The organism is Paenibacillus glucanolyticus NBRC 15330 (genome assembly GCF_004000885.1).
GTDB lineage: Bacteria > Bacillota > Bacilli > Paenibacillales > Paenibacillaceae > Paenibacillus_AQ > Paenibacillus_AQ glucanolyticus.
Map to the genome: position 1 here is coordinate 230421 of NZ_BIMC01000006.1, position 54286 is coordinate 284706.

Annotated in this window: 33 protein-coding genes and 1 riboswitch (1 of these 34 running past the window's edge); of the genes, 25 read left to right on the plus strand and 8 right to left on the minus strand. The window is 50.8% G+C overall.

All coding sequences use genetic code 11. The annotated features are described in order from the left end of the window. From PGL02S_RS12445 to PGL02S_RS12465, 5 genes are all read left to right on the plus strand, one after another. A protein-coding gene (locus PGL02S_RS12445; protein WP_036641130.1) for an antibiotic biosynthesis monooxygenase family protein crosses the window boundary here: on the plus strand, nucleotides 1-228 show its 3' portion. 99 nt of this gene lie to the left of the window's left edge; only the last 228 of its 327 coding nucleotides appear in the window; the start codon falls outside the window, past its left edge; its stop codon occupies nucleotides 226-228. Between the two features lie 34 nt (nucleotides 229-262). Further along, on the plus strand, nucleotides 263-1258 hold the full coding sequence (locus PGL02S_RS12450) for a Gfo/Idh/MocA family protein (RefSeq protein ID WP_036641239.1): 996 nt from the start codon (nucleotides 263-265) through the stop codon (nucleotides 1256-1258). A 225-nt stretch (nucleotides 1259-1483) separates the two neighbouring features. Beyond that, on the plus strand, nucleotides 1484-5542 hold the full coding sequence (locus PGL02S_RS12455; RefSeq protein WP_036641131.1) for an S-layer homology domain-containing protein: 4059 nt from the start codon (nucleotides 1484-1486) through the stop codon (nucleotides 5540-5542). 295 nt (nucleotides 5543-5837) lie between these two features. Then, nucleotides 5838-9413, plus strand: coding sequence for a family 10 glycosylhydrolase (locus PGL02S_RS12460; protein WP_036641132.1), 3576 nt, complete (start codon nucleotides 5838-5840; stop codon nucleotides 9411-9413). A 121-nt stretch (nucleotides 9414-9534) separates the two neighbouring features. After that, complete coding sequence (locus tag PGL02S_RS12465) at nucleotides 9535-10173, plus strand: TVP38/TMEM64 family protein (RefSeq protein ID WP_006208553.1); 639 nt, start codon at nucleotides 9535-9537, stop codon at nucleotides 10171-10173. Here PGL02S_RS12465 and PGL02S_RS12470 read toward each other — a convergent pair. Together PGL02S_RS12470 and PGL02S_RS12475 are read right to left on the minus strand one after the other, a co-directional pair. Continuing rightward, on the minus strand, nucleotides 10168-11838 hold the full coding sequence (locus PGL02S_RS12470) for a PH domain-containing protein (RefSeq protein ID WP_036641135.1): 1671 nt from the start codon (nucleotides 11836-11838) through the stop codon (nucleotides 10168-10170). The genes PGL02S_RS12465 and PGL02S_RS12470 overlap by 6 nt on opposite strands. Beyond that, nucleotides 11831-12313 (minus strand): PH domain-containing protein, encoded by a 483-nt coding sequence (locus PGL02S_RS12475; RefSeq protein ID WP_036641136.1) that lies wholly within the window; start codon nucleotides 12311-12313, stop codon nucleotides 11831-11833. Before PGL02S_RS12475 ends, PGL02S_RS12470 begins: the two co-directional genes overlap by 8 nt. A 334-nt stretch (nucleotides 12314-12647) precedes the next feature. Between PGL02S_RS12475 and PGL02S_RS12480 the strand changes: the two genes are divergently transcribed. The 3 genes from PGL02S_RS12480 to PGL02S_RS12490 all read left to right on the plus strand — a co-directional run bounded on the left by PGL02S_RS12480 (nucleotide 12648) and on the right by PGL02S_RS12490 (nucleotide 15193). Then, on the plus strand, nucleotides 12648-13604 hold the full coding sequence (locus PGL02S_RS12480) for a helix-turn-helix transcriptional regulator (protein ID WP_036641137.1): 957 nt from the start codon (nucleotides 12648-12650) through the stop codon (nucleotides 13602-13604). A gap of 55 nt (nucleotides 13605-13659) precedes the next feature. Beyond that, nucleotides 13660-14169: a GyrI-like domain-containing protein gene (locus PGL02S_RS12485; RefSeq protein WP_006208558.1), complete on the plus strand. Its 510-nt coding sequence runs from the start codon at nucleotides 13660-13662 to the stop codon at nucleotides 14167-14169. A gap of 349 nt (nucleotides 14170-14518) precedes the next feature. Next, the gene (locus tag PGL02S_RS12490) at nucleotides 14519-15193 is read left to right on the plus strand and encodes a pectate lyase (RefSeq protein WP_036641139.1); all 675 of its coding nucleotides are present in this window, start codon (nucleotides 14519-14521) and stop codon (nucleotides 15191-15193) included. Nucleotides 15194-15333: 140 nt separating this feature from the next. Here the strand turns inward: PGL02S_RS12490 and PGL02S_RS12495 are convergent, their stop codons facing one another. From PGL02S_RS12495 to PGL02S_RS12510, 4 genes are all read right to left on the minus strand, one after another. Further along, a complete protein-coding gene (locus tag PGL02S_RS12495; protein WP_036641140.1) occupies nucleotides 15334-15804 on the minus strand; it encodes a GNAT family N-acetyltransferase in 471 nt (156 codons plus the stop codon). Nucleotides 15805-15933: 129 nt separating this feature from the next. After that, nucleotides 15934-16290, minus strand: coding sequence for a YheC/YheD family protein (locus PGL02S_RS28780; RefSeq protein WP_231888019.1), 357 nt, complete (start codon nucleotides 16288-16290; stop codon nucleotides 15934-15936). A gap of 49 nt (nucleotides 16291-16339) precedes the next feature. Further along, nucleotides 16340-18616, minus strand: coding sequence for a preprotein translocase subunit SecA (locus PGL02S_RS12505; protein ID WP_036641141.1), 2277 nt, complete (start codon nucleotides 18614-18616; stop codon nucleotides 16340-16342). Between the two features lie 260 nt (nucleotides 18617-18876). Next, nucleotides 18877-21141, minus strand: coding sequence for a helix-turn-helix domain-containing protein (locus tag PGL02S_RS12510; protein WP_036641142.1), 2265 nt, complete (start codon nucleotides 21139-21141; stop codon nucleotides 18877-18879). Between the two features lie 363 nt (nucleotides 21142-21504). Between PGL02S_RS12510 and PGL02S_RS12515 the strand changes: the two genes are divergently transcribed. The 14 genes from PGL02S_RS12515 (at nucleotide 21505) to PGL02S_RS12580 (ending at nucleotide 42287) form a co-directional block, all read left to right on the plus strand. Further along, nucleotides 21505-22395, plus strand: coding sequence for an ABC transporter permease (locus PGL02S_RS12515; RefSeq protein WP_235187407.1), 891 nt, complete (start codon nucleotides 21505-21507; stop codon nucleotides 22393-22395). Between the two features lie 16 nt (nucleotides 22396-22411). Next, the gene (locus PGL02S_RS12520; protein WP_036641146.1) at nucleotides 22412-23293 is read left to right on the plus strand and encodes a carbohydrate ABC transporter permease; all 882 of its coding nucleotides are present in this window, start codon (nucleotides 22412-22414) and stop codon (nucleotides 23291-23293) included. A gap of 33 nt (nucleotides 23294-23326) precedes the next feature. Then, the gene (locus tag PGL02S_RS12525; protein WP_036641148.1) at nucleotides 23327-24946 is read left to right on the plus strand and encodes an extracellular solute-binding protein; all 1620 of its coding nucleotides are present in this window, start codon (nucleotides 23327-23329) and stop codon (nucleotides 24944-24946) included. 357 nt (nucleotides 24947-25303) lie between these two features. Continuing rightward, entirely contained in the window at nucleotides 25304-30418 is a 5115-nt protein-coding gene (locus PGL02S_RS12530) for a choice-of-anchor I family protein (protein WP_036641149.1), read from the plus strand. Nucleotides 30419-30663: 245 nt separating this feature from the next. Continuing rightward, nucleotides 30664-31050: a hypothetical protein gene (locus PGL02S_RS12535; RefSeq protein WP_036641151.1), complete on the plus strand. Its 387-nt coding sequence runs from the start codon at nucleotides 30664-30666 to the stop codon at nucleotides 31048-31050. Between the two features lie 200 nt (nucleotides 31051-31250). Then, a riboswitch (FMN riboswitch) is annotated at nucleotides 31251-31419 on the plus strand. A 142-nt stretch (nucleotides 31420-31561) separates the two neighbouring features. Next, nucleotides 31562-32542, plus strand: coding sequence for a DMT family transporter (locus PGL02S_RS12540; RefSeq protein ID WP_036641153.1), 981 nt, complete (start codon nucleotides 31562-31564; stop codon nucleotides 32540-32542). 217 nt (nucleotides 32543-32759) lie between these two features. Then, nucleotides 32760-33302, plus strand: coding sequence for an RNA polymerase sigma factor (locus PGL02S_RS12545; RefSeq protein WP_036641154.1), 543 nt, complete (start codon nucleotides 32760-32762; stop codon nucleotides 33300-33302). Between the two features lie 62 nt (nucleotides 33303-33364). Further along, a complete protein-coding gene (locus PGL02S_RS12550; protein WP_036641243.1) occupies nucleotides 33365-34366 on the plus strand; it encodes a hypothetical protein in 1002 nt (333 codons plus the stop codon). A 537-nt stretch (nucleotides 34367-34903) separates the two neighbouring features. Continuing rightward, nucleotides 34904-35866, plus strand: coding sequence for an ABC transporter permease (locus PGL02S_RS12555; protein WP_006208573.1), 963 nt, complete (start codon nucleotides 34904-34906; stop codon nucleotides 35864-35866). Nucleotides 35867-35880: 14 nt separating this feature from the next. After that, complete coding sequence (locus tag PGL02S_RS12560; RefSeq protein WP_006208574.1) at nucleotides 35881-36753, plus strand: carbohydrate ABC transporter permease; 873 nt, start codon at nucleotides 35881-35883, stop codon at nucleotides 36751-36753. 44 nt (nucleotides 36754-36797) lie between these two features. Next, nucleotides 36798-38423 carry an ABC transporter substrate-binding protein gene (locus PGL02S_RS12565; RefSeq protein ID WP_036641155.1) on the plus strand — a complete coding sequence of 542 codons (1626 nt, stop codon included), beginning with the start codon at nucleotides 36798-36800 and terminating at the stop codon, nucleotides 38421-38423. Between the two features lie 89 nt (nucleotides 38424-38512). Then, nucleotides 38513-39313, plus strand: a complete 801-nt coding sequence (locus PGL02S_RS12570; protein ID WP_036641156.1) for a Nif3-like dinuclear metal center hexameric protein — start codon at nucleotides 38513-38515, stop codon at nucleotides 39311-39313. A 124-nt stretch (nucleotides 39314-39437) separates the two neighbouring features. Further along, on the plus strand, nucleotides 39438-40112 hold the full coding sequence (locus PGL02S_RS12575; protein WP_006208577.1) for a GntR family transcriptional regulator: 675 nt from the start codon (nucleotides 39438-39440) through the stop codon (nucleotides 40110-40112). 93 nt (nucleotides 40113-40205) lie between these two features. Further along, nucleotides 40206-42287, plus strand: a complete 2082-nt coding sequence (locus tag PGL02S_RS12580; RefSeq protein ID WP_036641159.1) for an alpha-glucuronidase family glycosyl hydrolase — start codon at nucleotides 40206-40208, stop codon at nucleotides 42285-42287. Nucleotides 42288-42369: 82 nt separating this feature from the next. Here PGL02S_RS12580 and PGL02S_RS12585 read toward each other — a convergent pair whose 3' ends face one another. Further along, entirely contained in the window at nucleotides 42370-43143 is a 774-nt protein-coding gene (locus PGL02S_RS12585; protein WP_036641162.1) for a sporulation protein, read from the minus strand. 232 nt (nucleotides 43144-43375) lie between these two features. Between PGL02S_RS12585 and rlmD the strand changes: the two genes are divergently transcribed. Together rlmD and PGL02S_RS12595 are read left to right on the plus strand one after the other, a co-directional pair. Next, nucleotides 43376-44968: a 23S rRNA (uracil(1939)-C(5))-methyltransferase RlmD gene (gene rlmD / locus PGL02S_RS12590; protein ID WP_036641165.1), complete on the plus strand. Its 1593-nt coding sequence runs from the start codon at nucleotides 43376-43378 to the stop codon at nucleotides 44966-44968. 680 nt (nucleotides 44969-45648) lie between these two features. Then, a complete protein-coding gene (locus PGL02S_RS12595) occupies nucleotides 45649-49149 on the plus strand; it encodes an S-layer homology domain-containing protein (RefSeq protein ID WP_051449233.1) in 3501 nt (1166 codons plus the stop codon). Between the two features lie 111 nt (nucleotides 49150-49260). On the opposite strand, the gene PGL02S_RS12600 is transcribed toward PGL02S_RS12595, so the two are convergent. Beyond that, nucleotides 49261-51240, minus strand: a complete 1980-nt coding sequence (locus PGL02S_RS12600; protein ID WP_148248046.1) for a hypothetical protein — start codon at nucleotides 51238-51240, stop codon at nucleotides 49261-49263. Between the two features lie 349 nt (nucleotides 51241-51589). Between PGL02S_RS12600 and PGL02S_RS12605 the strand changes: the two genes are divergently transcribed. Next, on the plus strand, nucleotides 51590-54286 hold a 2697-nt coding region (locus tag PGL02S_RS12605; RefSeq protein WP_218029247.1), incomplete at its 3' end, for a X2-like carbohydrate binding domain-containing protein.

Here is a 54286-nt window from a genome sequence, read left to right on the forward strand (position 1 = left end):
AAAATGGCGGAACTCGCTGCGCAGCAGCCCGGCTATCTGGGGGGGGAATCTGCTCGGGATGAGGGTCTAGGGATCACGGTTTCGTACTGGGACTCCTTGGAGGCCATACGTTTATGGAAGGAGAACGCGGCTCATCAGGTAGCGCAGGAACGGGGCAAGAACGAGTGGTATGAAAGCTTTGGCTTGCGAATTTGCAAGGTGGAGCGGGACAGCTTCTATAAGCTCTAGGCAAGACCTGATCATGAAGAGGAAGAGGAGGATGATGATGCAGAATTCGGGTAAGATCAGATGGGGAATCATGGGGACAGGCTGGATTGCGGAGCAGTTTGCCGCCGATCTGGCCTATGTGGAGAACGCCCAGTTTCTGGCTGTCGGTTCCCGTACGACCAGCAGTGCAGGTGAGTTTGCGTCTAAATATGATATTCCGCGGGCATATGGGAGTTATGAGGAACTTGTGTCAGATTCCGAAGTCGACGTTGTGTATATCGCAACTCCGCATCCCTTGCACCGGGACAATGTCATGTTGTGTCTTCAAGCAGGGAAATCCGTGCTGTGCGAGAAGCCCTTCACGATCAACGAGGATGAGCTGGAGGAGCTGGTATCGGCTGCGCGGGAGCGGAAGCTGTTCCTGATGGAGGCCATGTGGACGCGTTTTCTTCCACCCATTCGGCAGGTGCGAGCATGGTTGAAGGACGGACTTATCGGCGACGTTCGGTTAGTGAAGGCCGATTTTGGTTTTCGGAGCGGTTGGAATCCGCAAGGCCGTTTGCTCAATCCTGAACTCGGCGGAGGCGCGCTGCTGGATGCAGGGATTTATCCGGTGTCGTTTGCATCGATGATTTTTGGCGCCCAGCCTGAGAAGATATGGAGTACTGCGCATATTGGAGTAACGGGCGTGGATGAGCAGTTCTCGGTTGTGCTATCCTATGAATCGGGCAAGACGGCTTCGTTAAACGGGGCAATCCGTCTCGGATTGACGAATGAAGCTTATATATATGGGACAGGCGGGTATATTCATATTCCGTCTTTCCTGAACGCAACAACCGCTTCTCTTCATGTAGATGGAGCGGAACCGGTACGGGCCCTAGATGATCGTCAGGCGAAGGGTTATAACTTCGAAGCTTACGAAGTGGGACGGTGTCTGCTGGAAGGGCGGCTTGAGAGCGACGTGATGTCACTGGATGAGTCCCTTGCGATCATGAGGCTGCTGGATCAGATCCGGGGCCAATGGGGACTTAAGTACCCTTCGGAAGGATAAGTTGGTTCGTGTGCAGCGAAGCAGTGTGGGAGGAACTTCCCGCACTGCTTTTTTTTGTGATTAAATACGGATAGCCCAGGAGCAGCGCAGCTTCTTTAAGCGCAGATGTCATTATTTACATAAGTTTTACGGAGAGATAACAAGCCATTAACTCCCCTTTGTTATGCTGGAGCTGTTTGAGAGCGGTGTTGCAGACCCATCCTACATAATAAAAGGAGAGAATTAATGATTAATCACGTGTACAAAAAGCTATTATCCATGCTGTTATCCACGGCACTCGTGTTTGGATTTTTTGCAGGTCTCGGATTCCCGGCAGTGGCGGAAGCCGCGACACCGGGTCAGCCGGATATTTTGCTGCAGCGTAATGCCGATTGGAAATATTTTGATCAGGGACAAGATTTAACGACCGTTTGGCGCGCTACCTATGACGACTCCTCTTGGGCAAATGGACTGGCTCCATTCGGCTATAAGGATAACGGAAGTGGTGTAACCACTGCGGAATTTGGACCGCTTCAGACCGTAATGGACTATGGTACGGACAAAGAACTCAAACACCGCACGACTTACTTCCGTACAAATCTTCAGGTTAACAAGGATCAAATCGACGGTTACGGCCAGATTCTCGGAACGTTTGGCGTTGATGACGGCGCCGTGCTCTATGTCAATGGACATGAAATCAGACGTATGGGGATGCCTGGCGGTGAAATCACGTATTCCACCAAGGCCACTTCCAATAAGGACCTTCCGGTTGTATATGCGGATGTGGACCTGACAGAGCCGCTGAAAACATACCTGCAGGACGGCAGCAACGAAATTGCGGTCGAGGTTCACCAGCAGAGCGACAGCAGCTCGGATCTGTACTTCGATATGGAGCTTATCGCGTTAGAACAGGCTCCGGTGTTGGATATCTCCAAGATTACGGTAACTTTCCATGGAGACACAACAAGCGAGAAAGGATTCACCTGGTATACTCCGCTGGGATCATCCCGGAGCGATGTTCAGGTTGTGGAGAATCGCGGCAGTACGCCTGATTTCGCTCAAGCGCAAGTGTTTCACGGACGGACTTCCATCTCTGCGAACTCTCCGGGCGAACATGTTCATAAAGCGGAAGCGACCGGTCTGGCGGCGGATACGTCCTACTATTTCAGAGTTGGGGACGAAAGTCTGAATCTGTGGAGCGAGGCGGGTACCTTCGAGACGGCACCTGTAAGCGGAGCCTTCTCGTTCATCGACCTGACGGATACGCAGGCGAAGGAGGAAGACGAGGCGATGCTGTCCGCAGCTACCTTGTCCAAGGCGCTTGCGACCATCCCTGATGCCAAATTCGTTGTCCATAATGGGGATGTGGTGGAGAACGGGACTTCGGAGCAGGAGTGGAACTGGCTCTTGGGCCATTCACAGTCCAGCCTTTTGAATACCACAATCGCTCCGTCCGCGGGCAATCATGAGGACAAGAATTACGCTTTCTATGAGCACTTCAATGTGAAGGAGCCGGATAACGCTGCAACAGAGACCGGCGCATATTACTCTTACGACTATAGCAATGCCCATTTCATCGTGCTCAACTCCAATGAGAATTCGGCCGAATATGCGAACTTCTCCGCGGAGCAAGTAGCCTGGATGAAGCAGGATGTGGAGCAAGCGAAGGCTGCAGGGGCAGAATGGATTATCGTAAACATCCACAAGGGTCCTTACACGACTTCGAATCATGCAACCGACAGCGATATCATTGGCGTGAATGGCGTGCGTAGTAAAATCGCGCCTCTAATGAATGAACTTGGAATCGATATGGTGCTCCAGGGTCATGATCACATCTATGCGCGTACGAAGCCGATCAAGCGTGACGGAACGGCTGAAGATGTCACCAAAATTACTGAGACGCTGAACGGTGAGAGCATTGAATATGCGGTCAAGCCGGATGGAACGATCTACATGATCCCAGCGACCGCCGGGGCCAAGGTTTATTTTAAGAACCAGAAGCCGGAGCTCGGGGACGCGTATTTCAATTTGTTTGAGCGCGCGGAAGAGAATCATGCCCGTCAGTACGGGGACACAACCAGCTTAGCCAGAGGCCATATACAAAATTTCGTCGGGATTACAATCGACGGCGGCAAGCTGACGGCTGTTACATATGAGATTGATCAGAACCAGAATAACGCGCAGCCGTTCATCGTGGATCAATTCGGAATCATGAAGGAAACGAAGCCGGATCCTGTTCAGGAAAAAGTGAGCAAGGTGACCGTTACATTCCACGGCGATGCCACAACATCCAAGGGTTTCACCTGGTATACTTCCCAGCAGGTGACAGGCAGTGACCTTCAAGTTGTGGAGAAGACGTCTGCCGCACCGGATTTCACAAACGCCAATTCGTTTAGCGGACGTTCGGCTCCTTCTACGAATTCGGCAGCAGAACTTGTACACAAAGCAGAAGCAGCCAAACTCAAGCCGAATACGACCTACTATTTCCGCGTAGGCGATGAGACACTAGGCGTTTGGAGTGACATGGGAACCTTCCGGACCGCACCGAAGAGCGGAGCGTTTACATTCATTGATCTGGCGGATACGCAGGCGAAGGAAGAAGATGAAGCGGTGCTTTCATCCGAGACGCTTACCAAGGCGCTTACTGCGGTTCCGGAGGCAGAATTTGTCGTTCACAATGGAGATATCGTGGACAATGGCGTCAAAGAAGAGCAGTGGGATTGGCTGTTAGGACACTCGCAGGAAAGCCTGCTTCATACAACACTGGCCCCTTCCGCGGGAAATCACGAGGACGAGAACTATGCTTTCATTGAGCATTTTAATCTGCAGCAGCCGGAGCATTCAGCAACGGAGACCGGAGCTTATTATTCGTACGATTACAGCAACGCACATTTCGTTGTGTTGAATTCGAATGAAGGCTCGGCGGAATACGATAACTTCTCGGTAGAGCAAGTAGAGTGGCTTAAACAGGATGTCCAAAAAGCCAAGAAGGACGGTGCGCAGTGGGTGATCGTTAACATCCATAAAGGCCCGTACACCACGTCGAACCATGCAACAGACTCCGATATTATGGGGGCTAACGGTGTTCGTACCAAGATAGCTCCGATAATGGCAGAGCTTGGCATTGATTTTGTGTTGCAGGGTCATGATCACATCTATGCACGGACCAAGCCGATCAAGTCGGATGGCAAGGCGGCAGAACCGGTGAAAATTACGGAGATGTTAAACGGTGAGAAGCTGGAATACTCGGTAAATCCTGACGGTACAATCTATTTGATTCCGGCAACCGCAGGTCCGAAGGTCTATTATAAGAACCCTAGCTCAAGTCTGGGGGAAGCGTACTACAACCTCTTCGAAATTGCAGACGAAAATCACGCTGCCAAATACGGTCCGGACCCGAGCGATAACCGGAGACCAAAACGCAGCCAGGTGCAAAATTTCGTCGGCATTACGATTGACGGCGGCAAGCTGACGGCTGTTACGTACGAAATCGATCAGAACCTGAATGGAGCACAGCCATTTATTATCGATCAATTCGGAATTGTGAAGAAGGATGTTCAGACGCCGAATCCGGATCCAGGGACTCCTAATCCTGGCACACCGGATCCGGGTCCTGGCACATCCAATCCAGGATCAGGAACCAACTCGGGCTCGGGCAGCAATCCAGGCTCCGGTTCCGGTAATGAGACCCATCCTGGCAATGGATCGGGCACAGGCTCTCAGCCTGGCACCAATCCAGGCTCGGGTTCCGGCAACGGGAATCCGCCAGTCATCCTGAAGGATACGGCGGGACACTGGGCCAAATCAGCCATCGATAAGGCCGTGGCAGCAGGCTTCGTGAACGGTTATGGCGACGGAACCTTCCGTCCGAATCAACATGTAACGCGTGCAGAATTCATCACTATGCTGGGACGTGCATTGGGTCTGAATGCAGGTGGTACTGCCCTGACGTTCACAGATACAGCGAAGATCCCTTCCTGGGCGAAGGATGCTGTAGCCCAGGCGTCAGAAGCCGGCATTATAAGCGGCTACAAGGATGGATCCTTCGGCCCTCATCAAGGGTTATCCCGAGCAGAGCTGGTTGCTATGGTTGTTCGCGCCAGCGGGATCGGTACCGATTCTGCAACGAAGCTGAGCTTTAACGATACGAAGGATATCCCGGCTTGGGCGCGGCCTTATGTAGCCGCTGCAGTTGAAGCAGGGCTTGTAGGTGGAGTGGGCAATAACCGCTTTGCTCCACAGCAGGTCGCCACCCGGGCGGAAGCCGTAACACTTATTATCGGACTTCTTGAATATACGAAATAAAGGAAGAGTTGGAAGAAGCCAATGCGGGAGTTTTGTCCCGTGTTGGCTTTTTTATGCCGTCTACGTCAAGGACTATGAAAATTCCTGCTTAAAATATAAAATTTTATTTTATTAAAACTATTGAAATTTGAAATAAAATTTCAATATGATAGAGCTAGAGATGAACGAGAGATCAGGTCCGTGCGATCATCTACTCTAGCCAGGGATCGGAGGTGAGTGTCAGCCCGATTTACTTACAGATTGGGATCAAGGTTTAGGATTGTAAGCACTCATACTATAGGGAGTGAATTGATGAATGATAACCAAAAGGCGTGTCTATCGAAGCAGCAAGTCTGTCCTGTCCATGACACTGGCGTTAGCCGTGATGTTCAGTTCGGCCGTTTCCGCGTGGGGCAATTCCATTGAAACGAATGCAAGCGGCGGAGAGCCGGGAGCGGTGGTGCTGGAGGATTTCGAATCAGTAACGAATCTGTTTGCGTCTTCCGTAAGGGGGAAGGCCGAACTGGATTTAGCGGAGAGGCCGGAGCGAATCTATTACGGGCGTCACGCTGCAGCTTTAACTTATGATTTTGTAGGCAGCGAATCCGGCACCTCGGCGGCTTATCTCAACTTCAAAGACCCGGATGGATCAACAGGCAGAAGCATTCCCGGATCACCGAAGGCACTCGGCTTATGGGTTTACGGCGACGGCGGCAACCACTGGCTCCGTGCGCAGCTTCAGGATTCTGCAGGCGGTAAGCATGCCGTTGATTTAACAGCCACCACCTCCGGTTTTAGCTGGAAGGGCTGGAAATACGTCAAATTTAACGTTCCCTCGGCCATCAAGACTCCTCTCAAAGTGAATCAAATCTACGTCACCGAATTAAAAGACACGAATAAAAACAAAGGTACTGTATACTTCGACAGACTAACCGCATTCTATACGGCTTCCCCGGTATACGGGCTCGACATCGGCGGGCTGACGCCCATGGGTGCTGGAGAATCGGTCATGCCGCAAGTCTATGGAACCTATGAAGGTCAGACGGAACCAGCCTTATTGACATCCGGCGTGAAACTGACCAGCAGTGACGAAACCATCGCTACCGTTACGGGCGCTACATACGACACCATTGAGGCCTTGAAGCCGGGAACGGTGACCATCACGGCTGAGTACGGCGATGCGCCTAGGGCTCAATATGAGCTTCATATTACGCAGGATACTCCGGTTCCCTATGAATTGCTGTTATCCGGACCGCTTCATATGGAGACTAGCGTTACCGGCGACATGAGAACCAGCGTGGTTTACTCCGTCTACGGAAACCAGACCGATCCTGTGTGGATGACCGAAGGGATCAGTTATACAAGCGATCAGCCAGGCGTTGTGTCGGTCGACCAAGCGGGTCAATTGACCGCGGTTTCCGAAGGAACGGCAGCCATTACCGCCTCGTATCGGGGAGCTGCAACACAACACACCATTACGGTGACAGATCCTGTTCCTGTTCTGCAGAGCATTGAACTTCAAGGACTTACGTCCGTGACGGTAGGAGATTCTTTTGAAACGGTTGTATCGGCTACGTACTCCTGGATGAATGAGCCGGTAACTATAGAAGAAGACGTTACGTTTACCAGCAGCAATTCAACCGTCGCTTCTGTTACGGATCAAGGGGTTGTAAGCGGTTTGAAGGTAGGCTCCGCTAGAATAACAGCCACATTCCAGGGAAAGAGCAGCTCGCTCTACATTACGGTAAATGAAACCCCGGAGCATCCGAAAACGGAGATGAGGGCAGCATGGATCGCTACCGTTGACAACATTGACTGGCCAGCCAAAGGGGTCACCGATCCGGCCCAGCAGAAGGAGCAGTTTATCAGCCTGCTTGATCAGCTGGAGAATGCGGGGATGAATGCGGTCATTATGCAGATCAAACCAACCGCGGATGCATTTTATCCGTCAGAGTATGGGCCTTGGTCGGAATGGCTGACAGGTGAACAAGGCAAGAATCCGGGTTATGATCCGCTGGCATTCCTGCTCGAGGAGGTGCATAAGCGAAACATGGAGTTTCACGCCTGGTTCAATCCATACCGCATCAGTCTTCAAGGGGACGTCAACCAGCTTGTAGAGGATCACCCGGCCAGACAGCACCCGGAATGGGTTGAGGAATATGGCGGCAAGCTGTATTTCAATCCAGGGGTGCCGGAGGCACAGCAGTTCATCATTGATGGAGTCCTGGAAGTCGTTCGGAATTACGATATCGATGCCGTGCATTTTGACGATTATTTCTACCCGTATCCCGTAACTGGCGTGGATTTCCCGGATACGGATACCTTTAATCAATACAAGGGCTCCTTTACAAATAAGAGTGATTGGAGAAGAAATAACGTCAATGAATTTATTCAGAACGTGAACGAAGCCATCAAGGCAGAGAAGAGTTACATGAAATTCGGCATCAGCCCGTTCGGTATTTGGAAAAACAAATCCAGCGACCAGGCCGGCTCCGAAACGACGGGCCTTGAGAGCTATCATGCGATTTACGCGGATTCGAAGAAATGGGTCGAAGAAGAGTGGGTCGACTATATTACGCCGCAGATTTATTGGAATATCGGGTACTCCGCAGCGGCCTACGATAAGCTGATCGATTGGTGGAGCGGTGTCGCTGCCGGTAAGAATGTACATCTGTACAGCGGACAGGCGGTGTATAGAATCGGGACAACACCTGAATGGTCCAATCCCGAGGAAATGCCGAACCAGGTGAAGTACAACCGCAATTTTGAGGAAGTCCGGGGCAGCATGTATTTCAGCTCCAAATGGTTCGCGCTGAATCAGCTCGGATTCACGGACAGACTGAAGAACGATCTGTACCGATATCCGGCACTCATCCCGGCTATGCCTTGGATTGATTCGGCGGCACCCTCTGCGCCCAAGCAGCCGAGGGCCAATCGAGCACAGGAAGGTGTGAAGCTCAGCTGGTCTTCGATTGACGACGAGACATATTACGCGGTTTATCGTTATGATGGACGAGCCGCCGGCAATATGCAGGACCCGGCGCATTTGTTAGGGACCTTCAGGAAAACAGCCGGTATAACGCAGTCCTATATCGATCATACTGTCGCAAAGGGACAAACCTACACGTATGTTGTGACGGCTGTCGATCGTTTGCATAACGAGAGCAGTCAGAGTCCATCCGTAACGATAACAGCGGGAGACAGCGGCGAGCCGCCGGTTGACCCGCCGGGGAATCCGAGTCCACCGGTGACGCCTCCAGTGACCCCGCCTGTAACTCCACCGGTCACTCCACCGGTCACTCCGCCGGTGACACCTCCCGTAACGCCGCCGACTCCACCGAAACCTCCGGTGTTCAACGATGTGGACAGCATAGGCTGGGCGAAAGCGGCGATTGAGGAACTGGCTGCGCTTGGCATCGTAAAGGGAGTGGGGCATGATTCGTTCCAGCCGCTGAAATCGGTGACACGAGCCGAATTTCTGGCCATGCTGGTCCGAGCCTTCCAGCTAACAGGGGAGGCAGAGCTTGAATTTACCGATGTAAGGCCGTCCGATTGGCACTATGCGATCATCGCATCTGCGGTAGAGGCCGGGCTGGCCCAAGGCATCGGCGGCGGCAAATTCGAGCCGAACCGGCCGATAACCCGTCAGGAAATGGCGATCATGAGCGCCAATGCATTAACATTATTCACCGATATGAAGGCACAGGATGAGGATGGTACCTTGGCGAAGTTTAAAGACGGCAGCAGCATTGCAGGTTATGCAAGAAACGCAGTGGCACTCTTGGCCGAGAAAGGCGTGATCCAAGGAACCGGAAATGATCGGTTCACGCCGAAAGGAATCGCCAATCGAGCTCAGGCAGCGGTGATCATCTATAATCTGTTGAATCTTTAGGGTGATAAGAGTGACAAAGGGACATCCCGGGCTATGAGCCTCGGGATGTCCCTTTTGCCGCTTTGTTCAGGTAGACATGCTCCATGGTACAATAGAAGTATTACGAGCTGGAGTGTGGTGCATGGTCAAGAAATTAGCAATGGCATTGGTGTACATTGCCATAGGCGGTCTTATTTACGTTTACGGCGATGCTATTCTTGCATGGATTCAGACGACGGACAGCATGATGCTCATTATGTTCATGGCGGTCATCATGGCCTTGTTCCCCGTGATTCCGTATCCGATTGTCGGAGGTGTTATCGGTGCTGCCTTGGGTCCGGTTATCGGCGGACTGATCACTTGGGTCGGGTCAACCGCCGCTTCCATCCTTATGTTTATGTTCATTCGATACGGTTATCAGGAATGGGGCACCCGGATGCTTCATCGTTATGACCGTTTAGGAAAAGTGACAACGATGTTCGAACGGAATGCCTTTTTGACCATCCTCTTTACCCGGTTGATTCCGTTTATTCCTTCCATCATTATCAATGTGTATGCCGCTCTCAGCAAGGTGACGTTTACATCGTACACCATGGCGTCCGCCGTGGGTAAAATCCCTGCGATGCTGCTGTTCTCGATGGTAGGAGATAATCTGATGACCGACCCTTCCCATATCATCATAACCATAGGTGTGTATGGAGTCTTTCTGGCCGTAACGCTTCTCGTATACCGATGGTCGGGCTTTGGCCGTTCAGGTAGAACGGAAGCCGAGCGGCTATAGCAACTCAATGGGTGGGTTATTCCGTTCTGTCGGGACGGTGGCCTCACCCTTTTTCTTTTGGAACCACGCTCGTACGGCCTCAATCTCTTGCTGATCCATCCCGCTTAAACTTTCGTTGATCTCGCTGAATATCATCTTCACTTGAAGAGACAGAAGACCTCTTCTGCGCTGCCTGCGGGTACCCGAAATTTCCATGACAATAATCTGTGGACGGCGAATATACCTTGTGGACAGCGCAATGAAACGGCTGCGGATCGTAAGCTGCTTATCGGTTACATTTAAACCGGAATCCCTGTGTGAGCGGAGCCCCCAGCTTACAGCCAGCGGGAGCAGCAGAAGCGATAACATACCCGGCATTTCAAAATACCAGATACACGCGGCGCTTGCCGCTGCGGCAAAGCCGAGCTTCCACCGAAGGTACATCCACTTTGCACGGGAAGGAGGAGAAGCCGAAATGGCTTGAGCTGTAAATTGGGGTGTAACCCGCTCCAGGAGCTCCGGAATATCCGTGGTCTTCAGCAGAGGGTGTAGCATGAAATGCTTATCGGATTCTGAAGTAAGCACATGAACCTTTACCTCGGCGTAACCGAACCAGCGCCGGAACACGCCCTCCTTCACTGTAATAGCGAGTACTCGCTCAGGAGAGAAGAGCAATCTTTTTTTCTCCAGCAGTCCGCAGCTGACCGAGATTTGTTTGCCGATACGCTCGACCGTAAATCCCGCATATTTAATCGTGTAGAGCACGGCAGAGAGCAGCCAGGACACAACAAGCGCCAATACGGCGATGCTGATCCAGCTGCCGGGCAAGAGCTTGCCTGCCGATTGAAACGCCGACTGGTACATCTGATCGGGCAGCAGGTCATCGGCAAAAGACAGAATACCGCCCACAAAGGCTAAAGCCAGTGACAGATTGGGTGAGGACAGCGCCGCGATGAGCAGTCGGCCCGTGGATAGCTGCAGCAGCGTGCTGCGTTCCTCCTCCACTGTGAATGCGTCGCTCGCGTTTCTTCTATCTGCAGCGTTAGGATCAGCGTTTATGGCCGGATTGTTTTGCCGACTCATGTTAAGGTCTGACGGGTCAACGGACTCATGGATCGTCCGTGGCTCCGGCAGCTGGACAGATAGCCCTTCCGACTCGTCGCGCAAGTTGTGTTCAGATTGCTCGCGGCCCTCATACGTTTGCTGCTGAGCCTCACGTTCCGTCTGTCTGGTTCGGGTTCGCTCTCGCAACCAGCGCTGGAGCCGTTCACCTTCGCTATTGGTGATGGCAGGCAATAAGCCGCCGCCTTCCGTTTTGCCTGGAGTTTCGATGCGAACCTGCGTAAGCCCCAGTATTCGCTGCAGTAGAGGCTGCTCCATATTCATGGAGTGAATGCGGCCGGTGTAGATGGATAACTCCTCACGGAACAGCACGCCTCGGCGGATGAGGATTTTGTCTTCCTCTAACGTATAGACGAAGCGTTTCCACTTCAGGTATCCGTATAACAGAAGCAGTCCGGCGATGATCACGATGACAGCGGATAGCCAGTACCATGGGATGTCACGAAGCGATTTTCCGTTTAGGAATTTAATGGATACCAGGGCGGCAACCGGAATGAGCGATTTTACGCTGTTAACGAGCGGAAACAGAATGAACAGCCGGTGAAGCCTTGTCGGTTCATTCATCGTGATCCACCACTTTTGCCAGCTCGCCGATCTGTTTTTTCAGTTCCTCTGCTTCCTCCAGCTTAAGCGCTTGAATGACATGTGTCGTTGCAGCGGTAACGACTTTTACCTTGGCCAAGCCATATTTGCGTAGAAGCGGTCCCCGCTCCAGCTCGACATGCTGAACGCGCGTCATCGGGACGAGGGTATCGCTGAGCCAGATCCACCCGGAGCGCAGCTCCAATTCTTCCTCGCTTACCTTATAGCCGAATTGCTTGTAGGTGAAAGAAGGCACAGCCCAAGTAAACCAGGCCCCGAGAGCCAGTAGTCCGAGCGTGATCCATCCCGGAATCAAGGTCCATCCCAGCATGCCAGCCACAATGAGATAAGCGGCCGCCGCAAGTAGAATAACCCCATCTGTAATGAAGCCCGATATACGAGAGATGGTTATCGAGTCCGGGTGACACCTGTGCATGGTGTCGAGTCGATTGTTCATGTAGGTTCCTCCTTGATGTAACAAGATCGAACAGTCATTGCGTATTCTATGTATGTCTACGTTGCTTGGGAAAGGAGCGTTTCATCCTCCCCTTTGAATGGCCGTGCCCTCATTGTAGCATAACAGTTTAACGAAGCTCTGAACCTGACCTAACGGTTGCTTGAACACATCCCGGTTCGGTTAAGCTGGAATTAAGGAAATCGTCAGGCATTCCCGATAGGAGTGTTGCCTTCGAGAAGGCAGTATAAACAGATGTTCTGAAATACTCTCATAAGGCTTGAGCGTGAAGTTTCCTATATAATGAAGTGATTGCTGAATGAAAGGGTAGCGTGTCATGAAAATAGATCGACTGTTAGCCATTACCGTGCTGCTTCTTAATCGGGGGAGACTCAGCGCCAAAGAGCTTGCCGAGCGGTTTGAAGTATCGAGCAAAACCATTTACCGCGATATGGATACGCTATGCCGGGCTGGAATTCCGATTGCAGCCCACCAAGGGATATCCGGCGGATTCGAGATTATGGAACATTATATGATAGACAAGTACTGGTTATCGGCTGAGGAGATGAGTACGCTTGTCACAGCGGTCAAAGGGCTCAGCAGTGCGCTGGATGATCAGCAGATGGACATGCTGCTTGAGAAGGTAAAAGCGCTGCTGCACCGGGTAGAGCAGGGACATGGAGATGAATACCGGAGGAACCGGGATCCGGTTATTATGGATTTCCAGCCATGGGGACAGCGTCAAGGTTTGAAACCTGCCGTGAGCTTGCTCAAGAAGGCAATCCTTCAAAAGCGCCGAGTCAGCATGGCATATATAGATGCCAAAGGAGCTGCGGAGCAAAGAAACATAGAACCTGCGTCACTGATTCTGAAGGGGAATATCTGGTATGTGCATGCCTTTTGTTTGGAGCGGGAAGATCATCGCGTATTCCGGTTGTCACGAATGCAGGATATTCAGATCCTGAGTGAGACTTACAAGCCAAGACCATTGCCGAGTCTGGAGCGATTGGAATGGGAGTCCTCCTGGTCAAACGCCCGGGAGGAGGAGACAGTGCTGTTATTCCATTCCAACGCGCGGCAGAGGATGGCGGATATGTTTTCGCCGGAGCAGATATCCGTTAACCCGGACGGGTCTTTACGCGTGCACGTGTTATACCGATTGGATGAATGGTTTTACGGCATGGTGCTAAGCTTCGGGGATCAGGTGATGGTCGAGCGTCCCGCCGAGGCAGCCGAGGAAGTGAAGCGAAGGGCGCAATTAATCATGCGGCGCTACGATAACCAGGACAGATAGATGTCCACGTTACCTCTGTAGAATGGAGTTATATTCATTTCAAGGAGGATACAGCATGAGTAATAGCAATGAGAAGCAAATCGAGCGATTCGTAGAGGTCAGACCCGCCATGTCGATTCAGGGTGTCGGTGTACGAACGACAAATGAAGCGGAGGCAGGACCGTTAGCCAAGATACCCTCATTATGGGATCGATATTTCCAAAGCGGGCTGCAGGCATCATTGTCCGATAAGGATCAGGCTATTTATGCTCTATATACCGATTACGAGAGCGATGCGTCCCGGGCGTACACCCTGGTCATCGGTAACCGGATGGATGAAGGCGCAGCTGCCGAACCGTCCGATGAACTGCTTCAAGCGCACGTCCCGGCATCCAAGTATTTGGTGTTTCGGACAAGGCGAGGCCCTTTAATGGAGATCGTACCGCAGGTATGGTATGAAATTTGGAGCTACTTCGAGCAAGCAGAGGAGAAAAGGACGTTCACAGGAGACTATGAACGATACGATACGCTGCAGTTTGATCCCGCCAATACTGTGGTGGATGTGTATATCGCCATTGAATCGTAATCAAGCACCGCCAAACGGCTCCAGCACATAGGGCAGCCGTCTGACGGTAAATACAGCTCTCGTTCCTATGTCTGGGCATCAGGCGTAGGGCGTGAGTTTTTTTCATTATAAGGGCAGCGACGGGCAGTTCATGAGCAATCTTCAGATATGACTCCATATGTAAGCGATGAAATCTAATATAAAGATTATTCCTGTTATGGAATTAATTTGATATCGTTGTGGCGAATACATAACGAGGTGCACATCGATTGTGTATTCATATGATGCGTGTATTCAATGACAATGCAAAGGAGAGAAGAGCTTTGGAATAAAGGGCTCCGCCCAATTCAAATTCGAAAGGATGAGATGGATGAAAAAAATATGGAGTTTGATTTTATCTGCTGGTTTGGCCGTGTCATGGTATGGTTTAGCGCCATCAACGGCGGAGGCGGCTGCCACCGTTGTCAATGAGACGATTCGCGTTGAGGCCGGGCAAACCTTTGACGGAAAAGGCCAGACGTATGTAGCCAATCCGGACACGCTGGGGGACGGAAGTCAAGCCGAGAATCAGAAGCCGGTCTTCCGGCTGGAGGCAGGAGCTACCCTGAAGAATCTCACAATTGGAGCACCAGCCGCGGACGGAGTTCATTGTTATGGCAACTGCACAATCCTCGATGTGACATGGGCAGATGTAGGCGAGGATGCGCTGACACTGAAATCGTCGGGAACCGTGAATATCACGGGCGGCGGGGCGTATAAAGCCTATGATAAGGTGTTCCAGATCAATGCAGCGGGAACAATTAACATTAAGAACTTCAAAGCAAACGATATCGGCAAGCTGGTTCGGCAAAATGGAGGCACCTCATTCAAAGTGGTCATGAATGTGGAGAATAGCGACATCTCCCAAGTGAAGGATGCGATTCTGAGAACGGACAGCAGCACGACGACAGGGCGGATCGTGAATACGAGGTATTCCGGTGTGCCGACCTTGTTCAAGGGTTTTGCGTCAGGCAATACGACCCAGTCCGGGAATACGCCTTATTAGAATTCGACAAGCATAGACTCTAAGCTAAAAAGCCCGGAAGCAGTGTTCATGCTGCTTCCGGGCTTTGTTGGGTTCGTTTTCGTGAGCAGACAAGAGCGGAATCCCACCTGCTCTTCACCAGAGCCAGAGATAATTGGGCATTACACCTTCTCCATCGTAATGAACGTATGGCTTCCATTAGAGAACGCCGCATTTTTAACGAAACCTGTGGCGGTGTACAGGGCGATGGCACGCGCATTGAACTCGGCAACGGTTAAGCGAAATGATTGGGTATTATGCTGGTTCGAGATGGACTTCAGTACGAAGTTGAAGAATTCACGCCCCCGGCCCTGTCCCGTCCACTCGGGGAGCATTCCAATTCCAAGATCGAGCAGATCCTTATCGTATACACCAAGTCTGACACCTGCAGGTACCTGGGCGGAGACACCGGTGCAGAAGAATCCAATCAGTTGACCGGCTTCATTCAAGACAGCGGTGTAAGGCTGTTCCAACAGCTCTTGCAGCGACTCTTCATCATCATCCTGATTGTACAGGTCATATGGCGGCTCGTATTTCCACTGCAGAATTTGCTTGGCGAGGTTTATGGTCATCAGGGAGGTTACATAGGGCATGCGTATCACCTTTTTCTCTAAATAAGATTATAGTCACCATCCATTGTACGAGAATAGGCTGACCTCTTCATTATCGTGTCTCTTCTAGTGCTTGGCTCGTTTCAGATCGCCTTATTCCATTCGAGGACTCTATTCACCCTGCTTCGATTTGGTACAGTTGAGCGGATACCGTCTTCCGTATGCTCTGCCGTAAGCCACGATTCGCTGGATCGTATCCTGTTCCCTCAGTTTGGTGAATGGACATGGGTCGGGGAGTGTGTTCACTTCGAGGATCCAGGGGGTGAGGTCTTGGTCCACGGCAAGGTCGAGCCCTAGCTCGTTCAATGCCGGATACCTATGGCTCATGTGAGCTGCCACCGACAGGGCGTCGGAGGGCCCTGTTGTCAAGTTGGAATGAAGTTTAACCGCCTTGGCGTGGGTCTGCACCACATGCTGTCTGCGGCAAGTGCTTGGCGGGTAAATTTCTTGCAGCCAATTATGCGGCAAACGATAACACGCTGACACTTGCCCTCACCGTCGAAGAAGCTGCGCTGCATCAAGCTTTTTCCCACCCGAATATCGGCCTAAACACTTTGCGAATGTAATAAGCCAATACGGTCGTTGCGGTCCATGAGCTGCGCGTATTCTGAATGTATTGATCGCTAATTATATAAGTCCGAGTAGAAGTGGGACTCTTCAAACCGAACTCTTCCCACTTCGCGGGATCATTCGAACCTCCGAGCCTTACAAGCATTTTCGCCGATTCGCTATTTATTTTAGCCGGAATTTGCTCGTATGCTTGGGTGATTTGCACATGAAATTCGTCGATCGGATTGCGGCTGGCAAGGCTCTCCAAGTGGATGCTTTCGCGAAGGTAAGAAACGTATGCCAGATGGTCAGCCCAGAACTCGTCGATATAAAAGAGCCGTACCCGCTGCTCCGAAGGGCTCATCGGCTTCTCGCCTGTCAATATTCCGAGCCGCTCCTCGTATAGAATGCGCCTCTGATCCTCCACCATATCCGAATAACCGTTTAATTCCTTGCGGATATGGAAGTTTTGGCCCATAACAACACGCTGAATATGTACGATTTTACTGCGGAGCACCGGCTCCTCGAGAGCCTCATCCTGCCTGGGAGCACGAATCGCTTGATTGATGCCGAACCGGAGCAGCAACTCGTCCTCCAGGCTTATGAAAAATACGGAAGCTCCAGGGTCCCCTTGGCGGCCAGAACGCCCGCGCAGTTGGTTGTCGATCCGCACGCTTTCGTTCATATGCGTACCAATCACGTACAACCCGCCCAGCTTGGCCACAATTTCTGCTTGCGCGAGGTTGCCGCCGCCGAGCCGAATGTCGACGCCGCGTCCTGCCATATTCGTAGACACCGTCACGGCGCCGATTTCTCCCGCTTTGGCAATGATATCGGCTTCTTCTGCGTCGTTACTCGCATTCAGAACATGGCAAGGTACGCCGGCAACCGCCAGCGCTTCGGCCAGCCTGTCAGATTCCTCGACGCTTGACGTACCAATGAGAATGGGACGTCCCACCCTGTGGACAGACGAGATTTCGTGTACAAGCGCCTTGAATTTGGCTTCTTTATGGGTATAAATCCGGTGCGGATGGTCCACTCGTATGTTTGGCCGGTTGGGTGGAATTTGCACGACCTGCAGCGCATAAATATCTTCGAATTCCATTGCGGAAACGTGAGCGGTAGCCGTCATTCCACAAATCTTCGGATACAGGCTAAGGAAGTGTTGGAGGGTGATCGTACCGAGAATTTTTCCGCCGGCTGAGGGCTGCAGCCCTTCTTTGGCCGTAAGCGCGGCTTGCAGCCGGTCCGGCAAATGTCTGTTCTCCGCCACGCGGCCGGTATATTCGTCAATCAGCTCGATTTTATCGTCACGGACGATGTAATCGACGTCTCTTTTTAATAACGATTCCGCATGCAGCGCGCAGTTCAACGACGATAACAAATAAGTATTATGGCTTTCGTACAAATTCCCGCATGCCAGCAGCTCTTCCGCTTTCGCAGAGCCAGCTTCATTCAAATAAACATTCCGCTTGAACTCGTCGAACTCGTAATGCGCATCCTGCTCGAGCTGCCTGGCCACTTCGGCAAAACGAGTGCCGTCGCTCTCGGAAAAGCCCGGCTCGCCGGCGATGACTAGCGGCACCCGCGCTTCGTCGAGAAGCAGCGAATCCGCTTCGTCGACGATGACGTAGTGGAAAGGACGATGCACAGTATCGGCTTCGTTTAGTGCAATCGTGTCGCGCAAATAATCGAATCCCGCCTCTTTGGCCGTAACATAGGTTATATCCGCGGCGTACGCTTCCTGTTTCTCGGACAAGCTCATGCCCGCTTGAACCGATTTTACCGTTAACCCGAGGAAACGATAGATCGGGCCCATCCAATGCGCATCCCGATTGGCCAAATAATCGTTAAATGTCAGCACATGAACGCCCTCGCCGGTCAGCGCATTCAGATAAGCAGGCATAACAGCAGAGAGCGTTTTTCCTTCGCCGGTATGCTGCTCGATCAAAAATCTCTCGTGCAGAGCGATGGCAGCCATGATCTGGACATCGTAAGGCTGTAATCCGAGCTGTCTCTTCGCCGCCTCGCAGACTAACGCATAAGCATCGACAAGCAGCTCGTCCAGAGGCGTACCCGATGAGGCTTCCTTTTTGAGCCGGAGAGATTCCGCTTGCAGCTGCATCTCGTCCCATGGTTCTAAATTCCGTTTCCTGATGAGCTCCGCTTTCTCCCGATAACCTTTCAGCTTTTGCCGGGTATCGTAATCTTTGAATTTTTGCATGAACTTGGCGGCTATATTCATCGGAATTTGATCTCCCTTCAGTACTGTAATGGAATCAGATACGGCTATATTTCGAAATCCGTGAAGTACGCTCTTAATTCAAGAACGTTGTTAACAAGCATACAAGGGATCCCTTCTGGTTATTATTGGATATCGATTATTGTAATATAATCTATTACATTATGGAAGCTATCACAGTCTTTGATAAAGCTGACAAGCCAAAAGAGGATGAGCCGCGAAGGAAGCGGACCATCCTCTTTTTTTATTCCTGTTGCAGGTTGTTAACCGCTTGCATGGGTCTGTACCACATGCTGCCTGCGGTAGGCTCCCGGCGTCATGCCGACGGCCTTCTTGAACGTCCGGTTGAAGGAAGTGATGTTGAGATAGCCGACGCGCTGGCTGATCTCGTTCACGGTCAAGTCTGTGCATGCCAGCAGTTCCTTCGCTTTGTTCATGCGGATGCCGAGCAGATGATCGCTGAAGTTGAGACCGGTCTTCTCCTTGATATAAACGGAGAGGTAAGCGCTCGACAGGTTCAGCTTGGCGGACAAATAGTCGAGAGACAGATCGTCGGCATATTGGTTATGAATAATGTTCATGAACATGGCGATCAGCGGCTCTTCGCCGGTATCCTTTTTCTTGCGGATGAGGGCGCATGCTGCTTCGATGAGCTGACGGAATACACCCGAGTACTCGGCAAGACAATGGCATTCGGCCAGCCTGCCGCTCCACTGCTTCAAGGATTGAACAGAGGATTTATCTATCTGTGCCATCTCGGCATAACTGAGAATCTTGGAAGCGACGGAATCAGCGAAGAAGCGAAACTGCGCGATGCCTGCTTCCTTCCGCTGCAGCGTCTCCAGCGCCTGATCGATGATCTGCAAGGAGCGGCTGTCGCTGCCGGATTGGAGTGCGTCGAGCAGTCCCTTTTCCTGGGACGGGCTCAGGTTGACGGTGTTCGGGAGCGCCCGCTGCTTGGTTACCAGCTGGGATTCGTCGCGAAGCGGCGCCTGCGCCGTCAGGCCCTTGACCTGATGGTAGGCCTGATTGAATTCGGAAGAATGGCTCACCTGAGAACTGACCGCGATCGTGACAAGGAACAGTTCCCGCTCCTCGTTTAGCATTCCCCTGATGTCGGCCAGCAGCTCCTCCAGCCGGGCAGCTTCTTCGCGTTTGAAGATGGAGATGATCTCATTCTTCTCGATCTGGAACGTGTGGGAGCCGGGATAGCGCTCGGCCGTGATCAGATGAATATGCTCCAGCATATGACGAACAGCCTGATCGGTTTGCAGCGGAAGCTCATAAGCCGGATTCATGCGGAAACGGATATGGTACAGAACCACGATAAAACTTCCGTCATCTGACAGGAAATCCTCCCACTCGCTGATATCGGTGTTGATGCTCTTCAGCTGGCTGATATAGGAATAACTGGTTAGAACGGACTTGTGTTTGTTCATGCGGTCCCGAATTTCTTCCTTCTCCCGGAACAGCTCCTGAATGCGGTTCTGGATCAGATCGTATTCCGTGATGCTTCCAGGTTCCGGCATCGAAGAGAAGGGGGCTCTATTCAGTACTGTCGTTAAAATCTGTTTCACCGGCTTGTGCAATCTGCGGCTGAACAGATAGGACGCGGCAACAGCTACTCCGAGAGACAGAAAGAATATGAGCAGCAAGCCACCGGTTAACCTGCTTAACTGAGAAGACACATGGCTGTAAGGCACAGCCGAGACGTAGGTGAGTCCGTCAGATCCGGTTTCGGTAAAATAGTAGGTTCCATCTTGAAGCACGGCTTCCTGCCCTGCCTGAGATAAAGGCAGCTGTTCATGGCGGATGGAACCCCAGTTGTATAACACGCTGCCATCAGCGTCCAGAATCGCCAGTGCCCGATCATTCGAATCGCCAAAAAAGGATTGAGCAGCCTTGTCAATGTCGATGAGGGCAATGACCTCATAACGATTATCCGGTTGTTTGTACACAAAGGGCATCAGCTTTTTCTCGGATAAATCGTTGTTGATCCGATAGGTTTCCGCAGGGAGGAGTGTGAAGGATTCAAGGCGATCCTCATAGCTGCTCCAGAATGAATAGGAGTACGTCGGGCTGGCGTAGGAGCGATTAAACATATAGGAGGCATCGCCGCTGCCGGATTTGCTGAGCACAAAATCATGCTCCTGCAAGTAAATCAGCGTATCCTCCAGAAAGAATAGCGGGTTATAGATATCGCTTCGCATCTGCAACATCACCTCACGAGCCTTCAGATAATTCACTTCATTTCCGGTCTGGTGGCGAAGCTGGTTATGGAAACCGATCAAATCGGATTGATTGTATATATCAAACATGAGCACCTGCAGCCTGCTGAACTGATTGGAGAACCGTTCCGCCGTATCGTGAACCGCACGCTGGCTTGTATCAATGATTTCTTTTTGCAGGCTGGTCTTAAAGAGCTGGAAGATCATCATATAGAACAATCCGAATAACACAATGATGGCCAGGAAGCTCAAAAAAATCTTGAAAAATAAACTGCGGCTTTTATGTTTGATCCAATTCACAGCATTCCCCCCTTATATTTATCCGACGTCCAGGGTTTCCCATCATGATATAGGACGAGTGTTAAGGATGGTGCCCGATTCATGTTAATATTCCGTAAAAATGGATAGTCAATATTTTAGATTCTAGGCATTGCTTTAGGAAAACAGTGATTCTGCCCCTCCATCCAATGAAAGGCGAGACATCAATAAAATGGTCAATACCCCTGCTGCGTTCGGGTCGGTTATGATGCAAGCGTGAACCTGAATACACACGTAGACGCAGTATAGACGAAAGCGAGGGGATAACCGATTTTACAACGTCAGCTCAACAGCGTGGAAGCGCATTCAAAAATTCGCAAAAAAAGCGTTTGGCGAAGCTGGATGATGCAGGTACGCAGAAACTGGCAGCTGTATGCTCTATTTGCACCGGTTCTGCTTTACTTCATTCTGTTTCACTATGTACCCATGTATGGCGTCCAGATTGCATTTAAGGATTTTATGGCCAACAAAGGCATCATGGACAGTCCATGGGTCGGGTTCAAGCATTTTGAACGTTTTTTTGACAGCTTTTATTTCTGGCGGATTATCAAAAACACGATGGGTATCGGGTTATATGAGCTGGCGGTCGGATTTCCGATTCCGATTATTCTGGCCTTAATGATCAATGAAGCCAGATCGGGCCGGTTCCGCCGATTTGTACAGACCGTAACTTATGCACCCCATTTCTTATCCACGGTGGTTGTCGTTGGCATGATTATGATGTTCCTGTCGCCGGTCAGCGGCCTCGTCAATTTCATCATTACCTCCTTTGGCGGAGAGCCTGTTTCCTTCATGACGGAACCTTCCTGGTTCAAGAGCATCTACGTATGGTCGGGCGTATGGCAGGGCATGGGCTGGAGCTCCATTATCTATCTCGCAGCACTCGCCGGGATTGACCCGCAGCTGCATGAGGCGGCCAAGGTGGACGGCGCAGGCTGGCTCCGGCGCATCTGGCACATTAATCTGCCGGGCATAGCGCCCACGATGACGATTCTGCTCATCCTGAACATCGGTACCGTTCTGGGTGTCGGCTTCGAGAAGATCTTCCTGATGCAAAACTCGCTCAACATGGAAGCGTCCGACGTCATTGCGACCAATGTATACCGGAGCGGTATTCTTGGGGCCCAGTACAGCTTCTCGGCTGCGGTTGGCCTGTTCAACTCCATCGTCAACTTCATCATGCTGATTGCCGTAAACCGGATTGCGCGCAGAGTCAGCGAGAACAGCCTATGGTAAGGAGGAATGATGGCATATGCCGCAGAGCCGGAGTGAACGAATAGCCGGAATATGTATTTACATTATACTCTCTTTTATTACGCTCCTTGTACTGTATCCTTTATTTTTTGTTCTCATTGCTTCCATCAGTGCTCCGGAAACGGTGATGCGGGGAGAAGTGTGGCTATGGCCCAAGGAGTTGTCGTTTGTCGGTTACGAGCGGTTGTTTGCCAACAAGGAGCTCATGCGAGGATTCCTGAACACGCTGCTCTATACCGCTACGGGAACGGCGCTGAATGTGATGATGACGATTGCGGCAGCTTATCCCCTTTCGAGGGCTGATTTTAACGGCCGCGGGCTTTTTACGGCAATAATTGTGTTCACGATGTTCTTCAGCGGGGGGATGATTCCGAATTACTTGCTGGTCAAGGAGCTTGGGATGCTGGATACGATCTGGGCGATGATCATCCCTTCAGCGGTATCGGTGTGGAACATCATCATTATGCGAACCTTCTTCCAGAGCTCCATTCCGAAGGAGATGCAGGAGGCGGCGTTTATCGACGGGGCTTCCAATATGCGGGTGCTCCTGAGGATTGTCCTCCCGTTATCCGGCCCGATTCTGGCCGTTATGGTGCTGTTCTATGCAGTTGGCCACTGGAATTCTTATTTCAGCGCCCTGATCTATTTGTCGGATCGGGCGAATTATCCGCTGCAGCTGTTCCTGCGCGAGATTCTGGTTCAGGGGCAGATGCAGGAGATGGTTGATATCAGCGATGATTCGCTGGCGCGAAGCCTGATGGATGCGGAAGCGATCAAATATGCGGCGGTTATTGTTACGAATCTGCCGATGCTGCTGCTGTACCCGTTCCTGCAAAAGTATTTTGTGAAGGGTGTTATGATTGGTGCGATTAAAGGTTGAGTACGGACAATTGATGAGGGGGATATGAAATTTATGGTTATGAAAAGATGGACTTCACTTGCATTGGCAGCTGTGCTGGCTGCCGGGCTGCTGGCCGGTTGTGGAAGCAAGAGCGGGGAAGACGCAGCGGGTAAGGGAGAAACGCCGCAGGCTAATCTCAACGAGACCGGAATGCCGATTGTGAACGAGCCTCTAAATCTGACCTTCTTCACGGGTAAATCGCCGACAAACGGAAGCAAATTCGAGGAAACGTTGGTATGGAAAACCTATCAGGAGATGTCGAACGTGAATGTGACATGGAATCTCATTCCGTTTGAGACATTGACCGAGAAGCGGAACCTGGCTCTGGCCGGGGGAGATTACCCGGACGTATTCTACTCGGCCAGGGTGGGCTCTGCGGAATTGACGCGTTATGGCGAGCAGGGGGTATTCATACCGCTGAACGATCTGATCGACAAGTATGCGCCGAACTTCAAAAAACTCATGGAAGAATATCCTGATATTCGCAAAGGACTGACGATGCCGGACGGCAAGATCTATTCCCTGCCTTCCTTCTATGATCCTGCCCTGTTGTCTATGCTGATCGGCACTCCGCTGTGGATAAATCAGGAGTGGCTGGACCAGCTCGGCATGAAAGAGCCGCAGACAACGGAAGAGTTCTATGCGTATTTGAAGGCAGTCAAAGAAACGGATCTGAACGGCAACGGGTTGCATGATGAAATTCCGTTCTCTTCAACAGGCATTACGGGAATCATCGACCATCTGAAGGGTTCATGGGGGCTTGGAACGAGCGGGCTCGGCCATAAATTCGTGGATGTGGACCCGGACACAGGCAAACTTCGCTTTACCAAAGCGCTGCCGGAATACAAGGAGATGCTGGAGTTTGTGAATAAGCTCTACATGGAAGGATTGCTCGACAAAGAGATTTTCACGATTGAAGGCGGCGCACTGAATGCCAAGGGGCAGGAGGGACTGCTCGGTTCCACAATCGTGCCGAACCCGGAGACCGTTATGGGACGCAAGGAATACATCGGGCTTGGAGCGCTGAAGGGACCGCACGGAGATCAGCTCTACTCTCACGTAAAAGTCCCGATGGTGCATGTGGGCGCATTTGCCATTACGGATAAGAATCCGAACCCGGAAGCGACCATTCGCTGGATGGATTATTTCTACGGGGATGAAGGAGCCCAGTTCTATTTCATGGGCAAGGAAGGCGAGACGTATACGAAGAGTGGAGACGGTCAACTGGAATACGTGAAGGAGATTACGGAGAATTCCAATGGGCTGACGCAGGATCAGGCGCTTGCCAAGTATTTTACTTGGCTCGGCGGCAGCTACCCTGGGCTGGTTAAGGAGAGCTGGTTCAAGGGCTCGGAGACACTGCCAAGCGCCATGGCCGCTGCGGAAAAAGCAGAGCCGTATGCGGTGAAGGAGATTCTGTACAACTTCAATTTCACCATCGAGGAGACGGATGTCATGTCCTCGGTCGGCAAGGACATTCAGGACTACGTAACAGAAATGGAAGCCAAATTCGTAAACGGATCTGCCTCGTTCAGCCAGTGGGAAGAGTATGTGAACACACTCAACAAAATGGGGCTGGACCGCTATATGGAAGTGTATCAGGCGGCGTATGACCGCTACCAGGCAGAGTAAGCAGAGAGATTCATAGACGCGGTGCGGAGAGGTTTTTCGCATCGCGTTTTTGTCTTCGAATAATTGGTTATATATTCCAAATGGGATGATAGATCGTATTACAGTAGCAGAATGAAGAGGCATGTACATGGGGTCTGGAGGAGGGCGGGATAGCCGCGTGAGAATCGTATTTACCGTAATTGGCGTTGGCAGCTTGGCTTGATTGATGGCTGCTGCTTTGAAGGAAACCGCCGTCATTTGATCGGCGGTTTTCTTGTCGTCCAGGCGCCATTTTACATAATCCGCGACTAATATTGAGGGAGAGTTAACACTTCGGCCGTACAATTGAAAATATAATAAGGTCTAAGAAGAGGGGAAATGAACTTGAAACGTAATGTCATGAAAGTCGTCTCGCTATGGATGGCAGCAGAAATAACGATGGCCTCTCTATTCTCGGCGGGAACCGTGCTGGCGGATACCAATCAGGCAGCATCTCAGCCAGTCAACGTGGAAGCAGCGCAGGGTGGAACTGCACTGGCTGCCAATTTTGGCATTTCTACTGCAGCTTTTCCGGATGCGTATGAAGAGGAGCCTTACACGGTTACGGTTGATGTGTATGGCGGACAAGCACCGTATACCTTCACCGCGGCAGGCTTGCCGGCAGGTTTGTCGATGGCAGCAGATACAGGGATCGTTACGGGAACACCTGCAGCTGGACAAAAGGGCGAATATACAATTGATGTAACAGCGCAAGACAGCGCACCTGTACCAGCAACGACGCAGTCGCAGGTCACGCTGCAAGTATACGGTAAACGTTCGGAGCCGGTTGCAGACAAGCTGGCTGTCGAGATGATTGGACATTACGCTGTAGGCACCTCCAACAAGGATGGCGGTGTCGCGGAGATTGTGAAGTACAACAAGGACAATGGGAAGCTGTATTTGGTGAATGGCTCTACCCAGCCGGCAAGTTTGGAGATTGTATCTCTTCATGCCGATGGCAGCCTTGTCAAAGATAAACAGATTAACGTAGAGGCCCTGGCGGAAACGGGCAGCTTCCAGTACGGCGATCTGACCAGTGTAGACATCAATAACAAGACCAAGAAGGTTGTGGTTGCTGTCCAGGAGCTGGATCATACCAAGCCCGGAAAGGTTCTCGTCCTCGATTATGAGGGCAGCCTGATCACGTCATATGATACGGGCATCCAACCGGATATGGTTAAATACACGTCGGATGGCCGCTATATCCTGACGGCGGATGAAGGAGAGCCTCGCACAGAGACAGCTCCGGATCCAGAAGGCAGCATCACGATCATCGATACAACATCAAACGAAGTAAGCCAACTGAAATTTGATGATCCGTCGATCATTGATGACACTGTCCACATTCGCGGAACTGTAGAAACGGATGGCAAGATTATAACAAGCGGACCGAAAACGTCTGCCATCCATGATCTGGAGCCCGAATACATCGCCTTGTCCGAGGATGAGCAGACTGCCTATGTTGCTTTGCAGGAGAACAATGCGATGGCAGTAGTCGATATCGCCTCCAAGTCGATTACATCGGTTCGGGGACTGGGATACAAGGACTTCAATCAACCCGGGAACGAGCTGGATCTCCTGAAGGACGGCCAGATCAAGTTTGAGAACGTCCCTTTTTACGGGATGTATATGCCGGACGGAATCGCGACCTACAGCGTAAACGGACAGCAATACATTCTGTCTGCGAATGAAGGGGACGCAACCGGCTGGGACGATCGAAGCAATGAAAGTGACGTCGGCAAATTGAAATCCGGCCTGAACCCATCCTCGGCGGCTGCCCAATTCCTGGCGGACAAAGGGAGTACCTACGATAAGGTTGAGGTTGCCAGCGATATGGGCAATGACGGATTGTACATGTATGGTGCCCGTTCATTCTCCATATGGAATGCAGACCATATGTCCCCCGTCTACGACAGCGGCAGCGATTTCGAGAAGATTACGGCTGAGCGTCTGCCGAATTACTTTAATGCAAGTAATGACAAAATCGATCTGGACAGCCGCAGCTCCAAGAAAGGACCAGAGCCGGAATATGTAACGGTGGGCAAGGTCGGGCAGAAAACACTGGCCTTTGTCGGACTGGAGCGTATTGGCGGAGTTATGACATATGACGTAAGTGATCCGTCGGCTCCGACATTCCTGAACTATATCAACACACGCGATTTTACAGCCGGCATTACCTCGGACTCCGGTCCGGAGGGATTGGACTTTATATCGGCTTTCGACAGTCCGACAGGACGTCCCTTGCTGCTGGTTGCCAACGAGGTTAGCGGAACTGTAGCTCTGCTGGAGCTCAAAGTTAGTAGAATCTCGCTGGATAAGTCTTCGCTGACACTGGCTGCAGGCGGTGCCAAGGCGCAGCTGCAAGCGACCGTTGAACCGACTCAAGGCGGTTCAACAGAGCTCGTCTGGAGCTCTACCGATGAAGCGGTAGCCACCGTGGATCAGAACGGACTGGTAACGCCACTGTCCGTGGGTGAAGCCGTGATCACCGTCCTGAGCAAGGACGGTTACGGTGCAGCGGAAGTACCCGTCCGGGTTACGGATGGTTCGGCCGTAGACGAGCCATGGAAGCTGACGGTCATGCATACCAACGATACCCATGCACATCTGAGCGAAGTGGCCAGACGGGCAACGCTGGTAGAGCAAGTGCGCAGCGAGGGCGGAAACAACCTGCTGCTGGATGCAGGGGATGTATTCTCGGGCGATCTGTATTTCACCAAATGGTTCGGATTGGCCGATCTGGCCTTCATGAACTACATGGGCTATGATGCCATGACATTCGGAAACCATGAGTTCGACCAAGGGACCCAGGCGCTTGCAGATTTCGTGAGCAAGGCACAATTCCCGCTGGTTAGCGCTAACGTGGACCTGAGCCGGGATATCAACATTTCGCACTTGCTTAAAAATCCGGCGTTGATCGACACCCGGCAACCGAAAACAACGGTCAACAGTGGGGTGTATCCTTATGTGACCCTGCTGGTTGACGGTCAGGAGGTAGGGGTGTTCGGATTAACGACCGAAGATACGGCTGAAACCTCCAGTCCGGGTAAAGACGTTATATTCAAGGATGCGGTGACTTCCGCTCAGGCTACGGTGGAAGCTATGGAGAAGGATGGACTTAACAAAATCATCGCCCTTTCCCACCTTGGTTACGCAAGGGACCAGGAGCTTGCGAAGGCTGTTGAAGGCATTGACCTCATCGTTGGCGGTCATACCCATACAACGCTGAATGCACCGGAAGTGGTTATCGACAACGATCACCAGACACCAACGGTTATCGTGCAAGCCAATGAATGGGGCAAATTCTTGGGCCGGGTAGACCTGCAATTTGACAACAACGGCGTTGTCCTCGTTGGGGAAGGCGAGCTTGGCGGCAAGCTGATCCCTGTTGACAATACGGTAGCGGAAGATACGCAGGCCAAGGACATGCTGGATCCTTATAAAGCGGAATTGGAAGAGCTGATGAAGCAGGTTGTCGGTATTGCAGCAGTCGTGCTTGACGGGAATCGCGAGAATGTCCGTTCCAAGGAGACAAATCTGGGCAATCTCATCGCTGACGGCATGCTGGCAAAAGCCAAAGAGCTTAAAAATGCTGATGTGGCTCTAATGAACGGTGGTGGCATTCGGGCCGCCATCGACGAAGGTGAAATCACGATGGGCGAACTGCGTACGGTGATGCCTTTCGGAAATACCCTGTTTGTACTGGATGTTACAGGCCAGCAGTTGAAGGACGGACTGGAGAATGGAATCAGCGGTGCCAAGCTGACGGATTTGCCGGGTAAATTCCCGCAAATCGCCGGCATGAAATTCAAGTGGGACCCGACGGCACCGGCAGGAAACAAAGTGTTTGATGTTCAGATTATGAAGAACGGAAGCTACAAACCTCTGGTACTGTCGGAGACGTACCGCATGGCTACGAACAGCTTTGTGGCCAAGGGCGGGGATGGATACAAATCCTTTGCCGACGCGATTGCCGAAGGGAAATACAACGAGGATCTCGGCTATCCGGATTACGAAATTTTTATGGAGTATGTAACGAAGCTGGGCGGAACCGTATCGCCTAAGGTAGAGGGACGGATTATCGAGCAGAAGAAACCGGCAAACCCTGGTGATGGCGGGTCGACGCCAGAGCCTGGCACAGGATCAGGCGGATCGGGAGGCGGCGGTTCTGTCACACCGCCAACAACCGGGCCAACGTCTCCTTCGACCGGTGGCAATTCAGCAGCGAACGTGCTGACAGGCGATGATCTCAAGATCGACGTCTCCAGTGGGTCAACGGCTCAGATTACCGTTAATGAAGCAGCCTGGAAGAAAGCCGTTGCTGGATTGTCAGCCAGTGGTCAGCAGGAGCTTGTGATTCGGGCTTCCGACCTGACCGGCGCTGCAGAAGCGGCCATACCGGCTGCATGGCTGATTCAAGCGGTGGAACAGAATGAGCAAGCAGTTGTGGTTGTGGAAACCGCTCTTGGCGCTTACCGTCTTCCACTGGCAGCGCTGAATCTGGATGGAGCATTGAAGCAGACACAGGGTTCAAGCAGCCTTCAGGTGAAAGTATCTGTGAGTCCGATTGGCGCCGAGATGGCAAACGATATGTCACGCAAGGCAGCTTCCATGGGTGCAGCTCCGGTGAACGGTACAGCCGTCAAGTTCGGTGTTGCCGTTGGAGCACAGGGGCAAGAGCAAGAAGTGAAAGATTTCGGGAAGAAGATGGTCAGCCGGATTTTACCGCTTCCGGCAGGAGCGAATTCAGATTCCGTTACAGCCGTGATCTATGATGATGCAGCAGGGATCTTCCGATTTGTTCCGGCTGTAAAGACCACATGGAACGGTAAACCTGCCATGGAAGTGAAGCATGCCGGGAACGGCATCTATACGCTGCTGCAGTTCAAGAAGACGTTTACGGATCTTGATGGTCACTGGGCGAAGGAACAGATTGAATCCATGGCCTCCAAACTGCTCGTGAACGGAGTGAATGCGAATGCGTATGCGCCTGGCAGAGAGATCACGCGTGCTGAATTTACAGCTATGCTGGTGCGCGCCATGGGCCTCAGTCCTGTAATCGAGAGCGGGAAGTTCAAGGATGTCCGTGATGACTCCGCTTATGCTGGCGAGATTGGTGCGGCCTCGCTCTACGGTATTATTGAAGGCGGTAATGGAGGAGCCTTCTCGCCAAACGCCAGCATGACGCGTGCCGAGATGGCTGTGATGCTGACCCGTGCGATGGAGGCGGTGAGTCCATCTGCTCCAGTTGGCAAGGGTACGGACGCTGTTGACAGATTCAAGGATCAAGCTTCCATACCGGCCTGGGCGGCGGCAAATATCGGTCGCTTGGCAGATCAAGGCATTGTGCAGGGTGACCACCGTGGCAACTATGGGGCCCTCGACTCGGTTACCCGCGCTCAAGCGGCGCTGGTTTTGAACCGTGCTCTGGTCCAGCTCCAATGGATGGACTAGAATCAAACTGAAGTCATGCAACCACAAGACCGTCCTTAAAGCTCTCTATGAGCCTTAAGGACGGTCTTTTCGTACTGCATCAAGCACAGGAGCAGATCTATTACTGCTGTGAAATTATTGACGTTGTCCGTGTATTGAAGCGCGATCTTGTCCTGCGGTGAAGGTTAGCGCTGCCATGAATTAAACAGAAGCCCCAAGTCACCGATAATATCAGTGAATGAATAAGCTGATAAGGATGTGGCCATATGCGTATCGAATCCGACTATACGAGCTGGAATTCTGCCCGGCTGAAGATCGCAAAGCCGGGGCAGGAAGGGTTTGAAGAGATCTTTCAGAAGAACAAGAAAGAAGAAGAGAACAAAGGCAGGCTTGTGACGGTAAGGGAAGGCGGCTATTTGCGCCAATACATCGTTCAATCGAATGGGAGCAAGATATTGTTAAGCGAAACGAAGCAGTACAAGGATGAGGCTGCCGCCGATTCATCTCATCTCTTGGCGTCTTTGCCTCAAACAGGCGGAATGAGTCTGAATACGAAGGAGGCACTCCATCTGTTGAACCTTCAGGCAGGTGCAGCAGGGATTATAGCTGGAGCCGTATTCGAGACATCACGGGAAAATGGCAAAAAATCATAGTGGTAACTAATTGATACTTGCTGTATAATTCTCAGTAAGGATTAGTTGAATGTGAGATTTCTCATTGAATCCGGAGCGAAAATCATTTATTTTGAAAATAGATGTATTTACATGAAACCATTCATGTTATAATTTCAATATATCGACTAACCTCATAGGAATTATTGGTTAATTAATGCGTTACAAAATAAAACATGAATATGGATCTTCGGGGTAAGGTGAAATTCCTAACCGGCGGTGATGGTTCGTTCCTTAACGTGAACGAACCTCAGCCCGCGACTCGCTACGTTCTGGTATTTATATGAATGCAGCGACTGACTTGGTGCAAATCCAAGGCCGACGGTAAAGTCCGGATGGGAGAAGATCAAAGATGAGTTTGCTGTGGAACGGGATAGGAATATATCCGTTTCACAGTAGGCTTGTTTGATCAGCCCCCGTATACGTCGACACATGTCGTCTACGGGGGCTTTCTGCTAGCAAGACCTCCGTATTCAAGACAGGAGAGGGCAAGATGAGTAATGTTAATACCGGAGTCGAGGTTAAACCCTACGATTCCGACACACAGGCAAGCCGACGTTTTAAGGGAGGGTTTTGGCTCGTCGTTTTGGGAGCCGCCCTGTGGGGCGTTGATCCTCTATTCCGGGTTATTCTGCTGAAGAATCTGACTTCTGCTCAGATTGTGTTGCTTGAACACGTCATTATTTCGTTGATAGCTATTCCTGTATTATGGAAGAACCGCATGGAGTTAAAGGGGCTTGGATGGAATCATGTTGGTGCACTGCTGTTCATCTCTTGGGGTGGCTCGGCATTGGCTACCGTCTTGTTTACGATGGGACTGTCGAGCGGTAATCTGAATGCCGTCCTGCTTCTTCAGAAGCTGCAGCCGCTATTTGCCATTATACTGGCCAGCTTGCTGCTTAAGGAGAAGCTCCCCCGTCATTTCGGGATTTTACTCGTGATAGCTCTGGCAGGTACGTATTTGCTGACCTTCGGTTTAACCCTGCCCATCGGACATTGGAATGAATTTATTCAGGTAGGCAGCCTCTTGTCATTAGGCGCAGCAGCCTTGTGGGGCGGTTCAACGGTGATGGGACGCCTGATGGTAGGCAAGCTGAAGTACGAGACGGTAACCTCGCTGCGCTTTGTGCTGGCACTGCCCCTTCTGACCGTCATTACGTGGAGCGAGGGCGCTGCATGGAATATGCCGGCATGGGGTACAGGCGACTTTGCCCTGGTATCCTTGAATCTTATCGGTCAGGCGCTGCTGCCAGGTCTTCTGAGCTTGCTTGTGTATTATAAAGGACTGACCACGACCAAAGCCTCTGTAGCGACACTCGCTGAATTGAGTTTCCCTATGGTAGGCGTGCTCATCAACTGGATCGTATTCCAGCAGGTTGTAACAGGTCCGCAGCTCCTGGGCTTCCTGTTGATCTGGATCGTGCTGTTTATTATATCGAGACAACAATCCGAGGCTTCTCCTTCATTACAGTAATGGAGTAATTTCATATGTGCTTGCAGAAAAGCTGATCCGAAATGGATCGGCTTTTTTTGTCGTGACAAAGTTATTCCATTGGGTTGGTCGTCCTGTGAAAGGATCATTTTTTCGAAAGGTGTGTAGGGTTTTTAGAATTATAGGTGTCTTATATAGTAGCACCTGATCTATGGCGCTGGGTTCACCAAAAGAGATGACGATTAAGGGGGGAGGATTCATGGAGGATCGGACATTGTTGGATGGGCTTGCAAGGAAAGATCTGCGATGTTTTGAAACTTTGGTTGATCGCTATTCACGCTACATAGCCGCGGTGGTCGCTAAGGTGGCAGGTGGGCGGTTTAATTCCTACGATGTGGAGGAAATAGCCGGTGATGTGCTCATCAGGCTGTGGACAGACGGGCCCAGAATCATTCTGCGCGGGGATAGTCTCAGGCCTTATCTGGCCATAGCCGCACGTAATCATACCCTGAATGCATTGCGAAAAAGACAGCGTATCATTGAATCTGAATTGGAAGATGATGCAGTTTCTTGTCCCTCTGCCGAGGCACTGGCTATTCTGCGACAGGAGAAAGAAACGATAAGCGGCATGGTGCAGGGGATGGGCGAACCTGATCGCGAAATATTCATCCGCAGGTATTTCTATTTGGAGAAAATCCGCGACATTGCAAGCAGGCTGAATATGCAGGAGAAAGCCGTCACCGCGCGGATTCGCCGGGCAAGGGACAAACTGCGCATTCATTATGAAACCGAGAATCCGTAGGATTTCTATGAAGGATGGTGTCTATAGAAGTGAAGCTTCAAATCGATAACGAAAGGGGATGGATGCAAGTGAAGCGGCGAATTGTAGATATTATGGCCAATATCGACAATCAGAATCTGGATAATCTCCTCCTTACGGAGGATGAGGAACGCGAGTTGACGGAGCAGATCAGTATGGAACGGATCAAGAACCGAGCGATGAACCATATTCAAGAGGAGGAAACGATAGTGTTGAAAAACAGGAAAGTGAAAAAATATAAAGCCAGTATCGTTATCGCTGCCGCGATGATCATGATACTTAGCACGACCGCTTTTGCGAGCCAATACATGGATAGCTTGAAGCAGTTCTTCGGTCCATCCGCGTCCATTGCGGAAGATGAACGATCACCTATACAAGGGAAGGATACCGTGTCGGGGGTAAGCATGATTGTTGAAGAAGGCGTTTATGTCGGCAACAGCGGTTATTTGGTAGTCAGCTTCACGAAGGAGGATGGTAAGCCATTCCCCGTGGGTGCATCGATACCCGGACTTGAACTGAAAGCGGAACATGATGTGAGTTATATGGTGGCACAGCAGCTTGTGGACGATAACAAAAAGCTGGTCGGCGTATTTGAGATGGATGCGATGAATGACCTCGAAGGGTTAAAGGCACGGATCACAGCTGATCGAATCACGGCCGCGGACGCTACTCAAGCTGTTGATGGGCCATGGGATGTTCAATTTACTATTTCTGCCGGCAAGGAAAGAGAGTTGAATCTGAATCAGGCGATCCATGAAGGTGAGGAGGCACTGTCTCTCAGCACAATTCATGTTTCTTCCATCGGTGTGGCCATTGAAGGCAAGCGTACGGATGGTAAGCTGGATAAACTACCGGAATATACGCCGGAGGTTAAGGTGACTGCCGTGGACGGCTCCGTAACAATGCTTCATGCTAGTTCCACAAGTACTACAGAGAGCGGGTTTCAGTGGCTGTATAATCTGGACAGCAAGAATAACCTCGTTTTTCTGGGGGATCTGGATATTAAAAGCATCAGCATTGACGGCAATGTGACGGAGCTGAAGTAAATCAAATGGTGGCAGGGAAACCTCAAGGGGCAGAAGCGAGAACTTCTGCCCTTTATACATGATGAATACCTTGGTAGGAATGAAATCCGATAAACCGTGACGCAACAGGCCATAGCCTGAATCTGCTCACGGTTTTTTTTGAGGTTTAGAATCGGAAATTTATAAATGATAAAAAAAGGTGTTGAAATTGTAGAAAACGTCCATTACAATGAAACCAACTACCATACTAGTTATACTAGTATACAATCATTGACTCTCTACATAGGAGGAAGAACAGGCTGGTTTTCTTTTCCGGAAGGACATCCATGAGTTGGAGTCTATTTTTTAAATCAACAATGTAAGCGCTTAATATAAAAAGGGGGGATACAATGCACCGGGTGGATCATACCCAGGCTTGCCGAAGTTGAACGATGATAACGACAGTTTTGAAAGCGATTACTTATTTTGCTGTTGCATTGAAATGGATAAAGAATGATGGTCTTGTTCAGATTGAACAAGCATAAGGAAAGGCCTTACGGATTGGAGTGAATGACGTCAATGGAGCCAAAAGTCGCAAATCATCCCTTGCCAGCCGTGAAAGCGGCCAAGAAACCCAAGCTTAAGATCCTCGCGGCGCTGATCCGAAAGGATTGGCAGCTGTACTCCCTGTTGGTTCTGCCGATTGTATACCTGCTCATTTTCAAATACGGGCCGATGATCGGCAACATAATCGCCTTCCGACGATTTATGCCTGGAGGCAACATTTATGGAGAGAAATGGGTAGGACTGCATTATTTCAAAATGTTCATCCATGATCCCGCGTTCTGGAATGTGTTCACAAACACCTTGCTGCTTGGTGCGTTGTCTCTGCTCTTTACGTTTCCCGTTCCGATTATCTTCGCGCTGCTGCTGAATGAGGTAAAGAGCAAGCGATTCAAGAAGTTTGTCCAGACGGCATCCTATCTTCCGCATTTCCTGTCCATCGTCATCGTTGCCGGAATGATCCTGCAATTGACCTCAGTCAATGGCTCCATTAACTCTCTGGTGGAATTCTTCAATGGAGACAGAATCAATTTCATGCAGCGGGCCGAGTGGTTCCGAACGATCTATATCTCTTCGGAAATTTGGCAGGGCATGGGCTGGGGCGCGATTCTGTACCTGGCGGCATTAACAACGATTGATGAATCCCTGTACGAAGCGGCGAGAATCGACGGCGCCAACCGCTGGAAGCAAACGATGTTTGTCACGATTCCAGGCATTCTGCCAACGATTGTTACGCTGCTGATCCTCAATATGGGGGCATTCCTGGCAGTAGGTTTTGAGAAAATATTGCTGCTGTACAATCCGGTCATCTATGAGACGGCTGACGTGATCTCGACTTATCTGTACCGGGTCGGTCTCGTATCGAGCAACTTCAGTTACGCCACGGCGATCGGGCTGTTCGAATCCGTGATCGGGCTGATACTGGTATTCTCTGTGAATGCGATCTCTCGAAGACTCACGGATCGAAGCTTATGGTAAGGAGGGAGGCATACATGAAGGAGTCAAGATCCTATAAGGTGTTCAAAGTGTGCAATGCCATCATTCTGCTGTTTATCGTCTTTATCACGCTGTATCCCTTCCTGAACGTGGTCGCTCAGTCCTTCAGCAGCGAGTCGTACATCAACTCCGGGAAGGTCAACCTGATTCCCAGGGGCTTCAATATCGATACCTACAAAACCGTAACTAAAGACGCCATGTTCTGGACGAATTACAAAAACACCGTTGTGTACAGTGTGGTAGGTACCGCGATATCCATGTTCCTGACCACAATCTTTGCTTACGCCTTATCGAAGAAAAGACTGCTGGGCCGCAAGTTCCTGACGATGTTTGCGGTGTTCACAATGTTCTTCAACGGAGGCCTGATCCCGAACTATGTACTCATCAACAGCCTCGGGTTCGGCAACTCCATCTGGGCGATTGTGATTCCGGGAGCCATCAGCATCTACAACATGCTCATTATGAAATCGTTTTTTGAAAATATGCCGGAAGAGCTGGAGGAAGCCGCGGCCATTGACGGCCTGAATACGTATGGCATGCTGTTCCGAATTGTGCTGCCTTTAAGTAAAGCGGTTATCGCTACGATGGTGCTCTTCTATGCAGTCGGGCACTGGAATTCCTGGTTTCCAGCCTTTCTGTATCTGGATCAGAAGGAGCTCTTCCCGGTCACGATTTATTTACGCAACATGATTGCCGGTGCAACGGGTGTCACTTCAGCTGGTGCTACCTCTGCCGATAACCTGACGCAGATATCCGCTAACATCAAGTCGGTGACCATGGTGCTGACCATCCTGCCGATCTTGACGATTTACCCGTTTGTGCAGCGTTATTTTGTAACCGGCATCATGCTGGGATCTGTTAAGCAATAGGACATCTGAACGGCCATTATGGATACCTTAGGGGGAATGGAAAGATGAAAAAGAATCCTCGTTCGTTTTGGGGCAAAGCGTTCCTGTTATCGCTGATCGTTGTGGTATTGGCTGCATGTAATGACAAAACCGGCGGCAAAGAGGCCGAAGTACAGGATAAGGGCGCCATGGAAACCTACGCGGTAGGCGATGCATTCAAGGCAACGGAGCCGTTTGACCTGTCGATCCTCTACAGCGATCAGCCTGCCTACCCGTACAAGCAGGACTGGATGCTTTTTGCTAAACTAAAAGAAATGACAAACGTGACGCTGAAGCCAACCATTGTGCCAATGAGCGATTACAGCCAGAAGCGCAGTCTGTTGATCAGCTCCGGAGACGCGCCGCTGGTCATTCCGAAGACTTACCCGGGGGAAGAATCGGCGTTCGTGGCTTCCGGGGCGATTCTTCCGATCAGCGACTATATTGACCTAATGCCAAACTTCAAGGACAAGGTCGAGAAATGGGATATGGATAGCGAACTGGAGGGACTCCGTCAGGAGGACAAAAAATATTACGTGCTCCCGGGCCTGCATGAAGCGGTATGGCCGGACTATACACTGATTGTCCGCAAGGATATTTTCGAGAAGCATGGCATTGCCATCCCGACGACCTGGGATGAGCTGTATACGGCCATGAAACAGCTTAAGCAGGAATATCCGGATGTAACGCCGTTCTCCGACCGCTTTAAATTCAACAGCACGCTGAACATCGCGGCAACGGGCTTTGGCACGAAAGCCGGATGGGGCTTCGGCAGCGGACTGACTTATCTGGAAGACAAGGATGAGTTTGTTTATACGGCAACCACGGAAGAGTATAAGGAAATGCTGACCTACTTCCATAAGCTGGTGGCTGAAGGCTTGCTGGACAAAGAGAGTTTTACCCAGGATGACGATCAGGCCGTGCAGAAATTTGTCTCCGGCAAGTCCTTCATCATTAACGGCAATTCCCAGACCGTCGTTCAGCACCGTAACGACATGGACAAAACGCTGGGTGAAGGCAAGTATGCGATTAGCAAAATCACGGTTCCCGGCGGTCCCGCAGGCCAGCTGATGTCCGGCAGCCGTCTTGAGAACGGGGTCATGATCTCTTCTAAAGTGAAAGAGAGCGAGCATTTTAAAGCGATCCTGCAGTTTATCGATTGGCTCTATTACAGCGACGAAGGACAGGAATTCGCGAAGTGGGGCGTTGAAGGCGTAACGTATACCAAAGAAGGCGGCGTTCGCAAGCTGATGGACGACATTAACTACAACGGACTGAATCCGAAAGGCACAAAGGATCTGCGGATTGAGAACGGCTTCTCCGGAGGGGTGTTCGCTTATGGCGGTACAACCGAGCTGCTGCAATCCATGTTCAGCGAGGAAGAACAGCAATTCCAGAAGAGCATGAGCGAGACCAAAACTGTGGTGAAGCCGGAGCCGCCAATCCCTTACTCGGTTGAAGAACGCGAGCGAGTGACGCTGCTCAGCACGCCGCTCAAGGATTACACGGATCAAAACACGCTGAAGTTTATTCTGGGCGACCGTGATCTCGCCGATTACGACAAGTTCGTGGCAGAGCTGGATAGCCAGGGTGTGGGGCAATACCTGGAAATTGCGAATAAAACGTATAAAACCTATAAAGAGCAGAAATAACCAACGGATCACAGGCTGCCGTTTCGTCATGGAAAGGGCGGCCTGTTTTCATTCGGCGGGCTGCGATGATCCAAGGAGGTTGTTGTAGATTGAGTATTACCGTTCAGGATGTTATCAACCGGTTAACTGGTTCGACGGAACCCCATGCACCCACGGTGGACAGGGTCGTTGCAGGAAGCGAGGCCGCCGTTGTCCACGGAATTGCCGTTACCTTTGCCGCATCGCATTCAGTTATCCAGAGAACGCTTCAGGCGGGAGCGAATCTGCTGATTACGCATGAGGGGGTGTTCTACACCCATCATGGGGCCGAGTATGAAGGAATGACGGAAAGCCCCGTTTATCAGGATAAACTCCGCTTGATCCAATCTGGGAAGCTGACGATCTATCGCTTTCACGATGCGCCTCACCGGTACGTTCCTGATATGATTACGCAGGGGCTTGTCAGGGCGCTGGGCTATGGAGACGATGTCGTCAAGTTTCTTCCGACGGCTGCCATCGTCACTTTGCCGGAAGCGATGAGTGTCCAGGATATAGCGGAGAACGTAAAAAAAAAGCTGGGCATTCCTTACCTGCGATATACCGGAAATGAGAGCAGTGTATGCAGCAGGATCGGCATAGCCGTGGGTTATAGGGGAGGCGGATCGCATGCGATCCCGCTCTGCCTGAATGAGCAGCTGGATCTGCTCATCACGGGTGAAGGGCCGGAATGGGAAACACCTGAATACATCGGCGATGCAGCGGCCCAGGGCCGGTCTCTGTCCCTGCTTCTGCTGGGCCATGCTGCCAGCGAGGAGCCGGGTATGGAATGCGTGGCAGGACTGCTGCGCGACCTTTTTCCGGATATTCCCATACATTTTATACCGTCCGAGCCGTTAATTCAGGTAATATAGAGGAGGAATATCTTAACAGCAACAGTGATCGGAAGAAATAATCCGCATGAGTTGCGTTGCTAACTGCCGATGATAATAGCGAAGTATAGAGAACATAGAGCGTAGGAGAAAGAGGTAACGATATATGTCAACAGAGCAAAAGATTAAAGGCTCTACCCGTGAGTATTCTTATCATCTATTGAAGGATCGGATACTGCATCTGGAGCTGGAGCCGGGTACGAAAATCTCGGAAAAAGAAATTGCGGACGAATTGAATGTCAGCAGAACGCCGGTCCGGGAAGCGTTTATGAAGCTTGCTGAAGAGGAACTGCTGGACATCATTCCGCAAAGCGGGACGATCGTATCCCGTATTAATCTCAGGCATGTTGAGGAAGGCCGATTCATCAGGGAGAAGATCGAGAAGGAGATCGTGGCGCTTGCCTGCGATTTTTTTCCCGAACAGTTCCGTTTCCGGCTGGAGACAAATATTGCGCTCCAGGATGTATGCGCGGGCAACCATAATTTTTATAAGCTGTTTGAGCTGGACGAAGAGTTCCACCAAATTCTGTTTGAGGGTGTGCAAAAAGAACGGACCTGGAAGATGCTGCAGCAGCTGAACATTCATTTCAACCGTCTGCGACTCCTTCGGCTGTCCAAGGATTCCAACTGGGAGAATATCATCTCCCAGCATAAAGAAATGTATCAGTTGATTGTCAATAAAAAAGCGGAGCAGGCCATGAAAGTGATGGAGAGTCATCTGCGCCTTGTCGTTGTGGAGCAGGATATTTTGCGCGAGAAATATCCGCATTATTTTATATGATATCCGATCCGAACGTAAACGACGGGTTGCTCTAAAAGAGCATGATGACCGTGTCCACCTGCCGCTTACATATGGAGGGAGATGGCTTAAGTCATGGAGATCACGGAGTTACAGCTTCCATATTCGGCTGCTGACCGCGGCTGGCTGCGATACGAGCCAAGGGATTCTCTACAGGGACTGCCTGGATGGTCCAGGATTTTCGTCTCTGAATGGTCGGATACGGTAGAAGCCGCGGTTCGCGAATTGCGATACGGCATTCGCGAGATGAGCGGACAATCACCTGAGATCGTTGTTGGAGGAGAAAGCTTGGCTCAAGGTGCGTTTATCAGATGCGCTACGGTTAGGGAATCTTTGCCGAATGAACTTCATTCGGACTTGCTTCAGCAGGATTTGAACGAGGAGGGCTATCTTCTCAAGCATGTCGCTGATAAGGAGAACGGTGGCTGCCTTTACATAGTCGGCAGGACGGACAAGGGGATCCTGTACGGGACTTTCCATCTGTTAAGACTGCTGCAAATGGAGGTGCCCGCGGAGCGGATCGATCTCATGGAGAATCCACGGAATCCGCTTCGGATGATGAACCATTGGGACAACATGGATGGCTCGATTGAACGGGGATATGCAGGCAGGTCGATCTTCTTCAAGGATCAGCGCTTGATAGAGGATGATGGGCGAATTCGGGACTATGCCAGGCTTATGGCTTCTATCGGAATCAATGGCATTTCCATCAATAACGTCAACGTACATGAAGCGGAGACACGGCTGATTACTGCCGAGTATTTGCCTCAAGTCGCCAGAGTCGCCGGGATCTTTAGCGCGCATGGAATACGGTTGTTCCTGAGTATCAATTATGCAAGCCCGATGCAGCTCGGAGGACTTGCGACGGCCGATCCGCTGGACTCTGGCGTCCGTCAATGGTGGAAGGAAAAAGCGGAGGAAATCTATCGCTATATCCCGGATTTCGGCGGCTTTGTTGTTAAAGCTGATTCCGAGCACCGTCCCGGTCCGTTTACATATAACCGGACGCATGCGGATGGTTCGAACATGCTGGCAGAGGCATTGGCTCCATACGGGGGCGTTGTCATCTGGCGATGTTTCGTATATAACTGCATGCAGGACTGGAGGGACCGGGCGACGGACCGGGCGCGCGCGGCGTACGATCATTTTAAGCCGCTGGATGGACAATTCAGGGACAACGTCATTTTGCAGATCAAGAACGGCCCGATGGATTTTCAGGTGAGAGAAGCGGTATCTCCTCTGCTGGGCGCCATGCCGCAGACCAATCAGATGCTGGAATTCCAGATCACGCAAGAATATACGGGACAGCAAAAACATCTGTGCTACCTCGTTCCCCAGTGGAAGGACGTGCTGGATTTCGACACGTATGCCCGGGGAGAAGGCTCCACGATCCAGAGGGTGGCATCGGGTGAGCTGTATGATTACAAGCACTGCGGAATCACCGCAGTCATCAATGTAGGCGATGATGAGAACTGGACTGGACATACACTTGCACAGGCCAATCTGTATGGTTACGGGCGGCTGGCCTGGAATCCGGATTTGTCCGAGGCCGAGATTACGGAGGAATGGATCAAGCAGACCTTCGGCACCCATGCTGCCGTAGTGGAACAACTGACAACCATGCTTGCGGAGTCCTGGCGCATTTATGAGAATTATACATCTCCGCTGGGTGTAGGCTGGATGGTCAATCCGGGGCATCATTATGGGCCGAACGTGGACGGTTATGAGTATTCGGTGTGGGGTACGTACCATTTTGCCGATTGTCATGGCATGGGAGTAAACCGGACGGTGAAGGACGGAACAGGCTACACGGGGCAATATTTCGCGGAAAATGCCGAGCGCTACGAATCACTTGATTCGTGCCCGGATGAGCTGCTGCTCTTTTTCCACCATGTTCCTTACACGCACCGGCTTCATTCCGGCAAAACCGTGATACAGCACATCTATGATTCGCATTTTGAAGGAGCGGATGGGGTGGAGGCACTGATAGAGCGTTGGCGTCTGCTGGAAGGGCTTGTTGATCCGAAGCGTCATGAGGCTGTGATGGGGCGGCTTCGCCATCAGGCGGAACATTCGAAAGAGTGGCGGGATATCATCAATACGTATTTTTACCGGAAATCCGGCATTGGCGATGAGCTGAAACGGACGATTTATTAATATGAAGCGAGTACAATGAAAAAAATTGACCCGCAGGATGGACACTTGGCTTGAAGTGATCCAGCTTGCGGGTCATTTCTAATTAAATCGATCGCCGAATGATCCGGTCGATAAGCTCTGCCACATGGGAAGGACCTTGCTCAAGCTCCTGCTCATCCAGCGTCAGCCAGGAATGCTGCTCATCCATATCAAGAGAGCGCTGGAGCCAGCCGGATACCCCTCGGCCTCTGCGGTCAACCTCGACCAGGACCGAGATGCCGTCCTGCTCCGGGTACAGGATCAATTCAAGCTCTTTGATATGACCGGCATACCGGGAGCCTGGATAAAATTCAATTTCTTGCACGAAAGGCACGCCCCGGCCAAGGCGAGGGTGATATTCGCATGTCGCCATTTTGAAGCTGAAGCCAAGATCCTCTACGGCATCAAACACGATGGAAGCAGCCGGGTTCGGTTCAACCTCGATAAAATCACGGTCCTTGGGATCGATGGCATTATCGATATCGAGTCCGGTATGGATCCATACCGGCTGTCTGGAGATGGTGAGCGGCGTTTCCGGCGGGAGAGGGAAGGAGAACGGGATTTCCTGATGATCTCCGGGCTTCAATGTGATACGGCTTGAGACGTTAACTTTTGCAATGGTATAGGACTCTATGTATTTCTTGTCGTCGCTTTCCTTGGTATATTCCGTCATCAGTTTCAAGTAAATGCGGTCCACCGTCTGCTCGACGCTGCCTCCCTTAATGTGAATGACCCCGCGTACTTCCTCACCGGGATAATAGGAGGATTTCTCGAGGTGTGTATCGATCTGGGCTGCTCCAATACCTACACTGGCTAGCATTTTGTTAAAAAACGACATAAAAGATACCCCCATAATAGAATGTATGATAATGGGATTATACGTTGAAGTTTCGCTCATGGTTTCCAAATTGGAAAAAAATATTTTTTGCGCTACACCGAGGGGCGAGGCGACCCCGCCGATGACGAAGAGCACAGCTGTAATCCGGGAATATGGATGATTGCTTGTTAGCATTCACAGGATCGGCATGGTATATTGGACACGATACCATTAAGGATGGAGAAATCAAGGCATGAGTGAGCAGAAACGTTCCGGACAAGGAACCCAAAACAACCATAAATCAACAGCATACGGGAAGAAGCCGGGTGAGAGGGCTGCAGCGAATCAAGCTGGGGCCAAGCCGGCTTTTAAGCAGGGATATGGGAAGAATCGGGATCAGTCATCGTATTCGAAGGCGAAACCCTCTCATAAATATAAGCAAGAGGTCCGGGGACCGCGGCCTTCAGCCGGGCGGGAGCACGCGGATGAGCTGCAGGCTGGCGATGTCATTGTTGTTACCATCAAGCGGCTTGGGATTAACGGCGAAGGTGTCGGTTATTACCGCCGCAAGGCGGTGTTTATCGACGGCGCGATCACTAACGAAGTGGTCAAAGCCGAGGTGAAAGAGGTACAGCCTAAATTTATCAAGGCCCAGCTGGTGGAAGTGGAGAAGCGTTCGCGTTTCCGGATCGAACCTCCCTGCCCGGTATTCGGCATCTGCGGCGGATGCCAGATTCAGCATATCTCCTATGAGGGCCAGCTGCAGGCCAAGACGGATATCGTGCGCGAGGCGTTCAGCCGGTATGCGGGACGGGAGGCTGTTAAGTTTAAGCCGATTCTCGGCATGGAGCACCCATGGGATTACCGGAACAAAGCGCAGCTGCAGCTGAAACGGAAAGGCCATGAGGTGATCGCGGGACTCTATGAAGCGGACAGCCATACGATTGTGGACATCAGCGGATGCCCGATTCAGCATCCGAAGGTAAACGAAGCGGTGGAGAAGGTTAAATCCGTACTGGAAGAATTGCGGATTCCGCTTCACAAGGAGAATGGAAACAAGGACGGCGTACGGACCATCGTGGTTCGTCATGGATTCCAGTCCGGGGAATTGCAGGTGACACTGGTCACGGCCGGCGGCAAGCTGCCACGGCAGGATGATCTCGTCCGCATGCTGCGCCTATCCATTCCGGAGGTTAGCGGAATTTCACTCAACATCAATCCGAAGAAAACCTCGCTTATCTTCGGTGACCGGACGATCTCGCTATGGGGCGCAGAGAGCATGCAGGAATCGCTGAGCGATCTGCAATTCTCGCTATCGCCGAGAGCGTTCTTCCAGCTGAATCCGCAGCAGACGGTCAAGCTGTACGAGTCGGTCCGGGCGGCAGCGGGACTGACGGGAAAAGAGACCGTCATTGACGCATACTGCGGAACCGGCACGATCGGGCTCTGGCTGGCGCCCTATGCCAAGGAAGTACGCGGGATCGAGACGATCCCCGAAGCGGTGGAGGATGCCAAGGCGAATGCGCAGCGAAACGGACGGGTTAACGCCAGCTTCCACGTCGGTCAGGCCGAGGAGCTGCTGCCGCGCTGGGTCAAGGAGGGCATGAAGCCGGACGTTATTATAGCCGACCCGCCGCGTACCGGCCTGGACTCGCGTTTCCTGGAGACGGTGCTTCGCACCAAGCCGAAGCGGTTTGTGTACGTATCCTGCAACCCTTCAACTTTGGCAAAAGATTGCAAGGTCCTTCTGGACGGCGGATATGAGCTCGAATGGGTGCAGCCGGTGGACATGTTCCCGCAGACAAGCCATGTGGAGTGTGTTGTGTTGCTGAAGAGGGAGGATTAGGATTATGATAGAGATTCTGCAATGTTTCCAATAAATCAGCTCTCCTTTAACGTTAAAAGTAAGATTAGACACTTAACAAAATCAACTATTTTCATCCGTCTTAACATAGTTTATCTTGCAATCGAAACTATTAGACACAAAAAGGAGGCGCAGTCCTGCTACCTCTCTGTGTTTACAGTCAAATCTTATAACATTCCGTCTGCTAACCGCATTTGGCCTCTCTCATGAGAGTCCAAATGCGGTTGCAATCACTTTTCGATCGGTATATCGATAGAGAGACGGATTATGCGAATTGGGAAGCAATGCTTGAAGCGACGAACAGAGAGTATGCCGGGCAAGAGAAAAAATAGAATGTAAAGTTTCAAAGCTAGCAGTAAATAAAATCCTGTCCGCGATAAGCGGACAGGATTTTTTGGAGATGTGATCTTTAAGCTACTTAATGTGTTCAAACATCCACGTTGCAAATCTGCTGATATCCGATCATTCTTCCATTTCTACTTTTTTCAACAGGCTCGTGTAAAAATCAACTTCTTTTGTGCCAAGTTAGTGGATTTCATGAGACAAAATTGCGATGAAAGTGAGACGGCATTCACCAGAAAGGTCCATTAGAATCATAATGACACGTTGCTTTTATTTGTCATGCCGTGCTTTATGTTCAGCAATTGAAAGGAGAAAGAAGAATGCGTAAATCAGGAAATAAAGTTATGGTTCTGATCTTGGTCTTTTCCATCATGATGTTCAGCGTTCCATATGGGAATCCGTCGGCAGCGGCAGAAATGGGGAACAATGGTCAATCGTCTATGCCATCAGATCCTGCCTCACCAATCAAAGCAACTCAGATCGCAGGAGGAGACGACCATTCACTGGCGGTGAAATCAGATGGAACGGTCGTCGGATGGGGCGATAATGGTTTTGGACAAACGAATGTGCCCACGGAATTGAATGGTGTCAAGGCCATCGCAGCAGGAGATAACTTTTCGTTGGCACTGAAATCAGATGGATCGGTCGTCGGATGGGGCTATAATTATTTTGGACAAACGAATGTGCCAACGGGATTGAGTGGTTTAGAGGCCATCGCAGCAGGATGGGGCCATTCATTGGGACTGAAATCGGATGGTACAGTCGTCGGATGGGGCTATAATGGTTATGGACAAGTGGATGTGCCAATCGAAAAATTGAGTGGGGGTGTCAAAGCCATCGCAGCAGGATACCACCATTCGCTGGCGCTAAAATCAGATGGTACGGTCGTCGGATGGGGCTGGGATTATTATGGACAATCGAATGTACCAGGGGAATTGACTGATATCAAGGCAATCGCCGCAGGAATCGATCATTCGTTGGCGCTGAAGTCAGATGGTACGGTCGTCGCGTGGGGCACAGATAATGGTGGGCAAACGATTGTACCAAACGGGTTGAGTGATGTCGTGGCCATCGCAGCAGGATACAGGCATTCGCTGGCGCTGAAATCAGATGGCACGGTCGTCGCGTGGGGCTCTAATAATGATGGACAAAGGAATGTGCCAAAGGATTTGAGCGATGTCGTGGCCATCACAGCAGGAATCGATCATTCGTTGGCGCTGAAGTCAGATGGCACGGTCGTCGCGTGGGGCTATAATTATTATGGACAATCGAATGTGCCCGGTAATGACAACCTGAAGGGGCTATCTCTGCAGGAAGGTTCATTCGACACTCCGTTCTCACCATCCACTCTATCTTATACGTCCTATATTGACCCAGAGCTATCAAGCATTCATGTAACGGCGACATTAGAAGACGTTGCTAATGGAGCGTTATATGTCAACAATCAGCTGGTACCAAGCGGAAGCACAGCGACGGTTGATATCTCGGGAGATTCAACAGTCATCCCGATTCGGGTTGAGCCCTACTTGAAACCCGGCAAAACTTACACAATTACCGTCTTGAAGGATTCCACACCTCCCGACATTCAATTCGAACCCAACGGCAATACGTTACCGGCTTTAACAGCGGAAAGTAAAGTAACCGTGACAGACACGGTGAGCAATGTCGATGATACTTCGCTGCAATATGCCTGGACACAAAGCAGTGCGGTTCCTAGTGAAGGCTGGAAGAATTTCGTGAGTGGGGATACGCTGGAGCAAACAAGCGGTGACGACAATTGGTATTTACACATTCATGCGGCAGATCGGCTAGGAAACGTTGCCGAAGTGGTCTCGAATGCTTTTGTTCTCGATAACACACCGCCGACGGTTACCCTGTCAAGCACGGCAAGCGGTACGGTTAATGCTTCCTTTCCCATTACGATGACCTTCAGCGAACCTGTAACCGGTTTTACCGCAGAGGGCATCCATGTAAGCAATGCTGCAATTACCAACTTGGCCACCGTTGATTCGAAGACATACACGGCTGCGGTTACGCCGATGGCGAACGGCCAGATGGTGACCGTGCAAGTGGCGGCGGACGAGGCCATGGATGCAACCGGACATAAGAATGAAGCGTCCGAAGTCTTGAGCTTCATGTACGATACGACCAAGCCTGTCATTACCTTCGGATTTACGGATAACCAAATTTTCCCTACCCCACCGCTTACCATCGAATTGTCAGTCAGCGAAGCAGTCTACCGGATGACAGACGGGGGAGAAGTAGAGGACACGGATATACAAACGCTTGTGCACCTTGAAAAGGATGGGCAACCGTTCACAGACTTCGCAGGCAGCTACGACAAAGCGTCTCATACATTTGCGCTAACGTTTAACCATTCACTTGAGAATGGTCTATACCATGTGATGGTGGAAGGAGATGTATTGCAAAATGCGAGCCGCAACACACTGGATGCAGCAAGTGCAAGCTTTACGGTTGCTGTACCTGTTGTGACCGGTATTTCTGCCAATCCAACCAGCCTTACCCACACCGGGGGAAGTACGACCGTCTCCATTACAGGTTCACATCTTACGGGTCAGATTTTAAAAATGTACGTTGACGGGGTAGAAGCTGCAACAGCGATTGTCGGCAGTGACAGCAGTGCCGAAGCCGCTATTACATTACCGAAAAACACGACTTACCAAACGAAGAACTATAGCTTAACCGTGTATTTAAACGGTGAGGAGGTGCGAGAAAGCTCGGTTTCGGTCTCTGTGGCAGGATCAACTCCGCCAACACCGTCCATACCCACATCACCGATAACACCCTCAACGCCCTCAACATCCTCTACACCGACAACCATACCCATACCACGACCTCAAAATGAAATCGATCCAAGCAAAGGAGGGACGATTACCATTCGAGGTGTTGAATTAACATTTCCTGTCGGTGTATTTAGGAGTGTTTTTACAGTAAACATAGAGGACGTCTCAAATTTAAAAGAAGAATGGCGACCAAAAGACAATAAAATCATCAGCAGGACTTATGAGATCACAAAGAACTTAGCTGGAAACTTTGACAAACCTGTGACCCTTACCTTGCCTTTTGATGTAGGACAGATGGATCAGGATGACTACACGGTCGCCGTCTATTGGTTAAATGAAGCAACAGGAGAATGGATTCCGTTAGACCATATCAAGGCTGACTGGAATACGGGCAAAGTTAGCGGCAGTACCAGCCACTTTGCGAAATTTGCCGTACTCGCAACCCAAAAACCTAAAGAACAAGAACAACCAACCATAAAACCGACTGATATTGCCGGACACTGGGCAGAGACAAACATTAAACAAGCGATAAACGATGGTATCGTCACTGGCTATACGGACGGAACATTCAAGCCGAATCGCATGGTGACGCGTGCTGAATTTGCGGTCATGCTGATGAACGCATTGAAGCTGCAGGGAAATGGAGCTAATCTGACGTTTACGGATTCGGCGCAGATCGGTTCATGGGCACGGAAAGCAGTCGCACAAACGGTAGAAGCGGGGATTATAATAGGGAAAGAGGACGGTACTTTCCGTCCCAATGCTGCAATTACACGCTCTGAGATGGCAGCGATGATCGCAAGAGCGCTCAACCTGGCAGTCGAAACAACGAATGCCGCAACCAGCTTCGCGGATGACAAGGACATACCGGCATGGGCAACAGGTGCCGTGACAGCATTGAAGAACATGGGCGTCATCGATGGTAAAGGCGGAAACAAATTTGATCCTCAAAATCAAACATCCAGAGCAGAAGCAGTGACCGTTCTGTTAAAAATGATGGCACAAATGAGCAAGTAATCCATCGGACGGCGACGGGATCTGAAGAAGTTGTCCGAGGAAGCTAAGGTAATAAGGTAATCCCCAAAGAAGGAAAGCCCGAATCAACAAGGGCTTTCCTTGTTTTTGCGGTTACGTCGCACCCTTTATCATGTCTATAAGGTTTTGAATCGCCGTTCTTCGCGCCCGGTAGTAGGTGGCACGACTTATGAACAACTGCTCAGCCGCCATTTCCGCAGTGATCAGCGGAGCTTCTGCGAGAATCTTCAGTAATGCCTGATCTCTCTTGGTCAGTGGAAAAGGGGGATGATTAGAAAAAACACTTTGAAGTTTATGCTGCAATTCGGGTCCGCTGCACGATAACTTGCGTGCCAGATCCGATTGTTCGAGAGCAGTAGGATTGTCCATCAATGTCAGTGCCGCTATCATCTCTTTTTCCGTAAACTCATAAGACGTACCCGCTTTTTCCCCACCTAAAGGAATTTTAACCAGGTCCAGGATATGATCGCCAACCTCGGACCCGCGCAAATCACGTGTATGAATGAGTGCGCCATAGAGGGGGTGTTCCCTCGTTCTGCCTGGAAGGGGCCTCGATTGGAAACCGAGATTTCCAAGCATTTCGTTGGTCTGCTCATAAGTGGTGAGGATGACGTGACGAAGACCCGCCGTATAGTGAATAATCGAGTCAGAAACGATCGTACCGACCAATTCATGAAAAGTATAATCGCTTTTGCGAGTGGAAACGCCTGTGAGTAACTGATAATAGGTATCCGCCTGCTCAATGGGCAAATGCCGCATATATTTGATTTCTTTTGGAAAAACGTCGTCTAACACGCCCGGTATAAAGTGATCCAGTAATGAAATGGTTTCTTTATAAAGCAGGACGCCTGCAGTAAATGTCAACGGAACCTCTTCTGCAGAGCGGAACACATGAATGCTCTCCGGAAATTGCTCAGCCAGGGCGTTTAGAAGGGCGTGATCGATCTCTGAAGAGATGGAGTACGCGATATCCTCCGTTATGATTTGATGCAACTGGGGCAGATCCGGGGTGCGAAATGGCTGCATTTCCATGAGCTCCATATTGGCAGAAATGATCGAGATGGAATTCAGATGAAAAATATCCCGGCAAGTCGATAGCATAACGGAAGCAATCCGCTTTTTTTCTTGTCCACCCGCTTGTTTGAGTTCTTTCGTCAATCCCTCCATAATCTTTATTCTTAGTTCCTGAAAACGCAGAGGTTCACGTTGCAAAAGGTCCTCGATTAAAAAGGTTCGCGCTACATCGTGCAGTGCCAGACCCCCCGCTGTCGGACGGATAAAGGAGTACCCAGTGAGCCGCTCAAGATCCATCATGGATAAGGGAGTTCCGAGTAGCCAGCCCAGCCACTTCGGATCCGCATACGGTAAAATACATAGCAATTCCAGTACCTCTTTCAATTCGGAGGAGGTGACTTCACGCAGCATTTCGGCGCTGACCCGCATGGAAATGGGCATAACTGAAGCGGCTGATTCCGGCCTTGGGAATAACAGATGCTCAGCAAATAGCGCCATAGCGAGAGGTAATCCTTGTGAATCGCCGATGAGTTGCTCCACCTCACTTTCTATTGCCAATCCTCTTTGAGAAAAGTAGTTCCGCGCCTCTCCTCCCGTGAGGGGACCAAGCTTGATATGCCTAATTCTATTCTGCCATGCCAGGTCCATCTGCCAATAGAATGACAGGTCTTGTCTGGATGCCAGAACGACAAGCAGCCCGCTCGCGGACAGCCCTGGAAGGAACGCTTCCCTGAACCAGCCCTCTATTTTGTGAATGTACTCATAGTTATCGATACACAGAAGCAATTTCCCGCGAGCCATCTCGGCGATGATATCCTGAATGGATTTGTGGTGTGAAGCTGTCACAAGCGGATGATGAACGAGAAAGGCTTTTAACGATTCTAGGAATCCGGCTGGCGTGTCCATGCAAACCCTACCATCCAGCCATATCGAGTTTACTCCTTCTCGTTGCGCCATGTTCAGAAATTGAAGCATAAGCGCAGACTTACCAATTCCGCCCATGCCAGAAATAAATAGCACCTCGGCGGGGGCATCCTGCTGAACTAACCAATTTTTCATGAAGCGGAGTTCTTTATCCCTTCCTACGAACAGACGAGTCCGCTCCACAGAAAGTGCTTCCCCAAGTTTCCCCATAATGTTTCTCCAATTCTAAAGTGACATAAAGTAAATGCAAGTACGCAAAAAGTCCTAATTTATAAAGTTTAAAACTTCGAGAGTATTTGGCGGAAATCCTCTTTTAATTTGCAATATCCGTGAGTCATTTGAGACAAAATTGATATGAACTTGAGACCCTGTAACCCAAATAATCTCTTATAGTGATACATGAAGTGTTAATTGCAAGGGAGGAATTCTCTATAACAAGCCGTCACACTGCAGAATAATTGAAAAGATGGGAGTGATATATGTCGTGTTATCGATTAGACGGAGTCGGATTCTGAAGATTGTCTTAATCATTCTTCTGATTGCAGCATTTTTTGCGGCACCCGAGTCGACTTCGGCAGATACGAGTTTGAAAAACGTGGAAACAGGTCGTTTGCCTTATTCAGTCGCGGTGAATCCGGTAACGAACAAAATTTATGTAGTCAATAAACTCAGCCACAACATGACGATCATTGACGGAGCGACCAATAAGTCGAAGACTATAGAGGTAGGCAAAAATCCTGAAAAAGTCTCGGTGAACCCGGTGACGAACAAAATCTATGTCACCCTTGGCGAACAGAAAGTAGCTGTCATTGACGGAGAGAGCGACACGGTGACGACAAAGGTAGCAGTAGGGTCCTCTCCTACTTCAGTCGAAGTGAACACGGTGACGAACAAAATTTATGTCGTTAATGTTAATAGCAACACCGTGACGATCATTGACGGCATGAGCAACGAAACGACAGAGGTAAAGGTAGGAAATAAACCTGTTGCAGTCGCGGTAAACTCAGTGACGAACAAAGCCTATGTCGCCAATCAAGTAGACGACACCGTGACTGTCATTGAAGGCTCGACCTACAAGAAGACATTAGTGACGGACGTCCGTCCTTCTAGAGTCTCGGTGAACCCGGTGACGAACAAAATCTACGTCAACAATATTTACAGCAGTACTGTGTCGGTCATTGACGGGGCGAGCGACACGATCATGTCATCGGAAAAGGTAGGGAGTGCTCCTTGGGGGGGCGCGGTGAATCCGGTGACGAACAAAATCTATGTCGCCAATACGAGCAGCAATAACGTGACGATCATTGACGGAGCGACCGACAAGGCAATGACTACGGTAGGGGCAGGATACCGTCCTGAGGCCGTGGCGGTGAACCCGGTGACGAACAAGATCTATGTCGCCAATGAAGACGATAAAGTGACGGTCATTGACGGGGAGAGCGACACGGCAATGACGACGATAGCAGCGGGAGATTTTCCTGTTGCGGTCGCGGTGAACCCGGTGACGAATAAAATCTATGTCGCTAATCAAATGAGCGACACTGTGACGGTCATTGACGGTGCGAGCTACACACCGACGACGGTAGAGGCGGAAGACGGTCCTATTTCCGTCGCGGTGAATCCGGTGACGAACAAAATTTATGTCGCCAATATTCGCAGCCACAGCGTGACGGTCATTGACGGTGCGAGCAACGAGACGACGACTTTAGCAGTGGGAGTTAATCCTACTGCCGTCGCGGTGAATACAGTAACGAACAAAATCTATGTCACCAATTCTGACAGCAACACTATAACTGTCATTGATGGGGTGAGCAACGAGACGACAACGATAGCAACAGGAATTTATCCAGCGAAAGTCGTGGTGAACCCAGTAACAAACAAAATCTATGTTGCCAATAGTGGTAGCAACAGCGTGACGGTCATTGATGGTGCGAGCAACGAGACGACAACGGTAGATGCAGGAGCCGGTCCTTCTGCAATCGATGTGAATCCAGTAACGAACAAAATCTATGTCAGTAATACGGAAAGCCACAATGTGACGGTTATTAACGGTACAAACAACGAGACGACGACAGTAGCAACAGGATATGGGCCAGGGGCAATCGCGGTGAATCCGGTGACGAACAAAATCTATGTGACCAGTGATAAGATCTACTACGTAACTGTCATAGATGGCGCGAGCAACGAGACGACAACGGTAGCAACGGGAAACGTTACTAATGCCGTCGCGGTGAATCCGGTAACGAACAAAATCTATGTCACCAATAATTTCATCGGCAATGTGACTGTCATTGACGGTGAGAACAACGGGACGACGACAGTAGCAGTGGGATATGGGCCAAGGGCCGTCGCGGTGAATCCGGTGACGAACAAAATTTATGTCGCCAATATTGTCAACGATACCATGAGCATCATTGACGGTGAGAGCAACACGTCTACGGCCGTACTGGCGGGAAAAGGACCTGTGGGGGTGGCGGTGAATCCAGTGACGAACAAAGTCTATGTCGCCAATATTGACAGTAACAATGTGAGTACGTTTGACTTTGCCGGGCGTACAACGAATCCATTGACTGTTGCGATTTCACCATTGTCCGGTAACATTGCTTACGGTCCGGATACGACGTTTACTTTCGAAGTGTCTAATACCTACAGCCCCTATTCCCCGGAGGTACAAGGCGTATACTTCCAGCTCGATCATACGGAAGGTGCTTGGGTGAAGGCGAGTCCGTCCGGAGGTAACTGGACTGGAACGTTGACCTCGCTGCCATACGGACAGCATGTACTTTATGTTTTAGCCCTTGAGGCTCAGGGAAATGGCGTTTCGGCTGGAATAGCCGATGCCTACGCTTTTAACGTGTTGCCAGAGAACATGATCAGTCCGGCGATCGCGAGCTTTGACAAATATGCCGAAGCCGCATCCTATACGGATGTGACGACAACATGGACGCTATATGGCAATACGCTGAGCAGCATTACGTCTGGAACGGAGACTTTGGTGCCGGGAACGGACTATACCGTTTCAGGCGGGAACACAGTGACGATCAAGAAGGAGTACCTTGCTGCGCAGTCAGTGGGTACAGTGAACCTGACGTTTACATTCAGCACGGGAGCGGCGCAGACTCTATCGATAACCGTAAGTGATTCGACCCCGCCAGGGACTCCAACGGGATTGACTGCAAGA

Coding starts and splice junctions, on each gene's coding strand:
- PGL02S_RS12580 (WP_036641159.1), top strand. CDS start 40,206: ATGGAGATCACGGAGTTACAGCTTCCATATTCGGCTGCTGACCGCGGC.
- rlmD (WP_036641165.1), top strand. CDS start 43,376: ATGAGTGAGCAGAAACGTTCCGGACAAGGAACCCAAAACAACCATAAA.
- PGL02S_RS12600 (WP_148248046.1), bottom strand. CDS start 51,240: ATGAAAAATTGGTTAGTTCAGCAGGATGCCCCCGCCGAGGTGCTATTT.
- PGL02S_RS12565 (WP_036641155.1), top strand. CDS start 36,798: ATGAAAAAGAATCCTCGTTCGTTTTGGGGCAAAGCGTTCCTGTTATCG.
- PGL02S_RS12525 (WP_036641148.1), top strand. CDS start 23,327: ATGGTTATGAAAAGATGGACTTCACTTGCATTGGCAGCTGTGCTGGCT.
- PGL02S_RS12540 (WP_036641153.1), top strand. CDS start 31,562: ATGAGTAATGTTAATACCGGAGTCGAGGTTAAACCCTACGATTCCGAC.
- PGL02S_RS12535 (WP_036641151.1), top strand. CDS start 30,664: ATGCGTATCGAATCCGACTATACGAGCTGGAATTCTGCCCGGCTGAAG.
- PGL02S_RS12505 (WP_036641141.1), bottom strand. CDS start 18,616: ATGAATATAGCCGCCAAGTTCATGCAAAAATTCAAAGATTACGATACC.
- PGL02S_RS12530 (WP_036641149.1), top strand. CDS start 25,304: ATGAACTTGAAACGTAATGTCATGAAAGTCGTCTCGCTATGGATGGCA.
- PGL02S_RS12555 (WP_006208573.1), top strand. CDS start 34,904: ATGGAGCCAAAAGTCGCAAATCATCCCTTGCCAGCCGTGAAAGCGGCC.
- PGL02S_RS12495 (WP_036641140.1), bottom strand. CDS start 15,804: ATGCCCTATGTAACCTCCCTGATGACCATAAACCTCGCCAAGCAAATT.
- PGL02S_RS12575 (WP_006208577.1), top strand. CDS start 39,438: ATGTCAACAGAGCAAAAGATTAAAGGCTCTACCCGTGAGTATTCTTAT.
- PGL02S_RS12515 (WP_235187407.1), top strand. CDS start 21,505: ATGCAGGTACGCAGAAACTGGCAGCTGTATGCTCTATTTGCACCGGTT.
- PGL02S_RS12470 (WP_036641135.1), bottom strand. CDS start 11,838: ATGAATGAACCGACAAGGCTTCACCGGCTGTTCATTCTGTTTCCGCTC.
- PGL02S_RS12450 (WP_036641239.1), top strand. CDS start 263: ATGATGCAGAATTCGGGTAAGATCAGATGGGGAATCATGGGGACAGGC.
- PGL02S_RS12545 (WP_036641154.1), top strand. CDS start 32,760: ATGGAGGATCGGACATTGTTGGATGGGCTTGCAAGGAAAGATCTGCGA.
- PGL02S_RS12520 (WP_036641146.1), top strand. CDS start 22,412: ATGCCGCAGAGCCGGAGTGAACGAATAGCCGGAATATGTATTTACATT.
- PGL02S_RS12550 (WP_036641243.1), top strand. CDS start 33,365: ATGCAAGTGAAGCGGCGAATTGTAGATATTATGGCCAATATCGACAAT.
- PGL02S_RS12585 (WP_036641162.1), bottom strand. CDS start 43,143: ATGTCGTTTTTTAACAAAATGCTAGCCAGTGTAGGTATTGGAGCAGCC.
- PGL02S_RS12560 (WP_006208574.1), top strand. CDS start 35,881: ATGAAGGAGTCAAGATCCTATAAGGTGTTCAAAGTGTGCAATGCCATC.
- PGL02S_RS12455 (WP_036641131.1), top strand. CDS start 1,484: ATGATTAATCACGTGTACAAAAAGCTATTATCCATGCTGTTATCCACG.
- PGL02S_RS12460 (WP_036641132.1), top strand. CDS start 5,838: ATGATAACCAAAAGGCGTGTCTATCGAAGCAGCAAGTCTGTCCTGTCC.
- PGL02S_RS12485 (WP_006208558.1), top strand. CDS start 13,660: ATGAGTAATAGCAATGAGAAGCAAATCGAGCGATTCGTAGAGGTCAGA.
- PGL02S_RS12595 (WP_051449233.1), top strand. CDS start 45,649: ATGCGTAAATCAGGAAATAAAGTTATGGTTCTGATCTTGGTCTTTTCC.
- PGL02S_RS12475 (WP_036641136.1), bottom strand. CDS start 12,313: ATGAACAATCGACTCGACACCATGCACAGGTGTCACCCGGACTCGATA.
- PGL02S_RS12490 (WP_036641139.1), top strand. CDS start 14,519: ATGAAAAAAATATGGAGTTTGATTTTATCTGCTGGTTTGGCCGTGTCA.
- PGL02S_RS12480 (WP_036641137.1), top strand. CDS start 12,648: ATGAAAATAGATCGACTGTTAGCCATTACCGTGCTGCTTCTTAATCGG.
- PGL02S_RS12465 (WP_006208553.1), top strand. CDS start 9,535: ATGGTCAAGAAATTAGCAATGGCATTGGTGTACATTGCCATAGGCGGT.